We start from the raw sequence: 56784 nt of genomic DNA on the forward strand, positions 1-56784 counted from the left end.
ACCGCGCCCTCGATGCGCGTCAGCGCCTCGCGCAGGGTGGCGTACAGCTGCTCGGCGACGAAGGTCGGCTGGATGCCGTCGCGGCTGCGGCTGAACAGCGGGTCGTCGAACAGCTCGCGCAGCCGCGCCAAGGCGTAGCTCACCGAAGGCTGGGTGACGAACAGGCGCTCGGCGGCGGCCGTCACGCTGCCGGCCTCGTAGAGGGTGACGAAAGTGCGGATCAGGTTGAGGTCGATCTGGGCCATGGCAGTCACATAGATGGTTTTTATTTTCGATAGAAAGACTATCGATTTGATCGATTATCAGGCCGCTGCGACAGTAGCGCAAACCCAAGAACGAGCCTGAAGGGCCAGCATGAAAACCGTCCATTGCGCCTCCTACGACATCCTCCGTCGCCACGGCCTGACCACCATCTTCGGCAACCCCGGTTCCAACGAGCTGCCGTTCCTCAAGGACTTCCCCGCGGACTTCCGCTACATCCTCGGCCTGTACGAAGGCGCGGTGGTCGGCATGGCCGACGGCTTCGCCCTGGCCAGCGGCAAGCCGGCCTTCGTCAACCTGCACGCCGCCGCCGGCACCGGCAACGGCATGGGCGCGCTGACCAACGCCTGGTACAGCCACAGCCCGCTGGTGATCAGCGCCGGCCAGCAGGTGCGCTCGATGATCGGCGTGGAGGCCATGCTGGCCAACGTCGAGGCGCCGCAACTGCCCAAGCCGCTGGTGAAGTGGAGCGCCGAACCGGCCTGCGCCCAGGACGTGCCGCGCGCGCTGAGCCAGGCCATCCACATGGCGAACCTGGCGCCCAAGGCCCCGGTGTACTTGTCGATTCCCTACGACGACTGGGCGCAGCCGGCGCCGGCCGGCGTCGAGCACCTGGCCGCGCGCAACGTGGCCAGCGCCGGGCTGCCTTCGCCGGCGCAACTGGGCGAGCTGGCCGGGCGCCTGTCGCGGGCGCGCAACCCGGTGCTGGTGCTGGGCCCGGACGTCGACGGCGCCCGCGCCAACCCGCTGGCCGTGCAACTGGCGGAGAAGCTGCGCATGCCGGCCTGGGTCGCGCCCTCGGCTTCGCGCTGCCCGTTCCCCACGCGCCACCCGTGCTTCCGCGGCGTGCTGCCGGCGGCCATCGCCGGCATCTCGCAACGGCTCGCCGGGCACGACCTGATCCTGGTGGTGGGCGCTCCGGTGTTCCGCTACCACCAGTTCGCCCCGGGCGACTACCTGCCCGCCGGCGCCGAGTTGGTGCACATCACCTGCGACCCCGGCGAGGCCGCCCGCGCGCCCATGGGCGATGCCCTGGTCGGCGACATCTTCCTCACCCTCGAAGCCCTGGTGGAAGCCGTTCGCCCCAGCGCGCGGCCGATGCCCGAAGCCCTGCCGCGCCCGGCGCCGCGCGCCGCCGAAGCGGGCCCGCTGCACCCGGAAACGGTGTTCGACGTGATCGACGAACTGGCCCCGGACGACGCCATCTTCGTCAAGGAATCCACCTCCACCGTGACCGCCTTCTGGCAGCGCGTGCAGATGCGCGAGCCGGGCAGCTACTTCTTCCCGGCCGCCGGCGGCCTGGGCTTCGGCCTGCCGGCGGCGGTCGGCGTGCAGCTGGCGCAACCGCAGCGGCGGGTGATCGGCATCATCGGCGACGGCTCGGCCAACTACGGCATCACCGCCCTTTGGACCGCCGCGCAATACCGCGTCCCGGCGGTGTTCATCATCCTCAAGAACGGTACCTACGGCGCGCTGCGCTGGTTCGCCGGGGTGCTCGACGTGCCCGACGCCCCCGGCCTGGACGTGCCCGGCCTGGACTTCTGCCAGCTCGGCCGCGGCTACGGCGTGCGCTCGGTGCAGGCCGCCGACGCCGCCAGCCTGCGCGCGGAACTGGCCCGCGCCCTGGCCGGCGACGAGCCGGTGCTGATCGAGGTGCCCACCCTGACCATCGAGCCCTGACGCGTGCGCGCCCTGCCTGGGGCGCCTCCCGCTACACCCACAGAAAAATAACAAGAGGTGGTTATGCACAAGACGACAGTCGCGGCGGTGATCGACGCCGCCCGCTTCAACCGCACCCACTGGCTGATCCTCGCCTGGGGCTGCTTCATCATGCTGTTCGACGGCTACGACATGCTGTTCGACGGCTACGACATGGTGGTCTACGGCTCGGTGGTGCCGCGCCTGATGCACGAGTGGCAGCTCAGCCCGGTGCAGGCCGGCACCCTGGGCAGCTGCGCGCTGTTCGGCATGCTCTTCGGCGGCACCCTGCTGGCGCCCCTGGCCGACCGCTTCGGCCGGCGCCGCCTGGTGATCCTGATGACCCTGCTGGCGAGCCTCGCCGCCTTCCTCACCGGGCATGCGCGCAACCCGCTGGAGCTGGGCGTCTGCCGCTTCGGCACCGGCCTTGCGCTGGGCGCCCTGGTGCCCAGCGCGGTCAACCTGATCAGCGAGTTCGCCCCGGCCGGGCGCCGCGCCACGCTGATCACCGTGATGTCCAGCTTCTACTCGGTGGGCGCGGTGCTTTCGGCGCTGGTCGGCATCGCGCTGATCCCGCAGTGGGGCTGGCAGTCGGTGTTCTACGTCGCCGTGCTGCCGGTGCTGAGCGTGCCGCTGATGCTGCGCTACCTGCCGGAGTCGGCGGCGTTCCTCGAACTCAAGGGCCGCCGCGGCGAACTCGATGCGCTGTTGGCCAAGGTCGAGCCGAACTACCGTGCGGGGGCCGAACTGGCGATCGCCAAGCCTCATGCCGACGCGGACAAGGCGCGCCTGCCGCAGCTGTTCGCCGGCGGCCAGGCGCTGGGCACGCTGCTGCTGTGGCTCGGCTTCGCCATGTGCATGTTGATGAGCTACGGCCTCAACACCTGGCTGCCGAAGCTGATGGCCAACGGCGGCTACCCGCTGACCTCCAGCCTGGTGTTCCTCGTCACCCTCAACGTCGGCGCCACCCTCGGCGCGCTGTTCGGCGGCTGGCTGGCCGACCGCCTCGGCACCCAGCGCACGCTGGTGCTGTTCTTCGCCCTGGCCGCGGCCTCGCTGGCGGCGCTGGGCATCAACCCCGGCCCCTGGCTGCTCAACGCCCTGCTGGTGATCGCCGGCGCCACTACCATCGGCACCCTGGCGGTGATCCACGCCTACGCCTCGCAGTTCTACCCGGCCCACGTGCGCTCCACCGGCGTCGGCTGGGCAGCTGGCATCGGCCGCCTCGGCGCCATCGCCGGGCCCATGCTCGGCGGCAGCCTGCTGGCCCTGGAGCTGCCGTTCCAGGAGAACTTCCTGGCCTTCGCCCTGCCCGGCGTCATCGGCGCGTTGGCCATCGGCTTCATCCGCGTGCGTCCGCGCGACGCCGGCGCGGCCTTCGCCGCCCCGGAAAAACCCGTTTGATCAGGAGAACGTCCATGACCGCTTACACCGACTTCCACCTGCAACCCCTCGCCGGCGAATGGCGCACCGGCAGCGCCGGCAAGGTGCTGCGCGACAGCAACCCCTACGACGGCAGCCTGCTGGCGGAAATCCCCCAGGCCAGCCGCGAGGACCTGGACGCCACCTACCGCAAGGCCGCCGAGGCGCAGCCGGCCTGGGCCGCGCTGCCGCCGGCGGAACGCGCCGCGCTGCTCCACCGGGTGGTGGAGGTGTTCGACCGGCGCCGCGAGGAGATCATCGACTGGATCATCCGCGAGTCCGGCAGCACCCGCCTGAAGGCCACCCTGGAATGGGGCGCGGCGCGGGGCATCACCCTGGAGTCGGCGTCCTTCCCCAGCCGCGTGCACGGGCGCATCGTCGACTCCAACATCCCCGGCAAGGAGAGCCGTGTGTACCGCAGCGCCATCGGCGTGGTCGGCGTCATCAGCCCGTGGAACTTCCCGCTGCACCTCACCCAGCGCTCGCTGGCCCCGGCCCTGGCGCTGGGCAACGCGGTGGTGGTCAAGCCGGCCAGCGACACCCCGGTGTGCGGCGGCCTGCTGCTGGCGCGCATCTTCGAGGAAGCCGGGCTGCCGGCCGGCGTGCTCAGCGTGGTGGTCGGCGCCGGCAGCGAGATCGGCGACGCCTTCGTCGAGCACCCGGTGCCGGGCCTGGTGACCTTCACCGGCTCCACCCCGGTGGGGCGCAACATCGGGCGCATCGCCAGCGGCGGCGCGCACCTCAAGCACGTGGCCCTGGAACTGGGCGGCAACAGCCCCTTCGTGGTGCTGGAGGACGCCGACCTGGAGCAGGCGGTGAACGCCGCGGTGTTCGGCAAGTTCCTGCACCAGGGGCAGATCTGCATGGCGATCAACCGCATCATCGTGGTCGACGCGCTGTACGACGCCTTCGCCGAACGCTTCGTCGAGCGCGTGAAGCAGGTGAAGGTCGGCGACCCGCAGTCGATGGACACCGCCATCGGCCCGATCATCAATGCCCGCCAGCTCGAAGGCCTGCTGGAGAAGGTCGCCCTGGCCCGCCGCGAAGGCGCCAGGCCGCTGTACGAAGGCGGCGTGCAGGGCCAACTGCTGGCGCCCCACGTGTATGGCGAAGTCGGCCCGGACATGGAGATCGCCCGCGACGAAATCTTCGGCCCGCTGATCGGCCTGCTGCGCGCCCGCGACGAGGCCCATGCCCTGGAACTGGCCAACGCCAGCGAGTACGGCCTTTCCAGCGCCGTGTTCACCGGCGACCTGGAGCGCGGTGTGGCCTTCGCCCGCAAGGTCCGCGCGGGCATGACCCACGTGAACGACATCCCGGTCAACGACGAGGCCAACGCGCCCTTCGGCGGCGAGAAGAACTCGGGCCTTGGCCGCTTCAACGGCGACTGGGCGATAGACGAATTCACCCGCGACCACTGGGTGAGCGTGCAACGGGAGGCGCGCCGCTACCCGTTCTGATCGCCTAGCCGGTTCTGCCACCCACCCCGCCCACGGCGCGCCTACACGGACGCGCCGCGGGCCGCTGCACCCCGAAAAAAACGGAGAACAATAACAATGCAAAACCGTCACACCGCCGTATTGCCGTCCCTCGCCTGCGTGGCCCTGCCGCTGCTGTGCGCGCCCGCGCTGGCCGAGGAGGGCGGCTTCTTCGAGGATTCGCGCACCGACCTGGTGCTGCGCAACTACGCGTTCAACCGCGACTTCCGCGACCACAGCGCCGGCAAGAGCCTGATCAACGAATGGGCCCAGGGCTTCATCCTCAAGTTCAGCTCCGGCTACACCCGCGGGCCGCTGGGCTTCGGCGTGGATGCCATGGGCCTGTACGGCGTGAAGCTGAACAGCAGCCGCGAGCAGAGCGGCTCCGAACTGCTGCCGGTACATGACGACGGCAAGGCCGCCGACGAATACGGGCGCGTGGCGGTGGCGGCCAAGCTGCGGCTGTCGGCCAGCGAGCTGAAGATCGGCGAAATGCTGCCGGACGTGCCGGTGCTGCGCTACGACGATGGCCGCCTACTGCCGCAGACCTTCCGCGGCGCGGCGCTGGTGTCCCGCGAGTGGGCCGGGGTGAGCCTGTACGGCGGGCGCTACGACCAGGTCAGCCTGCGCAATTCGGCGGACATGCAGGACCTGTCGTCCTGGTCGGCGCCCACGGCCAAGTCCGACGCCTTCAACTACGCCGGTGGCGAATACCGCTTCAACGACCAGCGCACCCTGGTCGGCGCCTGGTACGCGCAACTGGAGGACATCTACACCCAGCGCTATTTCAACCTGCTGCACAAGCAGCCGGTGGGCGACTGGGTGCTGGGCGCCAACCTCGGCCTGTTCTTCGACCGCGACGACGGCCGCGCCCTGGCCGGCGACATCGACAGCCACACCGCCTACGCGCTGCTCTCGGCCAACCATGGCGGGCATACCCTCTACCTCGGCCTGCAGAAGGTCGGCGGCAAGGGTGGCTGGCAGTCGGTCTACGGCAGCAGCGGCAGGACCATGGGCAACGACATGTTCAACGGCAACTTCACCAACGAGGACGAGCGCTCCTGGCAGCTGCGCTACGACTACGACTTCGCCGCGATGGGCGTGCCCGGCCTGGTGAGCATGGTGCGCTACGGCAAGGGCGACAACGCCACCACCAAGGTGGGCCGCGGCGGCAAGGAATGGGAGCGTGACCTGGAGCTGGGCTACACGGTGCAGAGCGGGCCGCTGAAGAAGCTCAACGTGCGCGTCAACCATGGCAGCAACCGGCGCAGCTTCAACAGCGATTTCGACCAGACGCGGGTGATCTTCAACTACCCGATTTCGCTCTGACGGGGCGGTGCGTATGGCTTCTCGTAGGAGCGAGCCTTAGCGCCGTCGTAGGATGGCGTTGAGCGAAGCGATACCCATCACCGTGACCGCATGGGTTTCGCAAGCTCAACCCATCCTACGAAGAGCACCTTGGCTCAGTCCCATGCTCATTCCCATGTAGGAGCGCGCCCTGCGCGCGAATCGCGGGCAGGGCCCGCTCCTACAGGTTGCTGGGAGGCACGGTATTCCTCCTCCCGTAGGAGCGGACTCCGTCCGCGATTCTCAATCCGGATTCGCGATCAACCCGCCAGCAACCACACCCCGGCACCCGCCGAGGCCAAACCCGCCACGCGCACCAACGGCGCCGCAGCCTGCGGCAGGAAGCGCACCAGCGCATAGCCCGCGGCATGCAGGGCGGCGGTAGCGCAGACGAAGCCGGCGGCGTAGGCCCAGGGGCTGGACAGTTCCGGCAGCTCCAGGCCGTGGGCGATGCCGTGGGCCAGGGCGAAGAGCGCGGTCACGGCCGTGGCCAGCGGCAGCGGCGGGCGCACCGCCAGGGCCACGCACAGGCCGAGGGCGAGCACCGAGGCGGCGATGCCGGTCTCGACGAAGGGCAGCTGTACGCCGTCGAAGCCGAGCAGGCCGCCGAGCAGCATGGCGCCGACGAAGGTACAGGGCAGCGCCAGGCGCGCCGCGCCCTGTTGCTGGGCGGCCCAGAGGCCGACGGCGAACATCGCCAGCAGGTGGTCGAGGCCGGTCAGCGGGTGCAGCACGCCGGCGGCCAGGCCGTGCTCGCCGTGGCCGGGGTGGGCGAAGGCGAGGGCCGGGGCGAGGCACAGCGCCAGGGCATAGAGGCTTTTGCGCAGGGACATGGGGAACTCCTTGTGGGTTGTGCTTCAGGCCGCGCTCAGCAGCCCCTGGCGTTCGATGAAGGCGATGATTTCGTCCAGCCCCTGGCCGGTCTTCTGGTTGCTGAACACGAAGGGCCGCTCGCCGCGCATCTTCTTCGCGTCGCGCGCCATCACCTCCAGCGAGGCGCCGACCAGCGGCGCCAGGTCGATCTTGTTGATCACCAGCAGGTCGGACTTGCAGATGCCCGGGCCGCCCTTGCGCGGGATCTTGTCGCCCGCGGAAACGTCGATCACGTACAGCGTCAGGTCCGACAGCTCGGGGCTGAAGGTGGCCGAGAGGTTGTCGCCGCCGGACTCCACCAGGATCAGCTCCAGGCCCGGGAAGCGGCGGTTGAGCTGGTCGACCGCCTCCAGGTTGATCGAGGCGTCCTCGCGGATCGCCGTGTGCGGGCAGCCGCCGGTTTCCACGCCGATGATCCGCTCCGGCGCCAGGGCCTGGTTGCGCACCAGGAACTGGGCGTCTTCCTGGGTGTAGATGTCGTTGGTCACCACGGCCAGATCGTAGCGCTCGCGCAGGGCGTGGCACAGCGCCAGGGTCAGGGCGGTCTTGCCGGAGCCCACCGGGCCGCCGATGCCGACGCGCAGGGGTTGGGAGTTCATGCGGGGTTCTCCTAGGAACGGAACAGACGGCTGTATTGCGTTTCGTGGAGCATGCTCGCCAGGGCCAGGCCGAAGGGCGCGCCACCGGGCGCATCCTCCGCCAGCGCGGCGGCGCAGGCGCGTTCGAGTTCGGGGAGCAGGCGCGAGGTGAGCTTCTGCGCGGCCAGCTGGCCCAGGGGCAGGGCCTTCATCAGCACCGCGAGCTGGTTCTCGGCCCAGCTCCACAGCCAGGCGGCCAGGGCCTGCTCCACGTCCAGGCCCCAGGCCCGCGCGGCCAGCGCCCAGGTGGCGGCCAGCGAGGGCTCCGGCTGCGCGGCCAGCCAGGCGCGGGCCGCTTCGTCCAGCTCGGGCAGGGCCTCCAGCAGTTGCGCCAGGGAAAAGCCCATCTGCCGGCTCTCCAGGGCCAGCTCGCGGGTTTCGCGGCTGGCGCGGTGGCGTTCGGCGGCATCGCTTAGCGCGGCCCAGTCGGCGGCCAGCGCGGCGCGCAGCAGCTCGGCCAGCAGCGGCCCCTCGAAGCGCGCCAGGTTCAGTTGCAGCTGGTCGGCCAGCCAGGCGAAGGCGCTGTCGGCATCGCTCACCAGGCCATGCTCCAGGGCGGCTTCCAGGCCCTGGGAATAGCTGTAGCCGCCGATGGGCAACTGCGGACTGGCGAGGCGCAGCAACGGCCAGAGGCCTGTGCCGGTCACTTGCGCACTCCGAACTGGTGCAGCTTCGGCGCGTAGTTGAACTCCGCCTCGCCGTGGTGCGAATGGTGATGGCCGCCGCCATAGGCGCCGTGCTCGGGCTGGAACGGCGCCTCGATGCTCTGCACCGTGGCGCCTAGCTGGTCGAGCATGGCCCTGAGCACGTAGTCGTCGAGCAGGCGCAGCCAGCCTTCGCCCACCTGCAGCGCCACGTGGCGGTTGCCCAGGTGGTAGGCGGCGCGGTTCAGCTCGCGGGGGCTGGCGCAGGTCACGTGCATCAACTGCTCGGGCGCGGCGCACACGCGCACCACGCGGCCGTCGTTGGCCAGCAGGCAGTCGCCGTCCGCCAGCGGCGGCTGGCCGCGTTCGAGGAACAGGCCGACGTCCTCGCCATCGCGGCTGTAGCAGCGCAGGCGGCTCTTGCTGCGCGCCTCGTAGTTCAGGTGCAGTTCGGCGTCCCAGCGCTCGCGGGGCTCGATGCGTTGGTGGATGACCAGCATGGCGGTGTCCGGCAGTAGGCAATGGCCGAGCTACAGCAAGGGCCTTGCCAGGGGCGGGCGCGGCCAGCAGTGGCGGGGGCTGGGCGGGTTGTCCGAGTGGTCAGCAATGGTGCGCGTGCGCGTTGCTGGTGCGCACGTAAATGGTGCGCACCGATGTGGGGCGGAATGAGGGTTTTTGTAGGAGCGAGGGGGACGCCTAGTCCTTGCTCGCGAAGGGAGTTATCCGGTGACGCCGGTGTTTGGGGTTGGCTCCATTCCCTCTCCCTAACCCTCTCCCTGAAGGGAGAGGGGACCGTTCGGAGCGCTTGGATGTTCTGGAGTTAGCCGACAGCTCCGACGGTTTCCAGCTGAAACCATTCCCTTTCTCGGCACGGACAAGCCCCCTCTCCCTTCAGGGCGGGGCGCGCAGCCGAGGGCTGGGGAGAGGGAGCGGAGTTGAACCAGAACTCAGGCGTCTCCGGCGGGTTCGCGAGCAAGCTCGCTCCTACAAGGAAGCCCCCAGCCTCAGCCCCGCGCCCCGATCCCCAGCCAGTGCTTGGCCCCAATCATGATGAAACGCAGCTGCTGGGTAACCTTGGCCTCCGGCGTCAGGTGCGCCGGCAGTGCCTCGGCCGGCGCGTCGATCAGCTCGGGCAGGGTGGCGAACACCGTCTTCACCACCAGGTCGGCGAGCACGTCGAGGTCCTGCACCTGCAGGTGCGGCAGCTTGTTGAGCAATGCCAGGTCCGCCGCCAGGTCGTCGGTGATGCGCTGGCGCAGGGTGCCGATGGCCTGGCGGATGGGCAGCGAGCCGCCGTACTGCTCGCGGGCCAGGAACAGGAACTGGGTGCGGTTGGCGCTCACCGCGTCGAGGAAGATGCGCACCGAGGCCTCGATCACCCCGCCCAGCTCGAACTCGTTGCGCCGCACCGCGCGCAGGGTCTGGCGGAAGGTCTCGTCGACGTCGGCCACCAGGGCCAGGCCCAGGGCGTCCATATCGGCGAAGTGCCGGTAGAAACCGGCCGGGACTATGCCCGCCGCGCGCGCCACTTCGCGCAGGCTCAGGCTGCCGAAGCCGCGGCCGCTGTCCATCAGGCCGCGCGCGGCGTCCATCAGGGCCTGGCGGGTCTGCTGTTTCTGTTCGGCGCGGGGAGAGGACATCGGGGCTTCCATGGCAGGGGCCCCGGCACTCTAGCAAATGGCCGGGGAAATCGGCGACTGCGCCGGCCACTTCAGTGAACGACTGTTGACTGAAAAGTGGCGGCATGCCAGTTTAGTGAACAAGTGTTTACTGTCTGGATGCCGTCCATGTCTCTGCTTCCCCTGGCCTGGCTGCGTGCCTTGCGCCCGCTGCTCGGCCCCCTGCGCGCGCTGGTGCACCAACGCTGGTTGCGCGAGGCCGACGTCGATGCCGCGCTGGCCGCGCTCAACCCGGCCTGGGCGCTGAACCGGGTGTTTGCCCGCGTCGAAGGCCGCCAGTGGGTGGCCGACGACATGCTCGCCTTGCGCCTGCGGCCCAATGCCAACTGGCGCGGCGCCCGGCCGGGCCAGCACCTGCAGCTGTTCATCGAGCACGACGGCGTGCGCCTGGGGCGCAGCTACAGCCTGATCGCCGATGAGGACGGCTGCCTGGAGATCGCGGTGAAGCTGCAGCCCGGCGGGCGGGTCTCGCCGCTGCTGCTGGGCCGGCTGTGCGTTGGCGACGTGCTGGAACTGGGCGCGCCGGGCGGCGAGCTGCACTGGCCGCAGGACGAACGCGGCGTGCTGCTGCTGGCTGCCGGCAGCGGCCTGACACCCTTGCTCGGCCTGCTGCGCCAGGCCCTGGCCGACGGCTACCGCGGCCCGGTGACGCTGCTGCACTACGTGCGCGAACGCAGCCAGCGCGCCTTCGTCGAGCGCCTGCAAGCCCTGGCCCGCGAGTACCCCAACTTCCACCCGCGCTGGGCCATCAGTGGCGGCGCGGCGCAGGCCGGCGAACTGCGCGGGCGCTTCCACGCCGAACACCTGCAGGGCCTGCCCGCCGGGCACGTGCTGGCCTGCGGCCCGGCCGGCTTCGTCGGCGCCGTGCGCGACCAGCTCGAACCCCGCGCCGCCAGCCTGCAATGGGAAGCCTTCAGCGCGCCCGCCTGGTCCACCGACGATGCCCCGCGCGAGGTCCATCTCCACTTCGCCCGCAGCGGCCGCCAGGTGGCCGGCGACAACCAGCGCAGCCTGCTGGAACAGGCCGAGGCCGCCGGCCTGCGCCCGGCCCACGGCTGCCGCCAGGGCATCTGCGCCAGCTGCACCTGCACCCTGCTCGCCGGCAGCGTGCGCGACCTGCGCAGCGGCGCGCTGCACAACGAGCCGCAGCAGCCCATCCGCCTGTGCGTCAGCGCCCCGCAGGGCGACGTCAGCCTCGACCTCTAGCCTCCCCGGAACCCCAGCATGCGCGAAGACCGCGACCTCACCCCGGCCGAGCTGGCCGCCTTCGGCGCCGAACTGGACGCCCTGCGCCAACGCACCCAGGACGACCTCGGCGGCGCCGACGCCCGCTACATCCGCCGCGTGCGCAGCGCCGTGCGCGCCTGCTGCTGGGCCGGCCGCGCACTGCTGCTGTGCGGCTGGTCCGCGCCCACCTGGCTGCTCGGCAGCCTGCTCCTGGGCCTGGGCAAGGTCCTCGAGAACATGGAGCTGGGCCACAACGTCATGCACGGCCAGTACGACTGGATGAACGACCCGGAATTCGCCGGGCGCCAGTACGAATGGGACATCGCCGGCCCCTCCGACTTCTGGCGGCACACCCACAACCACATCCACCACACCTACACCAACGTCCTGGGCAAGGACGACGACGTCGGCTACGGCGTGGTGCGCCTGTTCCCCGAGCAGAAGTGGAAGCCCTTCTACCGCTGGCAGCCGCTGTGGGTGGCGATTCAGGCCGTGCCTGGCCAGGCCGGACCAGTACTTCAAGGGCCGCCTGGGCAGGGAACTGCGCTGCCGGTTCAATCGCCTGGCAGGACCAACTCGTGCTGCCGCAACCTGTGGACCTTCACGGTGATCTTCTGCGGCCACTTCACCGAGAAGGCCGCGGTGTTCCCGGCCAGCGTGCTGCAGGGCGAGAGCCGCGGCCACTGGTACCTGCGCCAGCTGCGCGGCTCCAGCAACCTGGAGGGCGGGCCGCTGCTGCACCTGCTCACCGGCAACCTCAGCCACCAGATCGAGCACCACCTGTTCCCCGACCTGCCGGCGCGCCGCTACGCCGAACTGGCCCGCGAAGTGCGGCAGATAGCCGAGCGCTATGGCCAGCACTACAACAGCGGGCGCCTGTCGCGGCAATTCGCCACGGTGCTGCGGCGCATCTGGGTTCACCGTCTGCCGGCTTCATAGGAATAGTCCTAAAAGAGAAACCAGTCGCCGAATGACACTCCCTCAACATCAATTGGCCATGATTTAATCGGCCCGGTTTTGTAACCGGATGTCGTAGCCGAGGGATCGAAGGGATGAAGTCCATTCCCCATTACTGGACGCTGGGCCTGGCCCTGGCCGTCGTTCTGGATGTTTCCGCCGCGCCGCTGACCACCCCCGGCGACCGCGACCTGCAACGCGACCGCCAGGAGCAGCTGCTGCGCGAACAGCAGAAGCGCCTGGAGGAATTGCAGCAGCTACCCGGCAAGGCAGCGCCGCAGGCCCCCGCCGAGCAGCCCGCCGACACGCGCTGCTTCGACATCCGCGACATCACCCTGGAAGGCGCCGGGCACCTCGGCGCCGCCACCCGCGAGCGCCTGCTGGCGCCCTACCGCGGCCAGTGCCTGGGCGTGGCCCAGCTCAATGCGCTGCTCAAGGCCATCACCGACCACTACCTGGCCCGCGGCTTCGTCACCACCCGCGCCTACCTGCCGCAGCAGGACCTCTCGGGCGGCGCGCTGAAAATCATCGTGGTCGAAGGCCGCCTGGAAGGCTTCGACGACTCCGCCGTGGCCAGCCCACGCGAACTGGCCATGGGCTTCCCCGGCAAGGCCGGCGAGGTGCTCGACCTGCGCGAGCTGGAACAGCTGGTCGACCAGGTCAACCGCCTGCCCTCGCGCCACGCGCAAGTGGAGTTGGTGCCCGGCGAGCAGGTCGGCGGCAGCCGCGTGCAGCTGGCCGGCGAGCGCAGCAAGCCCTGGCGCGTTTCGGCCTTCCGCGACAACAACGGCGACCGCAGCAGCGGCGAGCAGCAGGCCGGCCTGGGCCTGGACTGGGACAGCCCGCTGGGCCTGGCCGACCAGCTCGGCCTGCGAGTGGCCGAAGACGTGGTCAGCGACCACTGGAAGCACTCCGACAACCAGGGCCTGTTCTACAGCCTGCCCTACGGCTGGTGGACCTTCAGCTACAGCTACAACCAGAGCTACTACCGCACCCGCAACCAAGGCAGCGGCTTCGCCTTCAAGCTCGACGGCGACAGCCGCTCCCACCAGTTCGGCGCCGAGCGCGTGCTGCACCGCGACAGCCTGAGCAAGACCGCGGTCAACTTCGGCCTGGCCCACGTGCGTTCGAACAACTACATCGACGACGAGAAGCTCGACGTCTCCAGCAGCCGCATCACCGAGGGCCAGCTGGGCTTCAACCACGGCCGGCGCATCGGCAGCGCCTTCGTCAACCTCGACGCCGGCTGGCAGCAGGGCATAGGCGCGCTCGGCGCCCAGGGCGAGCACGACCCGCAGCCCTACCAGCCCCACGCCCGCTACGACAAATACACCCTCACCCTCAGCTACCTGCAGCCCTTCCAGCTGTGGGGCGAGAACTTCAGCTTCGACGCCCTGGCCACCGCGCAGAAGAGCGAGGACGTGCTCTACAGCCCGCAGCGCATCAGCCTCGGCGGGCTCAACTCGGTGCGCGGCTTCAAGGACCAGAGCCTGTCCGGCGACAGCGGCTACTACTGGCGCAACCAGCTACGCTGGCGCCGCCCGGTGACCTGGGTGGCGCTGCAGCCCTGGCTGCAGGAGTACGGCGTGGGCTACGGCTACGACTTCGGCGCCATCGCGCACGACCGCTACAACCCCGAACTGCACGGCCGCCTGAGCGGCCACGCGCTGGAGTTCAACGCCCGCGGCCAGTACCTGGCCGCGACCCTGAGCTTCGCCCGCTCCCTGGAGCGGCCCAGCGTGATCGACAAACGCGAACACCCGGTCTACTTCCGCGTCGACCTGTTCTTCTGACGCCGCAACACCACGGAGACCCCAGGACATGGACATCCGCCGCCCCTTCTACCAAGCCATCGCCAGCGCCCTGGCCGGCCTTCTGTTCCTCAATCCGATAGTCGCGGCCGCCGCCCAGTTAGCGGTGGATGCGGCCGCCGGCGGCAACACGCAGATCGGCGCGGCGGGCAACGGCGTGCCCATCGTCAACATCGCCACGCCCAATGGCAGCGGCCTCTCGCACAATAAATTCAGCGACTACAACGTCGGCCAGCAGGGCCTGATCCTCAACAACGCCACCGGCAAGACCTCCAGCACCCAGCTGGGCGGGATCATCATCGGCAACCCCAACCTCAAGGGCCAGGCGGCGCAGAAGATCCTCAACGAAGTCACCGGGGCCAATCCCTCGCAGCTCAAGGGCTACACCGAAGTGGCCGGGCAGGGCGCCCACGTCATAGTCGCCAACCCCCACGGCATCACCTGCAACGGCTGCGGCTTCATCAACACCCCGCGCGCCACCCTCACCACCGGCAAACCGATCCTTGCCGGCGAACGCCTGCAGGGCTACGACGTGGATGGCGGCGAGATCGCCATCGAAGGCGCCGGGCTCAACGCCAGCAATCTCGACCAGTTCGAACTGATCACCCGCAGCGCCAAGCTCAACGCCGACCTGTACGCCAAGCAACTCACCGTGGTGGCCGGGCGCAACACGGTGGATGCGGAAAGTCTCGCCGCCACCGCCAAGCCCGACGACGGCAGCGCCAAGCCGCAACTGGCCATCGACAGCGCCGCCCTCGGCGGCATGTACGCCAACACCATCCGCCTGGTCGGTACCGAACAAGGCGTGGGCGTGAAACTGGCCGGCAACATGGCGGCCAGCGCCGGCGACATCCGCATCGACGCCAACGGCAAGCTGGAACTGGCCCAGGTAGCGGCCAGCGGGGACCTGGCGCTGAAAGGCCAGGACGTGGCGCTGAACGGCCCGGCCTATGCCGGGGGCAGTGCCAGCGTGCAGGCCAGCGGTGCGTTGAGCAATGCGCAGAGCCTGGCGGCCAGGCAAGGCGTGCAACTGCGCGCCGGCAGCCTGGATAACGCTGGCCAGATCGTCGCCGGCATCGAGGGGGAGCAGCGCATCGCCGGGCAGGGCCTGGACATCGCCGCCGACCACGTTGGCAACCGTGGCCGGCTGGATGCCACCGGCAGCCTGAAGGTGGCCGCCGACACCCTGGACAACGCGGGGCAGGCCTACGCCGAGCGCATCGATGTCGACGCCCGCCAACAACTGGACAACCGCGGGACCCTGCAGGGGCGCGAAGTCGCGCTGCGCACCCGCCAGTTCAACAACCTCGGCGACAGCGCGCAGCTGATCGGCGAGCGCAGCCTGCTGCTCGATGCCCCCGCCGTGGTCAACCTGGGCGGCCTGGTCCGCTTCGGCGACGGCCAGGCGGCCAGCCTGAACTTCACCAGCCTGGACAACCGCAACGGTCGCCTGGAGGTGAATGGCGGCAGCCTGACGCTGGCCGGCGGCACGCTGGATAACCAGCAGGGGCGCATCGTCGCTGGCAGCGCACGGATCGACGCGCAGCGTATCGACAACGCCGGCGGCCTGATCGGCACCAGCGGCGGCGACCTGGCGCTGAACAGCCAGGGCGCACTGAACAACGCCGGCGGTAAGCTGCAGGCCGCGCAGGCCCTGCGGATCAGCGCCGGAGCGGTGGACAACCGGGCGGGAACCCAGGTCGGCGATTCCATCGACCTCGCCGGCAGCAGCCTGGACAACCGCCAGGGCGGCGTTCTCAGCGCCGAGCGGGGCGACCTCGACCTGCGCCTGAGCGGCGCCTTCGATAACGCCGAGGGCCTGGCCCAGGCCAGCGGCGCCCTGCTGCTGGACGTCGGCAACCTCGCCAACGCCGCCGGCAAGCTGGTGGCGCAGCGCCTCGACCTGACCTCCCAGGGGGCCGTGGACAACAGCGGCGGCACCCTGGCCGCCGAGCGGCTGAACCTGAATGCCCAGTCGCTGGCCAACCGCAATGGGTTGGTCCAGGCCGGCTCCGCCCTGACCCTGACCGCCGGCGATCTCGACAACGCCAACGGCCTGTTGCTGGGCGGCACGCTGCAGGCCGACCTCGCCAGCATCAGCGACAACGCCGGCGGTACGCTGAGCGCCGACGGCGCGCTGAAACTGACCGTGGCCCAGGCGCTGAACAACGCGTTGGGACGCCTGCAATCGGTGCAGGGCAACCTGGACGTCACGGCGGGCAGCCTGGACAACCGCCAGGGCGCCCTCGCCGGGGCGCAGCTGTTGCTGCGGACCAGCGGGGCGCTGGATAACCGCGGCGGCCGCATCGTGGGTGATGGCATCCAGGCGAGCGCCGGCGTCATCGACAACAGCGCCCAGGGGCTGCTGGTCGCCGGCGCGGATGGCCTGGCCCTCACGGCGCAACAGCGCCTGTCCAACGACCAGGGGCGCATCCAGAGCGACGCGGGCCTGCGGTTGCAAGCGCCGCAGCTGGAAAACCGTGGCGGCGTGGTGCTGGGCCAGCGCGTCGAGCTGTTGGGCGGCAACCTGGACAACAGCCAGGGCGGCGCGGTGGTGGGCAATGGCGAACAGCTGAGCCTGAGCCTGGATGGCGTGCTGAACAACGCCACCGGCCTGATCGACGCAGGCGACCAGGCTCTGCTGTTCACCCGTGCCGTCGGCCAGCTCGACAACCGTGGCGGCACCCTGCGCGGCGAGCGGCTCGACGTGCTTGCCGGCAGCGTCGACAACTCCGCGTCCGGGCGCTTGCTGGCGGGCGCCGCGGGCCTGTCGGTGACGGCCGGCGCGCTGAACAACCAGCGGGGCCTGGTCCATGCCCAGGGCGGCGCCGTGACCGCCGTGCTGGGGGCGGGCAGCCTGCAGAACCAGGCCGGCACCGTGCAGGGCGACAGCGTCGCCATCAGCGCCGCGAGCCTCGACAACAGCCAGGCAGACGGCGAGGCCGGCAGCATCGCCAGCCTGCTCGGCAAGCTCGAACTGGTGGTTGGCAACCTCATCAACCGGGGCGGCCAGCTGTTCGGCAAAAGCGAGCTGAGCGTCACCGGCAACACGCTGGACAACGGCGGCGGCCAGCTCAGCGGCGGCCGCGTCATGCTCGCCAGCAGCGGCGCGCTGAACAACCAGGCTGGCCTGATCGAATCGGCTACCAGCCTGGAACTGGACAGCGGCACGCTGGACAACAGCCAGGGTGGGCGCCTGCGCGCGCTCGGCGGCGACAGCAGCCACATCCGCAGCGCCGGCCAACTGAACAACCAGGGCGGGAACATCGGCGTCGCCAGCCAGGCCTTCGAACTGGACAGCGGCGCAGCCCTGCTCAACGGCCAGGGGCAGGTCCAGCATGCCGGCACCGGCCTGTTCCGCCTGGGCGCGGGCAGCCTCGTCGGCGCGGGTTCGCTCACCGGCCTGGGCGAGGGCCAATGGCAGTTCGGCAGCGTGGCCAATGCCGGGCAGATGCGCGTCAACGGCGCCCTCGACCTGCGTGTCGGCCAGGGCCTGGAAGTCGGCGCCGGCGAACGCATCGCCAGCGCCGGCAACCTGAGCGTGACGGCCGCCTACCTGAACAACCAGGGCGAGCTGCTCAGCGATGGCGACCTGGGCCTGACCCTTGGCGGCGACGCCTACAACACCGGCCTGCTTTCCGCCCAGCGCAACCTCACCCTGAACGCCGGTAACTTCACCCAACTGGGCGGTCGCCTGGCCAGCGGCCTGGACACCCGGCTCAGCCTCGCCGGCAACCTGAACAACCAGGGCTGGCTGATCGCCAACCAGGCCCTGCACGCCAGCGCCGCGCAAGTGAACAACACGGGCACCCTCGGCGCCCTCGGCGCGCTAGACATCACCAGCCAGGGCATCGCCAACGGCGCCGACAGCCTGCTGTTCAGCGGCGGCGACATGACCCTGCGCGCGGCCAGCCTGAGCAACCGCTACGGCGACCTCTACAGCCAGGGCAACCTCAGCTTCGCCGGCCGGGACGGCGGACGGGCGCAGAGCCTGAGCAACCGCTCCGGCACCATCGAGGCGCAAGGCGACATCCACCTCGACGTGGCGAGCCTGGAAAACGCCCGCGACGTCTTCGCCTTCGAACAGACCACCAGCTTCGGCGAATTCGACGTGCAGTGCGGCCAGCACTGCGGCGGCCACGACTCCTTCAAGCGCGGCAAGATCGACGTCAACGAAACCCTCTCAGAGCGCATCACCCAGAACAGCCCCGCCGCCTGGCTGACCGCCGGGGGCAACCTGACCATCGACGCCGGCGCGGTGGAAAACCGCAACAGCACCCTCGCCGCCAACGGCGACCTGACCATCAACGCCGACTCGCTGCTCAACCAGGGCAACACCTCGCGCACCGGCAACAAGGTGGTGGTCATCAACGTGGTGCCGGGCGACTACGGCAAGATCCCCACCGGCCAGTGGGACACCATGGAAAACCTGGCCCGCGCCTTCAACACCAAGATGGCCGCGGGCACCTTCGACCAGGACCTGTACGACCAGCTCTGGGCCATCTACAACGGCGACCGCTGGGCGATCGGCACCCCGGTCGTCACCTGGAGCGAAGACGGCGCCCAGTCCGCGCCGGCCACGCTGCAGGCCGGCAACCGCGTCACCCTCAACGTGGCGCACAACCTGCAGAACGGCACCGTCAGCGAATACAGCCTCGCCCAGCTCACCGGCCAACTGGCCGGCAGCCTGCTGGGCGGGCAACTGGGCACGGTCAACCTGACCCTCAACAAACAGTCCAGCGACGCCCAGGTGAGCGGGCCGCAGACCGTGCAGAGCGTGACGCACACGGCCGCCGACGGTAGCCAGAAGGTCAGCTTCATCCCGGTGGACTACAGCGGCGTGCCCTTCGCCGCCGTGGACCCGACGGCGGCCGACACCTTCCGCCTGCCCCAGGGGCAGTACGGGATGTTCATCCGCAGCCCGGACCCACAGAGCCACTACCTCATCGAAACCAACCCGGCGCTCACCGACCTGGGGCGCTTCCTCAACTCCGACTACCTGCTCGGCAAGCTCGGCTTCGACCCGGACCAGGCCTGGAAGCGCCTGGGCGACGGCGCCTACGAAACCCGCCTGATCCGCGAGGCCATCCAGGCCCAGACCGGCCAGCGCTTCCTCGACGGCCTGACCAGCGACTACGACCAGTTCCAGTACCTGATGGACAACGCCCTGGCCGCCAAGGATGCGCTGCAGCTGAGCGTTGGCGTGGGCCTTTCCGCCGAACAGGTGGCGGCGCTGACCCACGACATCGTGTGGATGGAAACCCGCGTGATCGACGGCCAGCAGGTGCTGGTCCCGGTGGTCTACCTGGCCCAGACCGACGCGCGCAACCTGCGCGGCGGCAGCCTGATCCAGGGCCGCGACCTCAACCTCATGGCCGGCGGCGACCTGGTCAACGTCGGCACCCTGCGCGCCAGCGAAGACCTCAGCGCCAGCGCCGGCGGCAGCATCCTCCAGGGCGGCCTGATGGACGCCGGCCAGCGCGTCAGCCTGCTGGCCGGCGACAGCATCCGCAACGCCCTGGCCGGGCAGATCCGCGGCGAGCAGGTGGACCTCACCGCGCTCAAGGGCGACATCGTCAACGACCGCACCGCCGTTACCGCCGGCATCGGTGGCGACGAATACCGCAGCTTCCTCGACGCCGGCGCGAGCATCAGCGCGCGCAGCGACCTCAGCCTGGACGCCGGCCGCGACATCACCAACCGCGGCAGCCTCGCCAGCGGCGGCGACAGCTACCTCGGCGCCGGCCGCGACATCAACCTGCAAGCCGTGACCGACGCCAGCCGCCTGCGCGACATCCAGCAGGGCGGGCACCACGTCACCACCACCACGGTCGCGCAGAACCACGGCTCCAGCCTGACGGCCGGGGGCGACCTGGTGCTGGATGCGGGGCGTGACCTGAACGTCGTGGGCAGCCAGGCGAGCGCGAAGGGCGACCTGACCGCCGCCGCCGGTCGCGACATCAACCTGAGCGCTGTCGAAGACGCCGCCAGCGTCGAAGTCCGCAGCAAGACCAGCAGCAGCCGCACCGTCGAACAGATCGGGCAGACCCGCCAGCTCGGCGCGGAACTGACGGCGGGCGGCGACCTGGTGGCCAGCGCCGGGCAGGACCTGAACCTGACCGCCAGCACCATCAGCGCCAGCAACGAGGCCTACCTATACGCCTCCCGTGACGTGAACCTGCAGGCGGCGGCGGAAACCGACAGCCATGCGCTGAGCAAGACCAAACGCAGCCATGGGCTGCTCTCAAGCTCCGAGAAAAAGACCGAGGACACTTCCCTCTACACCACCCAGAAAGGTTCGCTGGTCAGCGCCGACAAGATCGCCATCCGCGCCGGCCAGGACATCGGTGTCAGCGGCAGCGGCGTGGCCTCCACCAACGGCACCAGCCTGCTGGCCGGGCGCAACGTGCTGATCGACGGCGCCACCGAAACCAGCGAGACCAGCCACGCCGAGTCGAAGAAGAAATCCGGCGTGATGAGCAGCGGCGGGCTCGGCTTCACCATTGGCTCGGCCAGTACCCAGGCCACCCAGACCAGCCACAGCGAGCAGACCCGCGGCAGCACCATCGGCAGCGTGCTGGGCAACGTCGACATCCAGGCCGGCAAGGACCTGACCATCCGCGGTTCGGACGTCATCGCCGGCAAGGACATCAACCTCATCGGGCAGAACGTCGACATCCTCGCCGCACAGAACGAGAACCGCAGCGAGCAGACCTACAAGAGCAAGAGCAGTGGCCTGACCCTGGCGCTCTCCGGCACCGTGGGCAGTGCCATGGACGCTGGCTACCAGACTGCCAAGCAGGCCAGGCACGAAGACGACAGCCGGCTCTCCGCGCTGCAGGGCATCAAGGCCGGGCTGACCGGCGTGCAGGCCTGGCAGGCGGCGCAGCAGGGCACCGAAGGGGGCGGCGTCAGCCAGTTCTTCGGCATCAGCGCCTCGCTCGGCTCGCAGAAGTCCAGCTCGAAGCAGACCCAGGAGCAGAGTGTCAGCCAGGGCAGCAGCCTGACCGCGGGGAACAACCTCAACATCCTCGCCACCGGCAGCGGCGCCGTGGGCCAGGACGGCGACATCCGCATCCAGGGCAGCCAGCTCAAGGCCGGCAACGACATGCTGCTGGCCGCCAACCGCGACATCCTGCTCGAAGCCGCCGCCAACACCCAGAAGCTCGATGGCAAGAACAAGAGCAGCGGCGGCGCAGTTGGCGTGAGCGTGGGGTATTCGGCGGACAAAGGGGTAGGCCTGAGCATCTTCGCCAACGCCAACCAGGGCTCGGGTAAGGAAATCGGCACCGGCACCACCTGGACGGAAACCACCCTGGACGCCGGCAGCCAGGTCAAGCTGGTCAGCGGCCGCGACACCACGCTCAAGGGCGCCCAGGTCAACGGCGAGCAGATCATCGCCAACGTCGGCCGCGACCTGACCCTGCAGAGCCTGCAGGACAGCGACTACTACGACGCCAAGCAGAAGAACGTCTCCGCCGGGGCGAGCGTCGCCATCATCGGCACCGGCGGCAGCGCCAGCGTCAGTGCCAGCCAGAGCAAGATCGACTCCAACTACAAGAGCGTGCAGGAGCAGACCGGCCTCTACGCCGGCAAGGGCGGCTTCCAGATCGACGTGGGCAACCACACGCAACTGGACGGCAGCGTCATTGCCAGCACCGCCGAAGCCGACAAGAACCGCCTGAGCACCGGCACCCTGGGCTGGAGCAGCCTCGACAACAAGGCCGACTACAAGAGCCAGCAACAGAGCGTCAGCATCAGCAGTGGCAGCGATGGCAGCGGCAAATTCATCAGCAACATGCCCAGCGGCATGCTGGTGGCCTACAACCACGGCGACAGCGCCAGCGGCACCGGCCATCTCCAACGGCACCCTCGAAATCCGCGACCCGGCCAACCAGCAGCAGGACGTGGCCAGCCTGAGCCGCGACGTCGAGCACGCCAACGGCAGCATCAGCCCGATCTTCGACAAGGAGAAGGAACAGAACCGGCTGAAGCAGGTGCAGTTGATCGCCGAGATCGGCACCCAGGCGATGGACATCGTTCGGACGCAGGGGGAGATCAATGCCACCAAGGCGGCGAGAGAAGAGCTAGCCAAGAACGGGAACCATAATCCGAGCCGAGAGCAGATCGAAGAAAGCGCGATCTACCAGAAGGAAATGTCCCAGTACGGCACCGGGAGCCAGCTTCAGCGAGCGGCACAGGCCGTGACTGCCGCACTTCAGGGGCTTGCTGGTGGTGATATTGGGGCTGCGTTGGCCGGGGCATCGGCACCTTATCTCGCGAACACCATCAAGCAACTGACCGAGGGTGATCGCGAGGTGCAATTGATGGCCCACGCGGTGCTCGGTGCATTGGTCGCCCAGGCTCAGGGGAATTCGGCGATTGCGGGGGCTGCGGGTGCTGCTACGGGCGAAGCGATGGCCTCGGTCATCGCCCAGCAGTTGTATGGCAAGAACACCGATGACCTCAGTGAGTCGGAGAAACAGGCCGTCGTTGCACTTTCTTCGCTGGCGGGTGGCTTGGCCGGCGGTGTGCTTGATGGCAGCGCCGGCGGCGCTGTCGCGGGAGCGAAAGGTGGGCAGAACGCCGTCGAGAACAACGAGTTTGGTGGTCGGCTCTATGTCGACCATGTATTCGAAGCCTATGTACAAGGCGGCGGATGCCATGGCGGTTCGCGCCAGCAGTGCCGCACGCAATTTGAGAACACCCAACTAGCTAACGGTGGGCTAGAGACCGCAGCTGCATTCGCATTGCTCCCCTTTGCCATCGCGGGCGCGGCGTTGACGCCTGCAATGGTGGCCGCAGCAAGAGCCGGTGCTAGTGCTTGTGCGGCGAATCCGCCTTTGTGTGTAACGCAAACTACCAACCTGCTCGTTGAGTTGGGACTTAGCGATGCATTGCCTACAGGAATACTACGGGTTGCTGGGGCAAAGCTCACTTACGAGCAGGCCTCAAAGATTCGTGCGGCACTGGAGGTCGAGCAACAGACTGGGCAGAAGCTTTCGGCTGATGCGGTAGCGAGTATTTTGACGGAGGGGGGGGGCGCAAAAGCAACTGCTAACGCTCCCCATACACCCAGGTTTATTGCGGATTCTGTTGGTAACACTATTGATTTAGATTATACCAAGGGGCTCAGGGAGACGAATGTGACGGTCACGGGAACGCGTGGTGGTGTTCAGTATCCATTGCAAGGACAAACTCCCGATTCTTATGCGAACCTTGGAAATGGGCATGTTGTTGTATACGGTCCAGAGGGGCGTGCACTATATGATGTGTCTAGCTCTCGGATTAAGGTGATCGAATGGAACCAAGCTCCGAATGGAACATATTTCCCTAAGAAGGGGAGTGACACAAAGGCTTTTGAAGGAAGTGTTCCTCAGTCGGTTCTTGATATCTTGGGGTTGAAGTGATGAAAGTTTATAAGGGTGATATTTCTAAGGAGTCGTTGAGCCTGTTTGTTTCGGATATTGGCTCCGGGGAATTTTTTTCATATGTAGGGAGCTTGGTTTCATTAGAACAAGCAATTTCTGTTATAGGGTTGCTCTCTCCTGATTTTATTGAGGTCAATGGTCACATTTTCTGGCTGCCTAATGCTCAGCAATACGACCCGAAAAAATTTCATTTAAAGGGGCTGGTCGAGACCGAATCTGGAGTGCTGGAACAAAGTGCATCGCGTAGAGACGTTGAACGATACAGAAATATTTTTTCAATAAGTCAGTTCTTTTCAAAGTGGGAAGATGTGCCGGGTCGAACCATATTTAAAGTGGGCTTGTCGGAAGAAGACTATCGTCTTTGTAATTTATTTGCTGAGCAGATCGCTAAATATTGGGGGCGCGCATTGTCAGACGCCTTCCCAGAGAAGGTCTTTCAGTTTGAAATTGCTGACGATCTTCTCGATGAATATGGGGTTTGTCTGACATTCTGGCAGTCGTAGTTTAACGGTAGGGCCGAAAGGGGATTTATTTTTCCTACTCTAAAGCTGGCTGACTGGACAGGATTAGGGTGTGATAAATAAATTTGTCCCCTTTTTTCAGCTTTTGAGAAAGATGGCGTAATTTACAGCTTGGATAATCGTCGTTTGCTAGCTGCTTCTCAGGCTGATGTCCCAGTAAAAATAGTTCCTGCTACTCAGGCGGAGGTGGCGAAGGAGGCTTGGAAAATGACCACTCCGAATGGTGGGGGAGTTATCTGCGTTAGAGGATCTTGTCAGTGACCTTCACAAGTAAAGAAATTGATTCTATAAGCACAAAGGAAGACTTTGCAGACTTTATTTCTGGTCTGCGAGAGGAACTGACGAATAATCCAGATGAGTGGGAGAACCAGACCCTGGATAGATTTTTGGATGCAATGGAGTCTTGGATTAGGATGATTGATGCCTATTCCAAAAATACTGGAGATGTGGAGGCTCTTAGCCCGAGTTGGAAAACTTTTGCCAAGATACTTTGTGCTGCGAAAGTCTATGAATAAAAAAGCCCCGGCGCTGCCGGGGCTTTTTGTTTAACTTAGCTGTAATCACCAAAGGACCGAAAAGTGGATGGATTTATTTTTTCTACTCTAAATCTAATCTAACGGGCAGGATTAGATTAATGAGGATAGGTTTATCCTATTTTTGTTAGATCTTCTTGAATTGCTGTCGGAGGTTATGTGTCTAGGTTTTTGCCTTTGGCTGTCGCGGCTATTTTGGTTAGTGGATGTAGTTCTTACAATGCTCCCACAATCCCTGGCGTTGCAGCTAGTGCATTGTGGAAAGGCAAGAGTATTAATGATGCAGCTCTAAAGTGGGGTGATCCATCAGGGGTTTTTAGATTTGACGATGAGCAGAATTTGGCATTCTGGAATAGTGAAGGAAATTGCTTTGTAAAAAGATATCAAGGGCGAATTGTCGAGCCCGAGACGAAGTGCATGCTTAAGGCGAAGGCCGATAAGGAGGCTAGTGAGCTTTCTACTTGTCGACTGGAAATATTGTATGATAACAAAGGGGTTGTGAAAGACTTGAAAACTTGGCAGCGACGTGCGGGTGGGTGTTCAGACTTGTTTTATGGGGAAAATAATCCATGGTAATTTTTAAACCTTTCTGGAGCCAGAAAGGGGGACGGATTTATTTTTCTATTCTAAAGCTGGTCTATCGGGAAAAAGAGAGTGGCAAAAATAAATTTTTCCTATTTTTTATAAAGTTTATCCAATATTTTGAGCGATATAATTTGGCCGGTTGATGGGGGACGGGTGTTTAGGGGGATATAAAGCATGTGTTGCTTTATGGAAGAGATACGGGCTGCCGTTTATGAGCTTGGCAAGAAGATTGGAGCGCCAAGAGCTCTTCTATTGGTAAGAGGGAGCTCTCCGGAGGATGGAAGTCCTCATGTTGAAATTCATGATAATGGATTTGATTATGTATGTTCTGAAAGAGGTTGTGAAATATATAGGAGGCATACTGATTTCGTGGATGATTTATTGTATTGGATAATCAGTGGAGTGGCTCTTAGATTGGCCTCTGACTACGAGCTGGCTAACAGGGCTGAAGGCGTTGATTTTCGTAGGTTGTATTTTTCGAAATACATTTCAATTCTTGGTGAAATTAGTGAGGAGTGGAAAGAAAAGGCGTCCAATGAGGTGCGGGAAATCTTAGCATCTGCTCCCTATGTTGATGGTCAATAGGTGAGTAGTAAAGGTTTGGAATAAAAATGGTAATTTATCTGTTAACGAAAAGGGGACAGATTTATTTTTCCTACTCTAAAGCTGGCTGACTGGACAGGATTAGGGTGTGATAAATAAATCTGTCCCTTTTTTTTATTCCTGCGGTGATTGGTGCTGGAGCAGGTTCCGGGGTTGGCAGTGTATTCGGGAAATATGCAGGGGGATATTTACCTAAGGAACTAGGTTCAGGAACTAATGAAATCCTAGGGAATGTGACGGGAGGGGTGATTTCTGAGATGGTGAGCGATGAAGCTTCTGGAGGGCTAAGTAATGATAGGAAGTAAAGTAGTGTTTTGGGTTTGGTTTATTGTCCGTACTTTTTTTATTTTCTGTGCTGCGATGTTTTTTGCATTTGTAGTTAGTATTGTCTTGGTTAGAGTGTTAAGAGGGGAGGTAATAGATGTTCTGGATGTTCTCGCGTCTTCCCTGTTTGATGTGGTGAGGGGGGGAGCGGTTGCAACTGGCGCAGTATGTGTTTTGGTTTTGATAAATTACTTTAAGGCCAGGGGTAAGGGGGAGGATGAGTAATATCCCAAAAGGGCGCGAAAAGGGGGCAGATTTGAATGGCACTTACTTAAGTAATACCGCAGCACGAGGAGCTGTAAATATACTTACGGAGAAAGCTGCTTGCGCAAGCTGTCTGAACGTAGCTGAACAGTTAAAAGCAAAGTATCCAAATACACAGTGAACATTCTCGATAACCAAGGAGTCATGCTCCGCCCGCCGAGGAAGACACCGTGATGGAAGAGCGCGTGACTTATGGTGAAATCCGGGCTTGGTTTCTAGGCAGTTATTACAGCTATTGCCGGGGGAAGCTTAGTGATAAAAGCCCATGGATTGAAGGGGAAAGCGAAGTAGGCTATGCCTATATGGAGCTTGAGAATTCCTTTGATATGCCAATTGAGAAGTTAATGCTGGAGGTTTTAGCACTTGTTCTCTCGGCAGGTAGGTCTTCGGAGGAGGTTGAGAGATATCATCTTAATGCTATCTCTGGATTGCTTGCGGAGATTGATATTTCCTCTGTCTTTGAGAGTTTGCCTTCTGAAGAGGCAGCAGAGCTAAGAGCTGATCTTAAAGTCTTAGGTTTGTATTAGTTACGAATATGAAAATAGCCCCGGCACTGCCGGGGCTATTTGTTTCTACTGCTGTAATTCTACCGCCTGAACCTCCGCCGCTTGACGAAAAGGGGATACCCATTAGCCGGCCTGACGTCAAGACCTAAAGCCCACACGTCCCGCTTTTCTCTAGCGGAATGATCTGCACTTCCAACCTGGCCGACGGAACCGTTCGTACCCGTTTCCTCGTGTATGGCTACGACCGCGTCGTGCCGGTCAGCGGCGCCGTGGGCCAGGACGGCGACATCCGCATCCAGGGCAGCCAGCTCAAGGCCGGCAACGACATGCTGCTGGCCGCCAACCGCGACATCCTGCTCGAAGCCGCCGCCAACACCCAGAAGCTCGATGGCAAGAACAAGAGCAGCGGCGGCGCGGTCGGCGTGAGCGTGGGGTATTCGGCGGACAAAGGGGTAGGCCTGAGCATCTTCGCCAATGCCAACCAGGGCTCGGGCAAGGAAATCGGCACCGGCACCACCTGGACGGAAACCACCCTGGACGCCGGCAGCCAGGTCAAGCTGGTCAGCGGCCGCGACACCACGCTCAAGGGCGCCCAGGTCAACGGCGAGCAGATCATCGCCAACGTCGGCCGCGACCTGACCCTGCAGAGCCTGCAGGACAGCGACTACTACGACGCCAAGCAGAAGAACGTCTCCGCCGGGGCGAGCGTCGCCATCATCGGCACCGGCGGCAGCGCCAGCGTCAGTGCCAGCCAGAGCAAGATCGACTCCAACTACAAGAGCGTGCAGGAGCAGACCGGCCTCTACGCCGGCAAGGGCGGCTTCCAGATCGACGTGGGCAACCACACGCAACTGGACGGCAGCGTCATTGCCAGCACCGCCGAAGCCGACAAGAACCGCCTGAGCACCGGCACCCTGGGCTGGAGCAGCCTCGACAACAAGGCCGACTACAAGAGCCAGCAACAGAGCGTCAGCATCAGCAGTGGCAGCGATGGCAGCGGCAAATTCATCAGCAACATGCCCAGCGGCATGCTGGTGGCCTACAACCACGGCGACAGCGCCAGCGGCACCACCGGCTCGGCCATCTCCAACGGCACCCTCGAAATCCGCGACCCGGCTAACCAGCAGCAGGACGTGGCCAGCCTGAGCCGCGACGTCGAGCATGCCAACGGCAGCATCAGCCCGATCTTCGACAAGGAGAAGGAACAGAACCGGCTGAAGCAGGTGTAACTGATCGCTGAGATCGGCACCCAGGCGATGGATATCGTTCGGACGCAGGGGGAGATCAAGGCGTCGGCAGAAGGCCGCAAGGAGCTGAAAGCCCAAGGTAAGGACAATCCCACGCAGAAGGAACTCGAAGCGACCGCCGCGTACCAGAATGTCATGCGTGAATATGGCACCGGCAGCGATTATCAGAAAGCTGCGCAGGCCGTGACGGCGGCGCTGCAGTACCTAGCCGGTGGCGATATCGGTGGTGCTATAGCAGGTGCCTCTGCGCCTTACATAGCCCATCTCATCAAGCAGCAGACTGGCGACAATGACACGGCTCGCATCATGGCTCAGGCATTACTCGGTGCCGTGGTTGCCGGGGTACAAGGCAACTCCAGTGTTGCTGGAGGGATTGGGGCTGCCACTGGGGAGTTGATCGCAGCGAACCTTTACCCAGGTAAGAAGCCTGAAGATCTGACGGAAAACGAACGCCAGATTGTTTCGGCCCTTTCCAGTTTAGCCGCGGGTATGGCTGGAGGTTTAGCCAGTGGTGATACAGCCGGTGCGGTGGCCGCAGCGGGAGCAGGTAAGACTGCTGTGGATAATAATTTCCTGAGCGGAGATCAAACCAAGGCATTCGATCATGAGATGCAGCAATGCACAAAGGAGGGAGATTGTACGAAAGTAATTAAGAAATATGTTGCATTGAATGAAGAGAATAGAGAGCTTCTGAAAGCTACTTGTTTAGAGAAGCCGTGGGTTTGCTATGGGAACAGTAGGGATGTTGTTCTTGCAGGTCTGAACTCGGCTGACCCTTCTAGGCCGGTTTCCTTTGGAGGGATTGAAAATGATAATGTTAGATTGTTCGTGCAGTATGAAAATAGTCTTGATTTGCAGTATATAAATAAAAATACTGATACTTTGTACAAGGCATTGGTGTTTGCCTCAGAGCCTGAGAATTTCATGCTTATGTTTGGCGGTTTAGCGAACCTGACAAGCGCCTCAGGAACATCCATCGCAACGGGTGCTGGGTTGGGCATGGCCGCGAATGGGGGAGTACAGTTTGCAACGGGGAACACGGGGGATAAATTCGATTGGCTTGGATTCATGACATCAGGAGTCACTGGCGGTATGTCTGCTGGTCAAACATTGACTCCTACGTTGCAAACTAATATTGGTGGTGCGTACATATCTAGCCAGCTTAGTGGTCAGAACTCTACAGATGCTATGATGGGAGCCATGCTTGGCTCAATCGTCGGGTACGGGGTTGGAGCTGGCATAGCGGGTCAGTTGGAAAAAAATTATGTAAACAAGATTTTTGGATTGTCTGGTAATAGCGTTAGCTCTCTTAAGTATTCTGAGATTCCAGCGTTCCCTGGATCTTACCTTTATAAAGAAACTCCGATGAGCCCAATTCCAGGTGTTGCTGGTGGCATTGGTGGCAGTGCGGCCTCGGAGATTTCAAATAGTGCGGCTATGAATGATTTAAGTAAGGAGAAGTAGTTTGAAGCGCGCTTTGCTCTGGTTTGTGCTTTTTGCGATTTCGTTTTCTGCAATGTTCTTAGTGGTTTCGGTTTTATATTTTATACATACGGCGAAATACGATGGCGGGGTGGTTTTTAATTATACGAATTCAGCTTTTTTTTATTCGGTAAAAGTTAGTGCTTGGGTGGGTGGGGTGATGGCTTCAGGGATTTGGTATCTCTTATGCTATGGAAAGCATAATGGTCGGTAATAATTAGTGCCTTCTGATTGATAGGGAGTGGGTGTTGCTATAGTGTGAGAGAGATTGTGGATTTTTTCTATTCTAAAATTGTATGGTGGTCGGTGTTGACGTGGCGAAAATAAAAGCCCCCTCATTTCTTGGGTTTTTCTATAATAGTGCCGCAGGATTGACTGTTGAAACTTCTCTCTGTTAGCTCTTTAAAAATTTCACCGCTGATTTAGATCGTAAGACTGGTGTCTTTCGTTTCAGTTGGAGCCATATCAACGAGAGAGTGTAAGACATCTCTGTCGCAACTTCTGCGCAATCTTGATTGCCCGGCCCGCCATCATCAGCACCGGCTTCAGCGCGAGCCAGAGCAAGATCGACTCCAACTACAAGAGCGTGCAGGAGCAGACCGGCCTCTACGCCGGCAAGGGCGGCTTCCAGATCGACGTGGGCAACCACACGCAACTGGACGGCAGCGTCATTGCCAGCACCGCCGAAGCCGACAAGAACCGCCTGAGCACCGGCACCCTGGGCTGGAGCAGCCTCGACAACAAGGCCGACTACAAGAGCCAGCAACAGAGCGTCAGCATCAGCAGTGGCAGCGATGGCAGCGGCAAATTCATCAGCAACATGCCCAGCGGCATGCTGGTGGCCTACAACCACGGCGACAGCGCCAGCGGCACCACCGGCTCGGCCATCTCCAACGGCACCCTCGAAATCCGCGACCCGGCCAACCAGCAGCAGGACGTGGCCAGCCTGAGCCGCGACGTCGAGCACGCCAACGGCAGCATCAGCCCGATCTTCGACAAGGAGAAGGAACAGAACCGGCTGAAGCAGGTGCAACTGATCGCCGAGATCGGCACTCAGGCGATGGATATCGTTCGGACGCAGGGGGAGATCAATGCCGAGAGCAAGGCGCGGGAGGAACTAGTCAAAAACGGTACTCCGAATCCTACGCGCGAAGAGATAGAGAACAGCGCCATCTACCAATCTGAGATGGCTCGTTATGGCACTGGCAGCGACTTGCAGCGTGCTGCTCAGGCCATAACCGCCGCGCTGCAAGGGCTTGCCGGTGGAGATATGGGGGCAGCCCTGGCGGGAGCTTCGGCGCCCTACCTTGCGAATCTCATTAAGCGTTACACCGATGGAAACACCGAAGCGCAATTGATGGCCCATGCTGTGCTGGGGGCGCTGGTCGCTCAGGCCCAAGGTAACTCCGCCGTCGCGGGCGCGGCAGGTGCGGCCACTGCTGAGGGTTTGGCATCAACCATCGCCAAGCAACTGTACGGCAAGGGTTCCGAAGACCTCACCGAGGCACAGAAGCAGACAGTGGTGGCGCTGGCCTCGCTGGCGGGCGGCATGGTGGGCGGGGTGCTGGAAGGCGGAGCCGAGGGTGCCGTCGCCGGTGCGAAAGGAGGACAGAACGCCGTCGAGAACAATGAGTTCGGCGGCAGGCTATACCTCGACCGTGTATTCGAGGCTTACGTGCAGAGCGGGGGGTGTGGCGGAGCCGCACGTCAACAGTGCCGCCAGGACTACGAGAACAAACAATTGGCCAATGGCGGCCTTGAAGTGGCCGCCACCTTTGCACTTTTGCCGGTAGCCATTGCGGGAGCGGCCAGTACTCCGGCGATACTCGCTGTTGCGAGAGCAGCAGTGGAGGCTTGCAAGCTCAACCCCATTCTGTGTGTTAACGAAACCAGCATTGCGGTAGCCGAGATGGGGATCGGCGAAGCTCTGCCTGCCGGGCTGGTGGGCGCGGCGGGTACAAAACTCACCCTTGAGCAGGCGACCAAGGTCCGTATTGCCCAGGAGGTGGAGCAGCAGACTGGGCAGAAGCTGTCGGCTGATGCTATAGAGAGTATTTTGACGGGGGGGAGTGGTGCAAAAGGGGTTGGTGAGGCTACTGCTTTGCGTACTCCGTTAGCTGGGACAACAGGAAACTGGAATAACTACACTCACGCAGAGGCTGTAATTCAAACTCGGATCTCTGGGCAACTCGTTAACGCAGAAAGCAGTTATTGATCCTAATAAAATTACGTCATATGCGCTGAATACAGAGCATCCGGTCGGTGGCAACAAGGCTAAAGTTTTTGAGTCAGCTTTAGGCTATAGTCAAAAGAACGCTTCTGAACTAATCACGAAGGTGCAAGAAGGAGCTGCGCTGTATCCAGCTAAGCTAGGTGTCGCTGATAAATTTGGCCAACGCATAACCATCGATATGCCCATAACTGGCCCTAATGGGAAGACGGCAATTGTTCGAACCGGCTGGATTTATGATCCAGGCTCCTCGATTCCAAGAATGACGACTCTCTATGTCAAGTAAGGATCGTATTCAGTGAAGTACAAATTATTTGATGTTGTTGTTTTGAGTGAGGATCTTTCGGATGAAGGACTGCGTGCTGGAATGATAGGTGCAGTAATTGATGTATATAGCCAGCCTGTTGAAGGATATGAGGTGGAATTTTGTGATGAACAGGGGCGTACAATTGCACAGCTAGCACTTTCACCTGACCAACTAAGATTAGCTCCTGACTCATAGTGAATAGCCCCGACTCTGCAACTGGCAGAATTTTTACTTGGATACGCGGAACTAATGGGTGGGAGTTATGATTGAATATGAAGATATCTCGATTCATTTGGAATTGAGCTATCGAGACAAATCAATGCCACTGCTGTCTAATGTAGTGGAAAAGCCTGTTTGGGAAAGTATTGAAAAGGGTATAAAGGGATCGTTTGAATTTGGTGGGTTCGTTCGGCTGGCAGTTATCGCCCCTAAGACATCTTTCGTTAGTCAGCTATCGATGAAATCCTTGCCAGGTAAATTTAGACTTGAAGTCCTAACTCGCGCGTCTAATCCTAAGGAAGAGTATCTTGAGTGGTGGGAACTTTCTGACTCCACTTTTAGAGGCGTGGTCAGGTTTGGTGATGATGATTGGGATGCCCGAACGGTTTGCACGGACATCTCAGTAGCAAAAGCTATTTTCAAGGAGCTTTATGAAACGGGAGATTTACAGGCGGGGCTATCTCAAATGCGTTCGCCGTGGAATCCTAAGCCATAAAAGGACATCAACCTCATAGGGACGAAAAGGGGACAGATTTATTTTTCCTACTCTAAAGCTGGCTGGCTGGACAGGATTAGGGTGTGAGAAATAAATCCCCTTTTCTGCTTTTGGTGCTTACTATTTGAGGTCTAGATGATGGATGAGTGGAAAAGGCTCTCTGATTTTGATGATCTAATAGCAAGGGGTGTTGTAATTAGATCTCCATCGGGTGGGTTGTATGAGGAATATGTGGATATTATTGTATTTGACCCGCTGGACCGGAATAGGGGAATGGGAGGGCTGATTGTCTCAGGGCGGAAGGCGGGTATGTATTTGGCAATTTTCCCAGTTGAAAGTACCGAAGGAAGGTGCCTTAAAAAAAGATGGGTTATCGAGAATTGGCAGCGCTGGTTCTTTCCTGGGGTTGATGTCGGAGACGTCTATTGTGCTAGGTTTCCAGCGCCAGCTTCATTGCCGAAGAGTTAGCGGAGCTGAAAGGGAGCGAAAAGGAAACAGACTTATTTTCCTATCCTCACAAAATAAGCCTGTCTCTTTTTTCCTGAACCAGTAAATAGCCGCACCTGCCCCTCACCGATCCAGCATCAACCTCGGCATCTCCTCCAGCGGCACCCACAGTTCCCCTTGCCAATCCAGCAACATCACCCGGCGTGCCTGCCAGCTCATCAGTACGCGGCGGGGGGTGTGGTGGTCGGGGGTGTGTTGGTCGCGCAGGGTGGGGATGACTTCGCGGCTCAGCCATTGGTCCAGGTGCTGGCTTTCCGGGTGGCCGAAGCGGATCAGGGCCTTGTAGAGGCCGGCTTCGTTGATCATGTCGAGCGGTTCTTCGCTGTCGGTGGCGTAGCGGACGTGGATGCGGCGGGTTTCGTGGGGGCGGAAGCGGTGGTGGAAGCGCTGGGGGTAGCCGAAGCCGAGGAGTCGGGCGAGGTCCTGGGCGGCGAACCAGGGTTGGTTGTCGATCATCACGCCGCGCAGGGGGCGGCCGTGGCGAATGAAGGTGGTTGGGGTGTATGCGTCGTGCATTGTCGGACTCCTATTCCATTGAGGAGCCGCCGCCATCTGCTGTCAGTCGAATGGAGGCGGACCGTGCGGAGGTGACAGACCGGGAATAGGAACCGGCAGACCCGAAGGTCTCCCCCGCACGATCCGCCATGGAGGATTGCAGCAGAAAACTGCAGGTGTGCGGGAGCCTGCGAAAACGTTCGCCGTTTTCGCCTGCACCTTCTGGCGCATCGCGCCTATTCGTCGGACTGTCAAACCCGGCCACGGGACTGACCGTGGCCGGGGCAGGATAGGCAGGTCGCTGGAGCGGCGGAAGACGGATAATTTCCGAAATTCCCTGTAGGACGGGCCTTGGCGACAAGGCGGCGGATTTATCCCGGGCTGCCAGCCGGCTCTGCCTCCACCTCGATGTCCAGGCGCTGCAACCTGAAGCAGGCCGGTTCCGCTCCGTCGTCCAGCGCCTCGCCGAGCAGGGCGATGTAACGGCTTTCAGCTTCTTCCACCAGCAGCTTCTTGCCGCTGGCCAGCGGCAGCGTGGGGCAGAGGATGCGTGTCGTGCCGGCGTCGTCCAGCAGCAGGGCGTTGCGCGGGGCGCTTTCCTGCAGTTTGCTGCGCAGGGTGATGCGGCAGGCGCGGGGATGTTTCGAGAGCCAGGCGAGGGTCAGTTGGGCTTGGCCGTTGCCTGTCGGGGTTGCCCTGTCGACGCGCGCCAGTTGCCAGGGCGCTTCGGAGCCGGGGCGGATGCCGAGCAGGTCGCCGGCCTTGGGCGGTGGGGGTTCGCTGTTGCTCCAGAGCGCGGATACGCCGTTGGAAAGGGGCGTGACCTGGCTCAGCGCTATGACCGGGGGCCGTTCGGCGGCGCTTTCGCTGGGGGATTTGAATTCGATGGGTTCCAGGTGCGGCACTTCTTCGTCGAGCCCGGCCCGGCCGTCGCTGTGGATTGCCCAGACGTCCTGCGCCTTGGCCTGGAGGGCGAAGTGGCGGGCGTCCAGGGCGGCCTCGTCCTTGCCGGCGCCCAGGTGCTCCAGGAGTGCGCCGAAGCCGTGGCAGGCTTCCCAGTCGGCGCCGGGCGACTGGCCGCGCCAGCTGCGCAGCAGGTGGTCCTTGAGGTCGAACCCCTCTTTGGCGCCGCCGAGGCCCTTGAAGTGCTGCATCACCTTGATCGCTTCGTCCAGCTGCAGCGCCAGGTGGCCCTCGGTGGCGGGCGCCTTGTCGATGTCGAGGAACGCTTGGTCGCGGTCGCTGGCGATGATCCAGCGGTCCGTGTCGCGGGCATTGCCCAGGCGGGCCGTCGAGGCGAGCGTTTCCAGGGATTCGATCAGCACCTGCAGGGCTTCCCCGGGCATCTGCAAGGGGGCCGAGCTTGCCAGCAGCAGGGCGCCGAGGTAGCCGCGGCTGATGCTTTGGCTGCGGGCTTCCGGGATTTCCGGGTCCTTCACGTCGATGTCCTGCAGCGACGCCTGCCGGGCCTTGGCGTAGAGGCGATGGAGCAGGCGCCAGAAACCGGCCGGCGCCTCCTGGCCGTTGAGCAGGGCGCTGAAGTGGATTTCCTGGGCGCTGCGCAGCGTGCGCTGCAAGAGCAGTGCCTTGAGTTGCGCCTCGGTGCATTCGCCCCGGGCCAGGGCCCAGTAGCCCTGGATCAGCCGGCGGTGCAGGGCGGCGATGAGTTGCGCCGCCTTGTCCGCCCGCCGTCGCTCGGTGCTGCCCCGTCGGTCGCCGAGCAGTTCGGCGAGGTTGTGCCCCAGGTCGAAGACTTCCGCTCGCGAACGCTCCAGTTGCTTGAGGCGTGTGGCTGGCGGCAGGCGTGCGGAATCCAGGTCGACCAGGCGGTGGTAGAGGGCTCGTGTCCGGGTTGCCAGGTAGGCAACGTCGGGGCGCCGGGTGGCGTCGTTCGACTGCGTTTTCATCGCGGAAGGCTCTAGGTTGCGGTTCTCCAGAACTTGCCCGGAGACTGCTTGCTTCGCTATGCGATGGGTTTAGGACGCATCTGAAAAACGCTGGGGAAAGGGCTTTTTGCATGGACTGTTGCGCGCCGATGTGCTCGCCAGGGCCAGGAGCGCCGTGCTGGAGCCGCGGTTCCGTCCACTGCGCGAAGAGGATTTCTTGAGGCACTTCTGATTCCACGTAGGTGGTATGGGTGGTGGCGCAATGCTTGTGTTTTAATGGCGCGGCCAGGTAACAAGATGTCTTCGAAGGATCGACGGGATGCAGTTCATTCCCACAGGCTGGATGCCAGGCCTTGTCTCGCCTCCTCCTGCCGTTCACGCCGGTACGTCCTGTAGCGGCTGCGTTTCCCGTGCTCGAACTTTCCTTCCTCGCATGCCTGCGCGCATGGGTTCCGCCGTGCGCGTCAGGTGCCCGGGCCCATCGTGACTCCGGTTGCCATGGTGGCTCTATGGCATTGCCTGGCCATTGAGAGGTCGGCCGTCGGCATTGGCTGACGGCCCTGTTTATTGGATTTCCGAGGGGGAATGCAGTGTGAAGATGAAAATGTCCCGGGGCTTGTTGTTGGGCGTGGCGTCCGCCGCCCTGCTGACGGTCGGCGGTTGTGCCACGGAAAGCTCCAGGGCGCTGCCGGTGCAGCAGGTGGAGAGCGTCAACAAGCCGTATTCCGGCGTGCGTTCGCCCATCGCGGTGGGCAAGTTCGATAACCGCTCCAGCTACATGCGGGGAATCTTCTCCGATGGCGTCGACCGCCTTGGCGGCCAGGCTAAGACCATCCTGATCACCCACCTGCAGCAGACCAACCGCTTCAACGTGCTGGACCGTGACAACATGAGCGAGATCCAGCAGGAGGCCGCTATCAAGGGCCAGGCCCAGCAGCTCAAGGGCGCCGACTACGTGGTGACCGGCGACGTCACCGAGTTCGGCCGCAAGGAGGTCGGCGACCGCCAGTTGTTCGGCATCCTCGGGCGCGGCAAGACCCAGGTGGCCTATGCCAAGGTCGCGCTGAACATCGTCAACATCAGCACCTCCGAGGTCGTCTATTCCTCGCAGGGGGCGGGCGAGTACGAGCTGTCGAACCGCGAGATCATCGGCTTCGGCGGCACCGCCAGCTATGACTCCACGCTCAACGGCAAGGTCCTGGACCTGGCCATGCGCGAGGCGGTGAACAAACTGGTGAACGCGGTGGACAGCGGCGCCTGGAACCCGGCCCGATAACCCGAAGAAAAGCAGGGAGTAGTGATGTTCATGGGTAAGAACTTTGTTGCCAGGGGCTGCCTGGTGGCGCTGGTGTGCGCAGGCGTGGCGTCGCTTGCCGGGTGTTCCTCGCCGAAGACGCTGTACCAGTGGGAAAGCTACCAGTCCCAGGTCCACGACTATTTTACCAGCGAGGCGAAGGAGGCGCAGGCCGAGGCGCTGGAGCGCGACCTGCAGAAGATCGCCGCCACCGACGGCCATGTTCCGCCGGGCTATCACGCGCAACTGGGCCTGCTGTATTCGAGCCTGGGCAAGGACGACCAGATGGTCCAGCAGTTCAATACCGAGAAGGCGTTGTTCCCGGAGTCGTCGGCCTACATGGATTTTCTGCTGAAGAACGCAAGGCAGGGAGGTAGCAAGTGATGTGGAACCCGATCAAGCCCCTGCTGGCCCTGTTCGCGCTGGCGCTGCTCGCCGGTTGCGCGCCGCAGAAGACCGTCGACTACTCGGCTTACAAGCAGGCCCGACCGCGCTCGATCCTGGTGCTGCCGCCGCTGAACGATTCGCCGGACGTGAAGGCGACCTACAGCATGCTCTCGCAGGTGACTTTCCCGCTCGCCGAGGCCGGGTACTACGTGCTGCCGGTGGCGCTGGTGGCCGAGACGTTCCGCCAGAACGGCCTCTCCACCCCGGCGGACATCCATGCGGTGTCCCCGGCGAAGCTGCAGGAAATCTTCGGTGCGGATGCGGCCCTGTACATCACCGTGACGCAGTACGGTACCAGCTACATGGTGCTGAGCAGCGCGACCGTGGTGACCGCCGGGGCCAAGCTGGTGGACCTGAAGACCGGGACCACGCTGTGGACGGGAAGCGCCACCGCCTCCAGCGAGGAGGGCAGCAGCAATAACAACGGCGGCCTGCTGGGCATGCTGATCACCGCGGCGGTCAAGCAGATCATCAGCAGCGCCCAGGACGATGCCGGCTACCCCATCGCCGGTGTCGCCAGCCAGCGCCTGCTGTCCGCCGGGCGGCCGGGTGCGCTGTTGTACGGTCCGCGTTCGCCGAAGTACGGCACCGACTGATCTGCCGGCTGTAAGGACGGGGACGGCGTCCCTGCCATGACCCATCCGCCCTCAGCAAGGGCCCGCTCAGCATTCGCCGGGCGGGCCTGGCGGGGCAATCAGACGATTCCGATCAGACGCGGAAGTGGCTCACCAGCGTCTGCAGCTGCCCGCCCAGGCGCGCCAGTTCCACGCTGGAGGCGGCGACTTCTTCGCTGGCCGCGGCGGTCTGTTCGGACACGTCGCGCACGCTCACCACGCTGCGGCTGATTTCCTCGGCCACGGCGCTCTGTTCCTCGGCCGCGGTGGCGATCTGCTGGTTCATCGCCTGGATGTTCGACACGGTGCGGGTGATGCTGCCCAGGGATTCGCCGGCCTGGCGGCTCAGGGCCACGCTGCTGGCGGTCAGCTCGCGGCTGCCGAGCATGACGCTGGAGACCTGGCGGGTGCCGCTCTGCAGGCCGGCGACCAGGGCTTCGATCTCTTCGGTGGACTGCTGGGTGCGTTGGGCCAGGGCGCGGACTTCGTCGGCCACCACGGCGAAGCCGCGGCCGGCCTCGCCGGCGCGGGCGGCTTCGATGGCGGCGTTGAGGGCCAGCAGGTTGGTTTGTTCGGCCACTGATTTGATCACGTCCATGACCTTGCCGATCTTCTCGCTCTCCTGTTCCAGGCGCTGCATGGCGTCGGCGGAGCGTTCCACTTCCTCGGCCAGGCGCTCGATCTGTTCCACGGCCTGGTTCACCACGCGGTCGCCGTCGTGGGCTTCGCGGTCGGCGGCGGAGGCGGCCTGGGAGGCCTGCTCGGCGTTGCGCGCCACTTCCTGCACGGTGGCGGACATCTCGTGCATCGCGGTGGCCACCTGGTCGGTTTCCACCTTCTGGCTGTTGGCGCCGGCGCTGGTCTGCTCGGTGACCGACGAAAGCTGCTCGGCGGCGCTGGCGATCTGCGTCACGCCATCGCGGATGCCGCCGATCAGGTCGCGCAGGTTGTGGCTCATGCGCTGCATGCTCTGTTGCAGGCGGCCGAGTTCGTCGCGGCGCTCGACCTGGATGTCGCGGGACAGGTCGCCGGCGGCGATGCGGTCGACCACTTCCATGGTGGCATGCAGCGGGCGGGTGATCTGCCGGGTGATGACCAGCGCGGCCAGGCCGCCCAGCACCAGGGCCAGCATGGTGAAGAGCACCTGCAGGTTGCGGGCGCGGGCGCTCTCGATGTCGCGGCGGTCCAGTTGCAACTGGTAGAGGGATTCGCTGAGCTTGACGATGTCCTGGCCCTGGGTGGTCATTTCCTTGCGCGCCTGGACGATGGCGGCCATGTTCGCCCGCAGCGCCTGCACGCCCTCGCGGTAGCCTCGCAGCGCCGCGCCCAGTTGCTGCACGCGGGCCGCCAGGTCGGGGCCGAGGGTGTTTTCCAGCGCCGGCAGGCTGGCGAGGCTTTCGTCGAGGTGGCGGGTAACGCCGTCGCCATCGCGGGACAGGGCGGTGGCCAGGTAGTCGCGCACGTCGTAGCGGGCCTGCAGCAGGTCCTCGCGGGTGCGGCTGATGGCCTGGTAGCGGGCGGCGCGTTCTTCGTCGGCCGGGGCCTTGAGCACGTCTTCCTGCAACTGCGCGGTCAGCTCGCCGGCGCGGGTGGCCTCGCCTTCCAGGGCGCGGCGGGTGGCGTTGGCGTTCTGGTAGCCGCTGCGCATGGCGGCCAGGGATTTCTCGTAGTCGGCGATGACGCCGCCCAGCTGGTCGAGCATGCGCACGTTCTCGGGGCTGACGAAGTAGCCGCGCAGCTTCTGCTGGTGGGCCTTGAATTCGCCCAGGGCGCTCATGACGGCGCCGGCTTCCTGCTCGCCGCCGTCGGCGATCATGTATTGCAGGCGGGTGATGCGCAGCTTGGTGAGGCGGGCGTTGAGCTCGGTGATGTCGCTCATCCAGTTGCTGCGGTCGATCAGCGAGCCCAGGCCGACCCAGCTGACCACGGCGAGGATGGCGGTAAACGCCAGGACCACGCCGAAGCCGAGGGCCAACTTGAGGTTCACGCTCAGGTTGGATATCCAGCTATGCATTGACGATCTCCAAAGAAGGTTCGGTGAAGGCAGGCCATTCGGAGATTGTTCTTGTCGAGGCCATGGCAAGGCGCACCGCGCCAGGGAGGAGTTATCGGCAGGGCATGGCGGAACCGTAGGAAAAGTAAGAAAAATCTGACGCCAGAAACGCGGCGAGCCATTCCGGGGGCGGCTCAGCCCCCGGTTATCCACAACGCCAGCAGCGGCACCAGGTTGAACAGCAGCACGCCGATCTTGTAGATGGCCATGCCGCCGTAGTGCAGGGCGTCGAAGGCTTCCCGGCCCAGGCCGAACCAATGCTTGTGCAGGCGGTACAGGCCGTCGTGGGCGAGGCTGAAGGCGCCGAACCAGAGCAGCAGCACGGCGTAGTTGAGCAGGGTGCACCAGAGCAGGAATTCCTGCGGGTCTCTGACGTTCATGGCGATCTCCCGGGCGTTTTTTCATTCGAGGGCGTCTATGTCGGACGGTTCCGGCGCTCGCCGAACGTCGCGGCCAATGGCGGGGCGGCCGGCCGCCGTGGATAATGCGCCACTGCCGTGCCGCGGCTTTGCGGCGTGGCCCGCGGCCGGTTCCCGCGCGGTGGTGGTCGCCCCGCTGCGCTCGTGGTTTCCCGGCTCCTCTCCCTGGTCCTCTCGTCCGCCGTGCGCAGCGTCGCCCGGCGAGGTAGCCCCATGTTCAGCCCGCTCGTCACCTTCCCCGCGCTCTACACCGCCACCCTCCTGATGCTGGCCGGCTCCGGCCTGTTCACCACCTACATGGGCCTGCGCCTGACCGCCGAGGGCGCCGGCGACCTGTGGGTCGGCGGCCTGATGGCGGCCTACTATTTCGGCCTGGTCTGCGGCGGCAAGTTCGGCCACAAGCTGATCGCCGGCTTCGGCCACATCCGTTCCTACGTGGCCTGCGCGGGCCTGGCCACGGTGATCGTGCTGCTGCACGCGCTCATCGACACCCTGGCGGTCTGGGTGGCGCTGCGCTTCGTGATGGGCGCGGTGATGATGAACCAGTACATGGTGATCGAGAGCTGGCTCAACGAGCAGGCCGAAGGGCACCAGCGCGGCAAGGTGTTCGCCGGCTACATGGTGGCGGTGGACCTCGGCCTGGTGCTCGGCCAGGGCCTGCTGGCGGCGAGCCCGGCGCTGGACTACAAGCCGCTGCTGCTGGTGGCGATCTGCTTTTCCGCCTGCCTGATCCCGCTGGCGCTGACGCGCCGCGTGCACCCGGCCAAGCTGGTGGCGGCGCCGCTGGAGATCGGCTTCTTCTGGAAGCGCGTGCCGCAGTCGCTGGGCACCATCTTCGTCGCGGGCCTGATGGTCGGCGCCTTCTACGGCCTGGCGCCGGTGTACGCCAACCGCAACGGGCTGGACACCTCGCAGTCGAGCCTGTTCGTCGGCATGTGCATCGTCGCCGGCTTCTGCGCGCAGTGGCCGCTGGGCTGGCTGTCGGACCGCGTCAACCGCAGCTGGCTGATCCGCGGCAACGCGCTGCTGCTGTGCGTGGCCGCCGCGCCGATGTGGGGGCTGATCCAGCTGCCCTACTGGGCGCTGCTGGCCAACGGCTTCGTCACCGGCATGTTGCTGTTCACCCTCTACCCGCTGGCGGTGGCCCTGGCCAACGACCACGTCGAGCAGCCGCGGCGCGTGGCGCTCTCGGCCATGCTGCTGACCACCTACGGAGTGGGCGCGTGCATCGGCCCGCTGTTCGCCGGCGCGCTGATGAGCCACTTCGGCCCGGGCATGTTCTACATGCTGGTGTCGGCCTATGCGCTGGTGCTGATCTTCTGGGTGCAGCCGCGGCGCGTCACCGGCATCCACCGCGTCGACGAGGCGCCGCTGCACCACGTGGCCATGCCCGACACTGTCAGCCCCATGGCCGCCACCCTCGACCCGCGGGTGGAAGAGGTGCCGGAAGAGCTGGTGGTGGAGGCGCCGCCGAGCATCGGCCGCTCCGACGGTTCGCCCGACCAGGCGAGCTGACCTGCGGAAATGAGAAAGCCCGGCGAATGCCGGGCTTTTCTTTCACCTTGCGGTGTACTGCGCGTGGCTTCAGACCTGACGGAAGTGGGCGTTGAAGACGGTGTCGCCACCGGATTCGGCAACGCTCATGGCGCCATGCAGACGGTCGATGGTGTGGCTGCTGCCGTTTTCGGCGACGCGGGCTTCCTCGCTACCCATCTGTTTGTGCAGACGGTCGATGGTGTTGGAGCTGCCGTTCTCGGCTACGCGAGCCTCTTCACCCATCTGCTGGTGCAGGCGGTCGATGGTGCGGCTGCTGCCGTTCTCGGCCACGCGGGCTTCTTCACCCATTTGCTTGTGCAGGCGATCGATGGTCTGGCTGCTGCCGTTTTCCGAAACGCGGACCTGCTCGCTCAGTTGCTTGTGCAGACGGTCGATGGTCTGGCCGCTGCCGTTCTCGGCGACGCGGGCCTGCATTTGCTGGTGCAGACGGTCGACGCTGTAGGAGGAACCGTTCTCGGCCACTTGCGGGGCGGCGAAGGCGAGGTTGGCGGCGATCAGGGAAAGGGCGAAACCGAAGGTGAGAGTGCGTTTCATGATGTGTGGCTCCTGGAGGAAAGGGGTGTTGTTCTGGACACGGAGCCAGTATCCAATCTGGATTATCGATTTGAAAACGAAGCCGGGCAATTGTCGTTATCGATGCCGATGATGTTTAATTTATTCCTTTAAAAACAATAAATTGATTATGAATATTGACTTCTATCAATGGTCTCGATGGGGCGTATCGACGTGATTGTTAATATCTGTCGATTAGATAAATCTACCGGCGAAAAAGGCCAGGGCTATCGCCGCAAGCGGCCCGGTCGCTCGCTAAGCCGCATGCCAGAGCGGTTGCGCCTGTTTCTGGGGGCATGGCGTCGGCTTGCATCGATGCGCGGATACCGGCGTGCGGCCGGCGTGGCGTGCTACGGTGGGGAAGCGTTCGATTTTCCGCCCCGGCGATTTTTCCGGCATTTCGCCGGCGCCCTGCGGTCCAACCCGGTAGAAGAGCCTGCCTGGGCGCACCCAACCGACGCGGCGACAAGGAGTTCTGCATGACGCGCGGCGCAAAGATCTGCCTGTTCAGCCTTGCCGGCCTGCTCACCCTGCTGGTGGCGGCGCTGGCGTTCATCGCCACCTTCGACTGGAACCGCGTGCGGCCGTTGATCAACGACAAGGTCTCCGCCGCCATCGGCCGCCCCTTCGCCATCAACGGCGAACTGCAGGTGCTCTGGCAGCGCGAACCGGAGGAGGGCGGTTGGCGCGCCTGGGTGCCCTGGCCGCACTTCGCCGCCAGCGACATCACCCTGGGCAACCCCGACTGGGCGCAGGGCAAGACCCGCGCGCCCGAGTTCGCCAGCCTCAAGCACGTGGAGTTCCGCCTTTCGCCGCTGCCGCTGCTGTGGCACCAGGTGGTGATCCCGCAGGTGCGCCTGACGCAGCCCAGCGCCGACCTGCTGCGCCTGGCCGATGGCCGCGCCAACTGGACCTTCACCCTGCCGCCCAAGGAAGAGGGGCAGCCCGAGGAGCCCACGCCCTGGTCCCTGGCCATCGGCGAGATCGGCTTCGACAAGGGCCGCGTGGGCTTCGACGACCAGACCCTGAAGACGCGCCTGGAAGTGCTGGTGGACAGCCTCGGCAAGCCGGTGCCCTTCGCCCAGTTGGCCGGCAAGGCGCTGGGCGGCGAGCAGGCGGCGGCCACCCAGGACTACGTGTTCGGCTGGAAGGTGCGCGGCACCTACAAGGGCCTGCCGCTGGCCGGCGAGGGCAAGGTGGGCGGCGTGCTGGCCCTGGAGGACGCCAGCCGGCCGTTCCCGCTGCAGGCCGAGGTGAAGGTGGGCGACACCCGCGCCGCGGTGGTCGGCACCCTTACCGACCCGCTGCACCTGGGCGCCCTGGACCTGCGCCTGAAGCTGGCCGGCACCAGCATGGCCAACCTCTACCCGCTGACCGGCGTGACCCTCCCGGACACCCCGGCCTATTCCACCGACGGCCGCCTGCGCGCGCAGCTGCACGACCCGGACGGCGCGCGCTTCGAGTACCAGAACTTCAACGGCAAGGTCGGCGAGAGCGACCTGCACGGCAGCCTGACCTTCGTCAACGGCCAGCCGCGGCCGCGGCTCAGCGGCAAGCTGACCTCCGAGCAGCTGCGCATGGCCGACCTCGGCCCGCTGATCGGCGCCGACAGCAACGCGCAGAAGCAGGCGCGCGGCCAGAGCACCCGCCAGCCGGCGGACAAGGTGCTGCCGGTGGAGGAGTTCCGCACCGAGCGCTGGCGCGCCATGGACGCCGACGTGGAGTTCGCCGGCAAGCGCATCGTCCACAGCGACAAGCTGCCCATCAGCGACCTGCAGACCCACCTGCGCCTGGAGAACGGCCTGCTGCGCCTGGACCCGCTGCGCTTCGGCGTGGCCGGCGGCAGCCTGACCGCGCAGATCCGCCTGGACGGCGGCAAGGCGCCGATGCAGAGCCGGGTACAGCTGCAGGCCCGCGGCTTCAAGCTGAAGCAGCTGTTCCCCAGCTTCGCGCCCATGCAGACCAGCTTCGGCGAACTCAACGGCGACGCCGCCCTGAGCGGCACCGGCAACTCGGTGGCGGCCATCCTCGGCGGAGCCAACGGCGAGCTCAAGCTGCTGATCAACGACGGGCGGATCAGCAAGGGGCTGATGGAAATCGCCGGGCTGAACGTCGGCAACTACCTGGTGGCCAAGCTGTTCGGCGACGACGACGTGAAGATCAACTGCGCGGCGGCCGACATCGGCATCAGCAAGGGCCTGGCCCAGCCGCGGATCTTCGCCTTCGATACCGAGAACGCCATCATCAACGTCGAGGGCACCAGCAACTTCGCCACCGAGCAGCTGGACCTGGACATCATCCCTCACAGCAAGGGCGTTCGGCTGTTCTCGCTGCGCTCGCCGCTGTACGTGCAGGGCACCTTCAAGAACCCGAAGGCCGGGGTCCACGCCGGCCCGCTGATCGCCCGCGGCGCCGGCATGGTCGCCCTGGGCGTGGCGGCGGGGCCGGCGGCCGGGCTGCTGGCGCTGATCGCGCCGAGCAAGAGCGAGGACAACCAGTGCGCCGCCCTGCTGGCGCAGATGAAGCAGCCGGCCCGGGCGCCGAAGCGCTGAGTCAGTAGACGGGGATGTACAGGTCGGTTTCCGAGGTGACGTCGTCCGGCCCGTGGAAGCGCTCGGTGTAGCGCTCGAAGGATGGCGCGTGGCGCGGCTCCAGCCCGCGTTGTGGCAGCAGTTCGGTGTGGATGCGCTGGAAGCTGTCGGCGATGCCTTCCACCGGCCCGATATGAGTGAACACGGCGTACTTCTGCGCCGGCACTTCGAACTTCACCATGCCTTCGGGAATCGCGGTGCCCGGTTCGACCGGCAGGCCGGCAATGTAGTGGAAGACGCCGCCGGCGGCCTGGGCGCAGATGCCATAGGCGCTGCGGTCGTCGGCCTGCGCGGCGACCTCGTGCTCGCGCGGCAGGAAGCGCTGCCAGAGCTGGCCGATGCTGCCGTCCTGGCCGTCGCCACGGTATTCCAGGCCCACCACGCTGAAGGCGGGCAATTCGACGATGCGGTGTTTCATGAGGTCCTCTCCTATTTTCCTGCTCGCATGATAGACGGCAGCGACAAAGGCTGAATATTTTTCGCAGCGCCCGGTCCATTGCTCTGTTCCCCTTTTGCAGAAGGAGATTGCCATGCCTCGCAACGGTACGCAGGGCCACACGGCGCGCCACGAGAAGCAGCGGGCGCACGTTCAGGCGCATTATGGGAAGCTGGGCCTGAGCCCGGAAGAGGTGGACGCCCTGGCCAGGCTCGCCCGGCGCAGCAAGCCGGCCACCGAGAAGTTGCTGGGCATGACGCGCAAGGAGTTGCTGGCGCGCGCGACCCGCGCAGGCGTGCGCGGGCGCTGGCGGATGACCAAGGCCGAGCTGGTGGCGGCGCTCAGCTGAGCGCCGCCCGCCGGCCTCAGGGATGCGCGTCGCGGTCGTGGCGGTCGCGTTCGGAACAACTGAGGAAGCCGGTCCCGTCGACCTTGCCCTGGTCGTCGAAGGTCACGTAGTAGGGCTGCTCGCGGCCGTCCTTGTTGAGGATGTAGCTGTTGCAGCTACCGGCCTTGTACGCCCGCGCCTGGCTGCTGGACGGCGGACCGCCGACGCGCAGCACCTCGTCCTTGCTCATGCCGTCGTGCACGTCGCGCACCAGCGGCGCGTCGCGGTAGGTCACCAGGTTGACCGGGTTCTGCACCCGGGTGGATTCATGGGAACAGCCCGCGAGCAGGGCCAGGGCGGTGGCGGTCAGCAGGGCTTGCCGGTACATGGGGCCTCCTTGTCGGCTCGGACCTGTGGGTGGTGCTGTTTCGAGTCGGGGGCGGGGAGGGGAGTTCGAAAAAACTGGGGGGATGGGGCTTGGGGCGGTGGCGTATAACCGCGAACGGTGGGGGGCTTGTAGGAGCGAGCTTGCTCGCGAACGGAGTTTCCCGATTGCTCTTGAGCTGGACCTGAGCGCGTTCCCTCTCCCCAGCCCTCGGCTGCGCGCCCCGCCCTGAAGGGAGAGGGGGCTTGTGCCGAGAGAGGGAATGGTTTCAGTCGATAGCTTTCGGCGTCGCCGGCTGACTCCAGAGCACCAGCGTCTGCCCAACGGTCCCCTCTCCCTTCAGGGAGAGGGTTAGGGAGAGGGTGCTCTACAGCCCACCCCCCAAAGTCCCCGGTAGGCACGGTTCGCGAGCAAGCTCACTCCTACGAAAGAGCCTGCCTCTCAGCCGTAGCACTTCTTCGCCTCAGCGGTCGCCATCGACGTGGCGAGTGTTGGGTTGCATGGCCGCCACGCTCCGGCGCAGGGCCGGCACGCTGCGTTGGCTCGGGTACAGGCGGTGTCGGGGTGATTGTTTCTGTAGGAGCGAGCTTGCTCGCGAACGGAGTTTCCCGATTGCTCTTGAGCTGGACCTGAGCGCGTTCCCTCTCCCCAGCCCTCTCCCTGAAGGGAGAGGGGGCTAGTCCGTGCCGAGAGGAAGATTGGTTTCAGTCGGTAATCTCCGTGCTAGCCGGCTAATGCCGAAACATCAGCGCACTCCGAACGGTCCCCTCTCCCTTCAGGGAGAGGGTTAGGGAGAGGGCGCTCTACAGCCCAACCCCCAAAGTCCCCGGTAGGCACGATTCGCGAGCAAGCTCACTCCTACGAAAGAGCCTGCCTCTCAGCCGTAGCGCTTTTTAGCCTCGATAGCCAAACCGCTGCCAATACCGCCGAAGCGGTCGCCATCGACGTGGCGGGCGTTGGGCAGCATGGCGGCCACGCTCTGGCGCAGGGCCGGGACGCCGCTGGAGCCGCCGGTGAAGAACACGGTGTCGACCTTGTCCGGGTCGATGTCGGCATCGCCCAGCAGGTTGCCGATGCCGGCGCGCACGCGGTCCAGCTGCGGCTCTATCGCGCCCTCGAACAGTTCGCGGGTCAGCTCGGCCACCAGGCCCGGTTCGATGCGCGCCAGGTCGATGTCGCGGCGCTGGCTGTCGCTCAGTTCTATCTTGCTGGCTTCCACCTGCATCGCCAGCCAGTGCCCGGCGCGCTGTTCGATCAGGCGGAACAGGCGGTCGATGCCGGTGCCGTCGACGATGTCGTAGCGCATGTTCTTCAGCGCCAACTGCGACTTCTGCGCGTACACCGCGTTGATGGTGTGCCAGGTGGCCAGGTTCAGGTGGTAGCTGGTGGGCATCAGCGCGTCGGACTTCATCCGGCTGCCGTAGCCGAACAGCGGCATCACGCCCTGCAGGCTGAGCTGCTTGTCGAAGTCGGTGCCGCCGATGTGCACGCCGCCGGTGGCCAGGATGTCGGCCTGGCGCTCGGCCTGCTCGCGGCGTTCCGGGGCCAGGCGCACCAGGGAGAAGTCCGAGGTGCCGCCGCCGATGTCGACGATCAGCACCAGTTCCTCGCGGTCGATGCCGCGCTCGTAGTCGAAGGCCGCGGCCAGGGGCTCGTACTGGAAGGAGATGTCCTTGAAGCCGAGTTTCTGCGCCACCGCCACCAGGGTGTCCTGGGCTTCGCGGTCGGCCTCGGGATCGTCGTCGACGAAGAACACCGGGCGGCCCAGCACCACGGCCTCGAACTCGCGGCCGGCGACTACCTCGGCGCGCTTCTTCAGCTCGCCGATGAACAGCCCGAGCAGGTCCTTGAACGGCAGGGCGCTGCCCAGCACCGTGGTCTCGCTCTTGAGCAGGGGCGAGCCGAGCAGGCTTTTCAGCGAGCGCATCAGTCGCCCCTCGTAGCCTTCCAGGTATTCGCCCAGGGCCTGGCGGCCGTAGACCGGGCGGCGTTCCTCGGTGTTGAAGAAGACCACCGAGGGCAGGGTGATCTTGCCGTCTTCCAGTGCGATCAGCGGTTCCATCCCGGGGCGCCACCAGCCGACGGTGGAGTTGGAGGTGCCGAAGTCGATGCCCAGGGCGCGGGCGTCAGTGGAGTGCAGCATGGCGGAAAGGTCCGGCGAAAAAAACGGCCGCGCAGTTTACGCGAGAGCGCCCGGGCCTGCTCGACTATCGGCTCATGTGCCGCTGGACGGTGGAGGTTATAGAGTGCTTGGGAAGGCCTTGTAGTTTTGCTACATTTGCCGTCCTGTAGTTTTGCTACATGAGTTTGCCGATTCCGCAGAACCCTTTCCCACTTCCAGGTCGCAGTTGGATCCCGCCATGCACAGAGCCTCCCACCACGAGCTACGCCAGAGTTTCCGGGCGTTGCTGAACTCTTCCTCCTGCTACCACACGGCATCGGTGTTCGACCCGATGTCGGCGCGCATCGCCGGTGACCTCGGCTTCGAGGTCGGCATCCTGGGTGGTTCTGTAGCTTCGCTACAAGTGCTCGCGGCGCCCGACTTCGCCCTCATCACCCTCAGCGAGTTCGTCGAGCAGGCCACCCGCATCGGCCGCGTGGCGCGCCTGCCGGTGATCGCCGACGCCGACCACGGCTACGGCAACGCGCTGAACGTGATGCGCACCATCGTCGAGCTGGAGCGCGCCGGCGTGGCCGCGCTGACCATCGAGGACACCCTGTTGCCGGCGCAGTTCGGCCGCAAGTCCACCGACCTGATCCCGGTGGAGGAGGGCGTGGGCAAGATCCGCGCGGCGCTGGAGGCGCGGGTGGACCAGGAGATGGCGATCATCGCGCGGACCAACGCCGAGGTGATCGAGGTGGACGACGTGATCCGCCGCACCCTGGCCTACCAGGCCGCCGGTGCCGACGGCATCTGCATGGTCGGCATCCGCGACTTCGAGCACCTGGAGGCCATCGCCCGGCACCTGAGCGTGCCGCTGATGCTGGTGTCCTACGGCAACCCGAAGCTGCACGACGACAAGCGCCTGGCCAAGCTCGGCGTGCGCATCGTGGTGGACGGCCATGCCGCCTACTTCGCCGCCATCAAGGCGACCTACGACTGCCTGCGCGAGCAGCGTGGCGTGGATGCCTCCGACCTGACAGCCTCGGAGCTGGCGAAGAAGTACACCCTGCCGGAGGAGTACCAGATCTTCGCCAGGGAATACATGGAAGTGAAGGAGTAGGGCCTTTCAGGCTGGCCCGTTCTCGCCGAGCTTCTCCAGCAGGTACTCGACCTGGGCGTTGAACGGGTAGAGCAGGGTGCCGGCCGGGCGCTCGGTCAGCCGCAGGTAGCGCCAGCGGGCGCGCATCGCCTCGCCTTCGACGCTGGCCGGGAGGGCGGCGAACTGCGTCTCGATGGTCTGCTGCAGGTCGGCGATGGCCTCGCGCAGGGTGTCGGTGTCTTCCCCCAGCAGGCGGTGGTTGGCCCGCTTGGCCTGCAGCAGGGCCAGGCGCTGCAGGTTGGCCGCCAGGGTCGCATCCCCCGGCGCTGCGCCGGGCTGGAGGCGGAATTCCTGCAGCAGCGCCGAGACTTCCAGGGCCTGGGCCAGCGCCTCGCGTAGCGCCGGGCCGCTCTGTTCGTAGCCGCTTTCCACCTGCGCCACCGTTTCGCCGTAGAGCGACCAGATGTCCTGCAGCGTCTCGCCGTTGTGCTGTTCGGCGACCTGGCCCTGGAAGGCCTCGTCGAGCCGTTCCAGGCGCTTGAGGAAGCGTTCGTCCCCCGTGGCGCTGTAGAGCAGCAGGTAGCGCTGCGCGGCCTGCAGGGTGGCGTCGAAGTCATCGGCCAGGGCCGCGGTCGGCAGGCTGGCCAGCAGGCTCAGCAGCAGGGAAAGGACGAGGCGGTGCATGGGGCGGCTCCTGGCGATGGAGCCGCCATTCTTGGCGGCCCTCCCGGCGCCGGATATCGGACGATTCCGAAGCTGCGGTAGACCGCCTCCGCGTCCCCGTCAGGCGCCGGCCAGCTTGCCGAGCATGGCCTCGATCTGCGCGTTGAAGGGGTAGAGCAACTGCTGGCCGTTGCGCTGGCTGACCTGCAGGTAGCGCCAGCGCTTGTCCAGTTCGTCGTGCAGGGCCGGGTCGCTCTTCGCCAGGGCGTCGATGTGCTGCTGGATGCGCTCGTCCAGGGCCTTGACGTTCGCCGCCTCGGCCTCGGCGCGCGGGCCGTCGACCTTCTGCAGGTTGGCCAGGCGGGCGGTGAGCAGGGCGCGGCTGCGCAGGTCGTCGGCCAGGCCCGGGGTGGCCAGGGGGTGGGCCTGCAGGTAGGCGTCCAGGGGCTCGGCCAGCTTCAGGCTGCGGGCCATCTCGCCGTTCTGGTCGAGCTTATGGGCGGCGTGCTCGGCCAGCATCTGCTGGCGGCCTTGCTCGTAGCTGGCCCAGAGTGCGTGCAGCGCGGCGGCGTCCTGGCGCTGCCCGAGGGCCGCCTGCAGGTGCTTGCCGGTGGCGTCCAGGCGGTCGAGGAAACGCTCGTCGGCGGTGGCGCTGTACAGCAGCAGGTAGCGGTTGGCGTCGACCAGGTCGGCTTCTACGCCGGGGGCCTCGGCGGCCTGGGCCTGGCTGCCGAGCAGGGCGCAGAGGGCCAGCGGCAGGCAGTGGCGCAGAGGAGACGGGAGGATTCGCATCGGGGAACATCCATGGCGGGAAAGCGCGCTATTGTTCTCGTTGCGCGGCGCCCGGGGAAGGGGCTTTTCAGCGCACCCCGCCGCGTTTTCGCCCTTGCAATCGGCCGCCGGGGCGCCAATATCTGCAATCTGTACAAAGTTTGATCGGAGGTTGCCATGGCCAGTGGTTGGGCGAACGACGGCGCGGTGCAGGAACAGATCGACAGCACCATTGAGGATGCAGTCGCCCGGGCGCGCAGCCAGTTGCCCCGCGGCGAGAGCCTGACGCATTGCGAGGAATGCGATGCGCCCATTCCCGAGGCGCGGCGCAAGGCCGTGCCCGGCGTGCGTCTGTGCGTGAACTGCCAGGCCGCCCACGACGAGCAGGCGGCCTTCGCCGGCTACAACCGGCGCGGCAGCAAGGACAGCCAGCTGCGCTGAGGCGCTTCACTGCAGCAACGGGGGCTTGCCGGCGGCGCGCCTTTCCGCCTTCCACTCGTCGAGGCTGGGCGCGGCCTGGTCGCCGTCGAGCTGGTGGATGATCTCGAAGTAGTCCTGCTTCAGCGGGTCCTTCAGCACCTCGCTGCGCGGCTTCACTTTCACCGCATAGATGCGCTGCACGTTCTGGTGGTCGAACGCGCGCCAGTACTGCTCGCCCTTGAGCAGGGCGTAGCGGTGGCCTTCCAGGGCCCTGATCAGCGCCTCGCTGTCCAGGCTGTTGGCGCGCCGCACGGCGTCCGCCCACTGGTAGACGATGCCGTAGGCCGAGGCGGCGGAGCTGGACGGGTACTTCTGGTAGCGCTTCACGTAGTCGTTGACGAAGGCCTTGCCGCGGGCGCTGTTCTCCAGTTCCGGCACGCGCCAGGTCCAGGGCTCGGTGCCGACCACGCCCTCCATCACGCTCGGCCCGGCCTGCTCGATCACGTTCAGGGTGAGGTTGGGCGCGACTATCTGCATGCGCCTGGTCAGGCCGAGGTCGTGGGCCACCCGCATGGCCCGCTCCAGGTCGCGGCCGAACAGCACCAGGACCAGCACCTGGACGTCGCTGGCGGCCGCCTGGGTGAGGCTGTCGCGGTAGTGCGCAAGGCCGACGGCGGGGAAGGGAATGCGCCGCCCGGGGTGCTGGGCGCCGTCCTGCGTGCCGGTGGCCTGGCGCAGCGAGGCTTCGGTGGTGTGGCCCCAGGTGTAGTCGGAGGTGACGTAGAAGTAGCGGCTGCCCGGGTGCTTCTGCGCCAGGTACTGGCCCAGCACCCGGGCGCTCATCCAGGCGCTGATGCCCTCGCGGAACATGTAGCGGTGGCCGTCCTTGCCGGTGGTGTCGTTGGAGTAGGTGACGGCGCCGAAGTACAGCAGCCCGCGCTCGGCGGCGCGCTTGCCGGCGGCGATGGCCACGGCGCTGGAAGCGCCGCCGAAGAGCATGGCGGCGCCCTCGTCGGCCAGCTTGTCGACGTTGGCCACGGCCTTCTTCGAGCGCGAGGCGCTGTCGTGGCTGGACAGCCGCAGCGAGCGGCCGAGCACGCCGCCGTTGGCGTTGATCTCGTCGATGGCCAGCAGGGCGCCGCGCATCTGGTCGCGGCCTTCGTTCTGGTAGCTGCCGGTGCGGGGGTAGTTGAGGCCCAGGGTGATGGGATCGGCGGCCTGGGCGCAGGCGCACAGGCCCAGCGCCAGGGCCAGGGTGGCGGTCAGTCGTTTCATCGGGAGTCCTTGTTGTTCTGGAGGGACGGGCACAGAGGCCCTGCCAGCGTAGGGGGTGGACTCCGGGGGGAAATGCGAAGCGGTGCCGGTGGAGGAGGTCTTCTGAATTTCCCCGGGGGATTTCAGCCGCCTGTAGGAGCAACTGTCTTGCGCCGAGGTGCTCTTCGTAGGATGGGTTGAGCTTGCGAAACCCATGCGGTTGCGCTGATGGGTATCGCTTCGCTCAACACCATCCTACGAGGGTGTTCCTGGGCGGGTTCTCAGAACAGGAAGTAACGCTGCGCCATGGGCAGCACTTCGGCCGGTTCGCACCACAGCAACTGGCCGTCGGCACGTACCTGGTAGTTCTGCGGGTCCACCTCGATGTGCGGCAGGTAGGCGTTGTGGATCAGGTCGGTCTTCTGCACCGCGCGGCAGCCCTGCACCACGCCGATGGCCTTGTGCAGGCCCAGGCGGGCGTGCAGGCCGGCTTCCCAGGCGGCCTGGCTGAGGAAGGTCAGGCTGGTGGCGTGGCGGCTGCCGCCGAAGCTGGCGAACATCGGCCGGTAGTGCACCGGCTGCGGGGTGGGGATGGAGGCGTTGGCGTCGCCCATCAGGCTGGCGGCGATGGCGCCGCCCTTGAGGATCAGGCTCGGCTTCACGCCGAAGAAGGCCGGGCGCCAGAGCACCAGGTCGGCCAGCTTGCCCACTTCGATGCTACCCACTTCGTGGCTGACGCCATGGGTGATCGCCGGGTTGATGGTGTATTTGGCGATGTAGCGCTTGGCGCGGAAGTTGTCGTTGCGCGCGCCGTCGCCGGGCAGGGCGCCGCGCTGCTTCTTCATCTTGTCGGCGGTCTGCCAGGTGCGCGTGATCACTTCGCCGACGCGGCCCATGGCCTGGCTGTCGGAGCTGATCATGCTGAAGGCGCCGAGGTCGTGGAGGATGTCTTCGGCGGCGATGGTCTCGCGGCGGATGCGCGACTCGGCGAAGGCCACGTCCTCGGCGATGCTCGGGTCCAGGTGGTGGCAGACCATGAGCATGTCCAGGTGTTCGTCGATGGTGTTGCGGGTGAACGGCCGCGTTGGGTTGGTGGAGCTGGGCAGCACGTTGGCGAAGCCGCAGGCGCGGATGATGTCCGGCGCGTGGCCGCCGCCGGCGCCCTCGGTATGGTAGGTGTGGATGGTGCGGCCCTTGAAGGCGGCCAGGGTGGTTTCGACGAAGCCGGATTCGTTGAGGGTGTCGGTGTGGATGGCCACCTGCACGTCGAGGCGGTCGGCCACGCTCAGGCAGTTGTCGATGGCCGCCGGGGTGGTGCCCCAGTCCTCGTGCAGCTTCAGGCCGATGGCGCCGGCGCGCACCTGTTCCTCCAGCGGCAGCGGCAGGCTGGCGTTGCCCTTGCCGGTGAAGCCTATGTTCATCGGGAAGGCGTCGGCGGCCTGGAGCATGCGCGCCAGGTGCCAGGGCCCGGAGGTGCAGGTGGTGGCGTTGGTGCCGGTGGCAGGCCCGGTGCCGCCGCCGATCATGGTGGTGACGCCACTCATCAACGCTTCTTCGATCTGCTGTGGGCAGATGAAGTGGATGTGCGTGTCGATGCCGCCGGCGGTGAGGATCATGCCCTCGCCGGCGATGACTTCGGTACTGGCGCCCAGGGCGATGCTCACGCCGGGCTGGATGTCCGGGTTGCCGGCCTTGCCGATGGCCTTGATGCGCCCGTCCTTCAGGCCCACGTCGGCCTTGACGATGCCCCAGTGGTCGAGGATCAGCGCATTGGTGATGACGGTGTCGACCACCTCGGCCGCCGGCAGCTGGCCCTGGCCCATGCCGTCGCGGATGACCTTGCCGCCGCCGAACTTCACTTCCTCGCCGTAGACGGTGAAGTCCTGCTCCACCTCGATCCACAGCTCGGTGTCGGCCAGGCGCACGCGGTCGCCGACGGTGGGGCCGAACATGTCGGCGTAGGCTTGTCTGCTGATCTTCATTGCGGCTCCTTGGCGGCCAGGGCATTTGGTACTTTTCCTGAGCCTTCGGCACGGGGCTCAACCACGCGCCCTCTCCCTAACCCTCTCCCTGAAGGGAGAGGGGACCGTTCGGTGCAGGATGAAACCTTGGCGTCAGCCGGCACGGACAGCTCCCTCTCCCTTCAGGGAGAGGGCGGGGGAGAGGGTTCTCTTGCTTGCATCAATCTCAAAGCGCGCCCATCACCCGCCCGGCGAAGCCGTAGACGCGACGCTCGCCAGCCAGCTCCACCAACTCCACCTCGCGGCTCTGCCCCGGCTCGAAGCGCACCGCGGTGCCGGCGGGGATGTTCAGGCGCATGCCGCGGGCCGCTTCGCGGTCGAACTGCAGGGCGTCGTTGGTCTCGTAGAAGTGGTAGTGCGAGCCGACCTGGATCGGCCGGTCGCCGCCGTTGGCCACGGTCAGGGCCAGGGTGCGGCGGCCGGCGTTGAGTTCGATCTCGCCGGGCTGGACGTCGTATTCGCCAGGGATCATGGGGTGCTCCTGAGGCCGAACCTGTCGGTGTGGGGTTGACGACTGTTTTTCATGCGCAGCTTCCCTCAATTCGCTGGAGGCTGAAGGCTGGAGGCTGGACGAAAAAGCGACTCCCTCGTTCAGCCTTCAGCCTCCAGCGGCTTTTCTCGTCTTTTGTCAGGGCGTATCCCGCGCATCGAGGATCAGTTGCATGAAGGTCAGGTCGAGCCAGCGGCCGAACTTCTGGCCCACCTGCGGCATCTGCCCGGTGGTGGCGAAGCCCAGGCGTTCGTGCAGGCGGATGGAGGCGGCGTTGCCGCTCTCGATGGCCGCCACCATCACGTGCAGGCCCTGGGCGCGGGCGCGGTCGATCAGCGCTTGCATCAGTTGCGGGCCTACGCCCTTGCCGCGCTGGTCGGCGCGCACGTAGACCGAGTGCTCGACGGTTTCGCGGAAGCCGTCGAAGGCGCGCCAGGGGCCGTAGCTGGCGTAGCCGACCACTTCGCCGGCGTCTTCCGCGACCAGCACCGGGAAGCCCTGCTGGGCGCGCAGTTCCAGCCAGGCGCGGCGGTTGTCGAGGTCGATGGCGACTTCGTTCCAGATCGCGGTGGTGTTGAGCACGGCGTCGTTGTAGATGTCGCGCAGGGCGCCGAGGTCGGCTGGGCTGGCGTCGCGGATCAGCATTGCGGTGTTCCTTCAGGCAGGTTCGTTCGAAAGCGGCCGCTGGTCAGGCGATGGGCTGGTGCACGGTGACCAGCTTGGTGCCGTCGGGGAAGGTGGCTTCCACCTGGATCTCCGGGATCATCTCCGGCACGCCTTCCATCACCTGCTCGCGGCTGAGCAGGGTGGTGCCATAGTGCATCAGCTCGGCCACCGTGCGGCCGTCGCGGGCGCCTTCGAGCAGGGCGGCGGAGATCAGCGCGATGGCTTCCGGGTGGTTCAGCTTGAGGCCGCGGGCCAGGCGCCGTTCGGCCACCAGGCCGGCGGTGAAGATCAGCAGCTTGTCTTTCTCGCGGGGCGTCAAGTCCATCTCAGGTGCTCCAGATTCTGGGGGGAACGGCCTCGCGGCCGAGCAGCGCGGGCCGCAGCGCGCGCCAGAGTTCGATGAGCCAGGCGCGGGCGTGCAGCGCCTCGGCGGCCAGGCAGCGGGCGACCAGCAGCCCGGGTAGCTGGCTGAGGTTGCCGCGGCCCTGGCAGGGTAGCGCGCGGCAGGCTTCCAGCAGCTCGGCGTCGATCTGCCCGCTGGCGATCAGCGTGGCCATGACCGGCTGCCCGGCCAGGCCGATGGGCGAGTCCAGCAGGCGCTCGCCGCCGTCGATGCGCTGGCGTTCGTGCCACAGGCGGCGGCCGTCGCGGCGGATGTCCAGGTTGGCGGCGAAGCGGCCCTGGTCGAAGCGCTCGCCGGCGGCGGGGCGGCCCAGGGCGACCACGTCCCAGTAGAACAGGCGGGCGTCGCCCTGCAGGTCGATGTCGGTGTGCAGCTCGGCCCGGGCGCCGGAGAAGACGATGGTTTCCTGGGGCAGCCATTCCAGGGTGGCGCCGGCCTCGACGCGGATGCGCAGGCGCTGGCTGGCCGGCGTGGCGGCACGGTACCACTTGGCCGCGCCGGGGCTGGTGAGCTGGGCCCAGGCATCGGGGCCGGCGTGGATGTCGA

51 protein-coding genes and 1 pseudogene (2 of these 52 cut by a window edge) are annotated in these 56784 nt (G+C 65.2%); 29 read left to right on the plus strand and 23 right to left on the minus strand.

Annotation, left to right across the window (positions count from 1 at the left end):
• A protein-coding gene (locus tag IG194_RS16355) for a LysR family transcriptional regulator (protein WP_058488228.1) crosses the window boundary here: on the minus strand, positions 1-245 show its 5' end (the start). 652 nt of this gene lie to the left of the window's left edge; only the first 245 of its 897 coding nucleotides appear in the window; its start codon is at positions 243-245; its stop codon lies beyond the left edge, outside the window.
• Positions 246-354: 109 nt separating this feature from the next.
• Here IG194_RS16355 and mdlC point away from each other — a divergent pair, with 109 nt between their 5' ends.
• From mdlC to IG194_RS16375, 4 genes are all read left to right on the plus strand, one after another.
• Positions 355-1941 (plus strand): benzoylformate decarboxylase, encoded by a 1587-nt coding sequence (gene mdlC, locus IG194_RS16360; RefSeq protein WP_058488229.1) that lies wholly within the window; start codon positions 355-357, stop codon positions 1939-1941.
• A 63-nt stretch (positions 1942-2004) separates the two neighbouring features.
• Positions 2005-3363 carry an MFS transporter gene (locus IG194_RS16365; RefSeq protein ID WP_058488230.1) on the plus strand — a complete coding sequence of 453 codons (1359 nt, stop codon included), beginning with the start codon at positions 2005-2007 and terminating at the stop codon, positions 3361-3363.
• 14 nt (positions 3364-3377) lie between these two features.
• Positions 3378-4841, plus strand: a complete 1464-nt coding sequence (locus tag IG194_RS16370; protein WP_058488231.1) for an aldehyde dehydrogenase family protein — start codon at positions 3378-3380, stop codon at positions 4839-4841.
• Positions 4842-4937: 96 nt separating this feature from the next.
• The gene (locus tag IG194_RS16375) at positions 4938-6188 is read left to right on the plus strand and encodes an OprD family porin (RefSeq protein WP_058488232.1); all 1251 of its coding nucleotides are present in this window, start codon (positions 4938-4940) and stop codon (positions 6186-6188) included.
• 278 nt (positions 6189-6466) lie between these two features.
• On the opposite strand, the gene IG194_RS16380 is transcribed toward IG194_RS16375, so the two are convergent.
• The 5 genes from IG194_RS16380 to IG194_RS16400 form a co-directional block, all read right to left on the minus strand.
• Positions 6467-7039 carry a HupE/UreJ family protein gene (locus tag IG194_RS16380; RefSeq protein WP_058488233.1) on the minus strand — a complete coding sequence of 191 codons (573 nt, stop codon included), beginning with the start codon at positions 7037-7039 and terminating at the stop codon, positions 6467-6469.
• A gap of 24 nt (positions 7040-7063) precedes the next feature.
• A complete protein-coding gene (ureG, locus tag IG194_RS16385; RefSeq protein WP_058488234.1) occupies positions 7064-7678 on the minus strand; it encodes an urease accessory protein UreG in 615 nt (204 codons plus the stop codon).
• 11 nt (positions 7679-7689) lie between these two features.
• Entirely contained in the window at positions 7690-8364 is a 675-nt protein-coding gene (locus IG194_RS16390; RefSeq protein ID WP_058488235.1) for an urease accessory protein UreF, read from the minus strand.
• Positions 8361-8861, minus strand: a complete 501-nt coding sequence (gene ureE / locus IG194_RS16395; RefSeq protein ID WP_058488236.1) for an urease accessory protein UreE — start codon at positions 8859-8861, stop codon at positions 8361-8363. The genes IG194_RS16390 and ureE overlap by 4 nt, the downstream gene beginning before the upstream one ends.
• Positions 8862-9365: 504 nt before the next feature.
• Positions 9366-10001, minus strand: coding sequence for a TetR family transcriptional regulator (locus IG194_RS16400; RefSeq protein WP_058488237.1), 636 nt, complete (start codon positions 9999-10001; stop codon positions 9366-9368).
• A gap of 147 nt (positions 10002-10148) precedes the next feature.
• Here IG194_RS16400 and IG194_RS16405 point away from each other — a divergent pair, with 147 nt between their 5' ends.
• The 17 genes from IG194_RS16405 (at position 10149) to imm45 (ending at position 33251) form a co-directional block, all read left to right on the plus strand.
• A complete protein-coding gene (locus IG194_RS16405) occupies positions 10149-11246 on the plus strand; it encodes a flavin reductase family protein (RefSeq protein ID WP_058488238.1) in 1098 nt (365 codons plus the stop codon).
• A gap of 18 nt (positions 11247-11264) precedes the next feature.
• Positions 11265-12206: a fatty acid desaturase family protein gene (locus IG194_RS16410; RefSeq protein ID WP_192353592.1), complete on the plus strand. Its 942-nt coding sequence runs from the start codon at positions 11265-11267 to the stop codon at positions 12204-12206.
• A 113-nt stretch (positions 12207-12319) separates the two neighbouring features.
• Positions 12320-14017: a ShlB/FhaC/HecB family hemolysin secretion/activation protein gene (locus tag IG194_RS16415; RefSeq protein WP_058488240.1), complete on the plus strand. Its 1698-nt coding sequence runs from the start codon at positions 12320-12322 to the stop codon at positions 14015-14017.
• A 28-nt stretch (positions 14018-14045) separates the two neighbouring features.
• Positions 14046-22145 (plus strand): hemagglutinin repeat-containing protein, encoded by an 8100-nt coding sequence (locus IG194_RS32785; RefSeq protein ID WP_225617123.1) that lies wholly within the window; start codon positions 14046-14048, stop codon positions 22143-22145.
• A gap of 307 nt (positions 22146-22452) precedes the next feature.
• On the plus strand, positions 22453-23445 hold the full coding sequence (locus IG194_RS32790; protein WP_225617229.1) for a VENN motif pre-toxin domain-containing protein: 993 nt from the start codon (positions 22453-22455) through the stop codon (positions 23443-23445).
• Positions 23445-23969: a hypothetical protein gene (locus IG194_RS16455; protein WP_082033847.1), complete on the plus strand. Its 525-nt coding sequence runs from the start codon at positions 23445-23447 to the stop codon at positions 23967-23969. The genes IG194_RS32790 and IG194_RS16455 overlap by 1 nt, the downstream gene beginning before the upstream one ends.
• Positions 23970-24244: 275 nt before the next feature.
• Positions 24245-24502, plus strand: a complete 258-nt coding sequence (locus tag IG194_RS16460) for a hypothetical protein (protein WP_082033849.1) — start codon at positions 24245-24247, stop codon at positions 24500-24502.
• Between the two features lie 789 nt (positions 24503-25291).
• Entirely contained in the window at positions 25292-25690 is a 399-nt protein-coding gene (locus IG194_RS16465) for an Imm63 family immunity protein (protein ID WP_141679756.1), read from the plus strand.
• A gap of 559 nt (positions 25691-26249) precedes the next feature.
• Positions 26250-26417 carry a deaminase domain-containing protein gene (locus tag IG194_RS33320; protein WP_141679757.1) on the plus strand — a complete coding sequence of 56 codons (168 nt, stop codon included), beginning with the start codon at positions 26250-26252 and terminating at the stop codon, positions 26415-26417.
• A 52-nt stretch (positions 26418-26469) separates the two neighbouring features.
• A complete protein-coding gene (gene imm2, locus IG194_RS16475; protein ID WP_082996267.1) occupies positions 26470-26823 on the plus strand; it encodes an Imm2 family immunity protein in 354 nt (117 codons plus the stop codon).
• Positions 26824-26981: 158 nt separating this feature from the next.
• On the plus strand, positions 26982-28031 hold the full coding sequence (locus IG194_RS32795) for a hemagglutinin repeat-containing protein (protein ID WP_225617124.1): 1050 nt from the start codon (positions 26982-26984) through the stop codon (positions 28029-28031).
• A 27-nt stretch (positions 28032-28058) separates the two neighbouring features.
• Entirely contained in the window at positions 28059-29513 is a 1455-nt protein-coding gene (locus IG194_RS32800; RefSeq protein ID WP_225617125.1) for a VENN motif pre-toxin domain-containing protein, read from the plus strand.
• A gap of 529 nt (positions 29514-30042) precedes the next feature.
• Positions 30043-31746: a VENN motif pre-toxin domain-containing protein gene (locus IG194_RS16485; protein WP_058488243.1), complete on the plus strand. Its 1704-nt coding sequence runs from the start codon at positions 30043-30045 to the stop codon at positions 31744-31746.
• 25 nt (positions 31747-31771) lie between these two features.
• Positions 31772-32047 carry a DUF6883 domain-containing protein gene (locus IG194_RS33325; RefSeq protein WP_412536081.1) on the plus strand — a complete coding sequence of 92 codons (276 nt, stop codon included), beginning with the start codon at positions 31772-31774 and terminating at the stop codon, positions 32045-32047.
• 12 nt (positions 32048-32059) lie between these two features.
• Positions 32060-32263, plus strand: coding sequence for a DUF4926 domain-containing protein (locus IG194_RS16490; RefSeq protein ID WP_082996216.1), 204 nt, complete (start codon positions 32060-32062; stop codon positions 32261-32263).
• A 67-nt stretch (positions 32264-32330) separates the two neighbouring features.
• On the plus strand, positions 32331-32783 hold the full coding sequence (locus IG194_RS16495; protein ID WP_141679709.1) for a DUF6911 family protein: 453 nt from the start codon (positions 32331-32333) through the stop codon (positions 32781-32783).
• A gap of 138 nt (positions 32784-32921) precedes the next feature.
• Positions 32922-33251 carry an Imm45 family immunity protein gene (gene imm45, locus IG194_RS33330; RefSeq protein ID WP_225617230.1) on the plus strand — a complete coding sequence of 110 codons (330 nt, stop codon included), beginning with the start codon at positions 32922-32924 and terminating at the stop codon, positions 33249-33251.
• A 102-nt stretch (positions 33252-33353) separates the two neighbouring features.
• Here the strand turns inward: imm45 and IG194_RS16505 are convergent, their stop codons facing one another.
• Both IG194_RS16505 and IG194_RS16510 read right to left on the minus strand, forming a co-directional pair.
• On the minus strand, positions 33354-33806 hold the full coding sequence (locus IG194_RS16505) for a Bro-N domain-containing protein (protein WP_058071148.1): 453 nt from the start codon (positions 33804-33806) through the stop codon (positions 33354-33356).
• Positions 33807-34156: 350 nt separating this feature from the next.
• Complete coding sequence (locus IG194_RS16510; protein WP_058488244.1) at positions 34157-35692, minus strand: hypothetical protein; 1536 nt, start codon at positions 35690-35692, stop codon at positions 34157-34159.
• Between the two features lie 577 nt (positions 35693-36269).
• Between IG194_RS16510 and IG194_RS16515 the strand changes: the two genes are divergently transcribed.
• Genes IG194_RS16515 through IG194_RS16525 form a run of 3 tightly spaced genes read left to right on the plus strand, consistent with a single transcriptional unit; the run spans position 36270 to position 38008 of the window.
• Positions 36270-36947: a CsgG/HfaB family protein gene (locus IG194_RS16515; protein ID WP_009613369.1), complete on the plus strand. Its 678-nt coding sequence runs from the start codon at positions 36270-36272 to the stop codon at positions 36945-36947.
• Positions 36948-36977: 30 nt separating this feature from the next.
• Positions 36978-37349 (plus strand): DUF4810 domain-containing protein, encoded by a 372-nt coding sequence (locus IG194_RS16520; RefSeq protein WP_024128116.1) that lies wholly within the window; start codon positions 36978-36980, stop codon positions 37347-37349.
• A complete protein-coding gene (locus IG194_RS16525) occupies positions 37349-38008 on the plus strand; it encodes a DUF799 domain-containing protein (protein WP_058488245.1) in 660 nt (219 codons plus the stop codon). The genes IG194_RS16520 and IG194_RS16525 overlap by 1 nt, the downstream gene beginning before the upstream one ends.
• A gap of 112 nt (positions 38009-38120) precedes the next feature.
• On the opposite strand, the gene IG194_RS33335 is transcribed toward IG194_RS16525, so the two are convergent.
• From IG194_RS33335 to IG194_RS16535, 3 genes and pseudogenes are all read right to left on the minus strand, one after another.
• Entirely contained in the window at positions 38121-38993 is an 873-nt protein-coding gene (locus tag IG194_RS33335) for a methyl-accepting chemotaxis protein (protein WP_412536083.1), read from the minus strand.
• Positions 38976-40040, minus strand: a pseudogene (locus IG194_RS33340) (methyl-accepting chemotaxis protein); the annotation flags it as partial. The pseudogene IG194_RS33340 and the gene IG194_RS33335, both read right to left, overlap by 18 nt.
• Positions 40041-40213: 173 nt before the next feature.
• Positions 40214-40459, minus strand: coding sequence for a DUF6868 family protein (locus IG194_RS16535; protein ID WP_009613362.1), 246 nt, complete (start codon positions 40457-40459; stop codon positions 40214-40216).
• 252 nt (positions 40460-40711) lie between these two features.
• Here IG194_RS16535 and IG194_RS16540 point away from each other — a divergent pair, with 252 nt between their 5' ends.
• Complete coding sequence (locus IG194_RS16540) at positions 40712-42013, plus strand: MFS transporter (RefSeq protein WP_009613359.1); 1302 nt, start codon at positions 40712-40714, stop codon at positions 42011-42013.
• 69 nt (positions 42014-42082) lie between these two features.
• On the opposite strand, the gene IG194_RS16545 is transcribed toward IG194_RS16540, so the two are convergent.
• Positions 42083-42589, minus strand: coding sequence for a hypothetical protein (locus tag IG194_RS16545; RefSeq protein WP_058071143.1), 507 nt, complete (start codon positions 42587-42589; stop codon positions 42083-42085).
• Between the two features lie 497 nt (positions 42590-43086).
• Here IG194_RS16545 and IG194_RS16550 point away from each other — a divergent pair, with 497 nt between their 5' ends.
• On the plus strand, positions 43087-45159 hold the full coding sequence (locus IG194_RS16550; protein WP_058488247.1) for an AsmA family protein: 2073 nt from the start codon (positions 43087-43089) through the stop codon (positions 45157-45159).
• A gap of 1 nt (position 45160) precedes the next feature.
• On the opposite strand, the gene IG194_RS16555 is transcribed toward IG194_RS16550, so the two are convergent.
• A complete protein-coding gene (locus IG194_RS16555) occupies positions 45161-45616 on the minus strand; it encodes a GyrI-like domain-containing protein (protein ID WP_058488248.1) in 456 nt (151 codons plus the stop codon).
• 112 nt (positions 45617-45728) lie between these two features.
• Here IG194_RS16555 and IG194_RS16560 point away from each other — a divergent pair, with 112 nt between their 5' ends.
• The gene (locus tag IG194_RS16560; protein ID WP_043268683.1) at positions 45729-45983 is read left to right on the plus strand and encodes a hypothetical protein; all 255 of its coding nucleotides are present in this window, start codon (positions 45729-45731) and stop codon (positions 45981-45983) included.
• Between the two features lie 16 nt (positions 45984-45999).
• Here IG194_RS16560 and osmE read toward each other — a convergent pair whose 3' ends face one another.
• Together osmE and IG194_RS16570 are read right to left on the minus strand one after the other, a co-directional pair.
• Positions 46000-46350, minus strand: coding sequence for an osmotically-inducible lipoprotein OsmE (gene osmE / locus IG194_RS16565; protein WP_009613351.1), 351 nt, complete (start codon positions 46348-46350; stop codon positions 46000-46002).
• An 874-nt stretch (positions 46351-47224) separates the two neighbouring features.
• Entirely contained in the window at positions 47225-48490 is a 1266-nt protein-coding gene (locus IG194_RS16570; protein ID WP_058488249.1) for an Hsp70 family protein, read from the minus strand.
• A 217-nt stretch (positions 48491-48707) separates the two neighbouring features.
• Here IG194_RS16570 and IG194_RS16575 point away from each other — a divergent pair, with 217 nt between their 5' ends.
• The gene (locus IG194_RS16575) at positions 48708-49571 is read left to right on the plus strand and encodes an isocitrate lyase/PEP mutase family protein (RefSeq protein ID WP_009613347.1); all 864 of its coding nucleotides are present in this window, start codon (positions 48708-48710) and stop codon (positions 49569-49571) included.
• Between the two features lie 6 nt (positions 49572-49577).
• Here IG194_RS16575 and IG194_RS16580 read toward each other — a convergent pair whose 3' ends face one another.
• A complete protein-coding gene (locus IG194_RS16580) occupies positions 49578-50234 on the minus strand; it encodes a hypothetical protein (protein ID WP_058488250.1) in 657 nt (218 codons plus the stop codon).
• Between the two features lie 99 nt (positions 50235-50333).
• Complete coding sequence (locus IG194_RS16585; RefSeq protein WP_058488251.1) at positions 50334-51005, minus strand: hypothetical protein; 672 nt, start codon at positions 51003-51005, stop codon at positions 50334-50336.
• A 156-nt stretch (positions 51006-51161) separates the two neighbouring features.
• Here IG194_RS16585 and IG194_RS16590 point away from each other — a divergent pair, with 156 nt between their 5' ends.
• The gene (locus IG194_RS16590) at positions 51162-51425 is read left to right on the plus strand and encodes a DksA/TraR family C4-type zinc finger protein (protein WP_043318848.1); all 264 of its coding nucleotides are present in this window, start codon (positions 51162-51164) and stop codon (positions 51423-51425) included.
• A gap of 6 nt (positions 51426-51431) precedes the next feature.
• Here the strand turns inward: IG194_RS16590 and IG194_RS16595 are convergent, their stop codons facing one another.
• The 6 genes from IG194_RS16595 to IG194_RS16620 form a co-directional block, all read right to left on the minus strand.
• A complete protein-coding gene (locus IG194_RS16595; RefSeq protein ID WP_058488252.1) occupies positions 51432-52679 on the minus strand; it encodes a substrate-binding protein in 1248 nt (415 codons plus the stop codon).
• Between the two features lie 260 nt (positions 52680-52939).
• Positions 52940-54640, minus strand: a complete 1701-nt coding sequence (ureC, locus tag IG194_RS16600; RefSeq protein ID WP_058488253.1) for an urease subunit alpha — start codon at positions 54638-54640, stop codon at positions 52940-52942.
• 205 nt (positions 54641-54845) lie between these two features.
• On the minus strand, positions 54846-55151 hold the full coding sequence (locus IG194_RS16605; RefSeq protein ID WP_058071133.1) for an urease subunit beta: 306 nt from the start codon (positions 55149-55151) through the stop codon (positions 54846-54848).
• 156 nt (positions 55152-55307) lie between these two features.
• Positions 55308-55814, minus strand: coding sequence for a GNAT family N-acetyltransferase (locus IG194_RS16610; protein WP_009613332.1), 507 nt, complete (start codon positions 55812-55814; stop codon positions 55308-55310).
• Positions 55815-55857: 43 nt separating this feature from the next.
• Entirely contained in the window at positions 55858-56160 is a 303-nt protein-coding gene (locus tag IG194_RS16615) for an urease subunit gamma (protein WP_043268703.1), read from the minus strand.
• Position 56161: 1 nt separating this feature from the next.
• Positions 56162-56784, minus strand: the 3' portion of a protein-coding gene (locus IG194_RS16620; protein WP_058488254.1) for an urease accessory protein UreD. 211 nt of this gene lie beyond the right edge of the window; the window shows 623 of its 834 coding nt (coding positions 212-834); the start codon falls outside the window, past its right edge; it ends in the stop codon at positions 56162-56164.

This window comes from Pseudomonas sp. ADPe (genome assembly GCF_014843515.1).
Lineage (GTDB): Bacteria > Pseudomonadota > Gammaproteobacteria > Pseudomonadales > Pseudomonadaceae > Pseudomonas > Pseudomonas citronellolis.

Coding starts and splice junctions, on each gene's coding strand:
- mdlC (WP_058488229.1), top strand. CDS start 355: ATGAAAACCGTCCATTGCGCCTCCTACGACATCCTCCGTCGCCACGGC.
- IG194_RS16365 (WP_058488230.1), top strand. CDS start 2,005: ATGCACAAGACGACAGTCGCGGCGGTGATCGACGCCGCCCGCTTCAAC.
- IG194_RS16370 (WP_058488231.1), top strand. CDS start 3,378: ATGACCGCTTACACCGACTTCCACCTGCAACCCCTCGCCGGCGAATGG.
- IG194_RS16375 (WP_058488232.1), top strand. CDS start 4,938: ATGCAAAACCGTCACACCGCCGTATTGCCGTCCCTCGCCTGCGTGGCC.
- IG194_RS16380 (WP_058488233.1), bottom strand. CDS start 7,039: ATGTCCCTGCGCAAAAGCCTCTATGCCCTGGCGCTGTGCCTCGCCCCG.
- ureG (WP_058488234.1), bottom strand. CDS start 7,678: ATGAACTCCCAACCCCTGCGCGTCGGCATCGGCGGCCCGGTGGGCTCC.
- ureE (WP_058488236.1), bottom strand. CDS start 8,861: ATGCTGGTCATCCACCAACGCATCGAGCCCCGCGAGCGCTGGGACGCC.
- IG194_RS16400 (WP_058488237.1), bottom strand. CDS start 10,001: ATGTCCTCTCCCCGCGCCGAACAGAAACAGCAGACCCGCCAGGCCCTG.
- IG194_RS16405 (WP_058488238.1), top strand. CDS start 10,149: ATGTCTCTGCTTCCCCTGGCCTGGCTGCGTGCCTTGCGCCCGCTGCTC.
- IG194_RS16410 (WP_192353592.1), top strand. CDS start 11,265: ATGCGCGAAGACCGCGACCTCACCCCGGCCGAGCTGGCCGCCTTCGGC.
- IG194_RS16415 (WP_058488240.1), top strand. CDS start 12,320: ATGAAGTCCATTCCCCATTACTGGACGCTGGGCCTGGCCCTGGCCGTC.
- IG194_RS32785 (WP_225617123.1), top strand. CDS start 14,046: ATGGACATCCGCCGCCCCTTCTACCAAGCCATCGCCAGCGCCCTGGCC.
- IG194_RS32790 (WP_225617229.1), top strand. CDS start 22,453: ATGGCCTCGGTCATCGCCCAGCAGTTGTATGGCAAGAACACCGATGAC.
- IG194_RS16455 (WP_082033847.1), top strand. CDS start 23,445: ATGAAAGTTTATAAGGGTGATATTTCTAAGGAGTCGTTGAGCCTGTTT.
- IG194_RS16465 (WP_141679756.1), top strand. CDS start 25,292: ATGGAAGAGATACGGGCTGCCGTTTATGAGCTTGGCAAGAAGATTGGA.
- IG194_RS33320 (WP_141679757.1), top strand. CDS start 26,250: ATGAGTAATATCCCAAAAGGGCGCGAAAAGGGGGCAGATTTGAATGGC.
- imm2 (WP_082996267.1), top strand. CDS start 26,470: ATGGAAGAGCGCGTGACTTATGGTGAAATCCGGGCTTGGTTTCTAGGC.
- IG194_RS32795 (WP_225617124.1), top strand. CDS start 26,982: ATGATCTGCACTTCCAACCTGGCCGACGGAACCGTTCGTACCCGTTTC.
- IG194_RS32800 (WP_225617125.1), top strand. CDS start 28,059: ATGGATATCGTTCGGACGCAGGGGGAGATCAAGGCGTCGGCAGAAGGC.
- IG194_RS16495 (WP_141679709.1), top strand. CDS start 32,331: ATGATTGAATATGAAGATATCTCGATTCATTTGGAATTGAGCTATCGA.
- imm45 (WP_225617230.1), top strand. CDS start 32,922: ATGGATGAGTGGAAAAGGCTCTCTGATTTTGATGATCTAATAGCAAGG.
- IG194_RS16505 (WP_058071148.1), bottom strand. CDS start 33,806: ATGCACGACGCATACACCCCAACCACCTTCATTCGCCACGGCCGCCCC.
- IG194_RS16510 (WP_058488244.1), bottom strand. CDS start 35,692: ATGAAAACGCAGTCGAACGACGCCACCCGGCGCCCCGACGTTGCCTAC.
- IG194_RS16515 (WP_009613369.1), top strand. CDS start 36,270: ATGAAAATGTCCCGGGGCTTGTTGTTGGGCGTGGCGTCCGCCGCCCTG.
- IG194_RS16520 (WP_024128116.1), top strand. CDS start 36,978: ATGGGTAAGAACTTTGTTGCCAGGGGCTGCCTGGTGGCGCTGGTGTGC.
- IG194_RS16525 (WP_058488245.1), top strand. CDS start 37,349: ATGTGGAACCCGATCAAGCCCCTGCTGGCCCTGTTCGCGCTGGCGCTG.
- IG194_RS33335 (WP_412536083.1), bottom strand. CDS start 38,993: ATGCAGCGCATGAGCCACAACCTGCGCGACCTGATCGGCGGCATCCGC.
- IG194_RS16535 (WP_009613362.1), bottom strand. CDS start 40,459: ATGAACGTCAGAGACCCGCAGGAATTCCTGCTCTGGTGCACCCTGCTC.
- IG194_RS16540 (WP_009613359.1), top strand. CDS start 40,712: ATGTTCAGCCCGCTCGTCACCTTCCCCGCGCTCTACACCGCCACCCTC.
- IG194_RS16545 (WP_058071143.1), bottom strand. CDS start 42,589: ATGAAACGCACTCTCACCTTCGGTTTCGCCCTTTCCCTGATCGCCGCC.
- IG194_RS16550 (WP_058488247.1), top strand. CDS start 43,087: ATGACGCGCGGCGCAAAGATCTGCCTGTTCAGCCTTGCCGGCCTGCTC.
- IG194_RS16555 (WP_058488248.1), bottom strand. CDS start 45,616: ATGAAACACCGCATCGTCGAATTGCCCGCCTTCAGCGTGGTGGGCCTG.
- IG194_RS16560 (WP_043268683.1), top strand. CDS start 45,729: ATGCCTCGCAACGGTACGCAGGGCCACACGGCGCGCCACGAGAAGCAG.
- osmE (WP_009613351.1), bottom strand. CDS start 46,350: ATGTACCGGCAAGCCCTGCTGACCGCCACCGCCCTGGCCCTGCTCGCG.
- IG194_RS16570 (WP_058488249.1), bottom strand. CDS start 48,490: ATGCTGCACTCCACTGACGCCCGCGCCCTGGGCATCGACTTCGGCACC.
- IG194_RS16575 (WP_009613347.1), top strand. CDS start 48,708: ATGCACAGAGCCTCCCACCACGAGCTACGCCAGAGTTTCCGGGCGTTG.
- IG194_RS16580 (WP_058488250.1), bottom strand. CDS start 50,234: ATGCACCGCCTCGTCCTTTCCCTGCTGCTGAGCCTGCTGGCCAGCCTG.
- IG194_RS16585 (WP_058488251.1), bottom strand. CDS start 51,005: ATGCGAATCCTCCCGTCTCCTCTGCGCCACTGCCTGCCGCTGGCCCTC.
- IG194_RS16590 (WP_043318848.1), top strand. CDS start 51,162: ATGGCCAGTGGTTGGGCGAACGACGGCGCGGTGCAGGAACAGATCGAC.
- IG194_RS16595 (WP_058488252.1), bottom strand. CDS start 52,679: ATGAAACGACTGACCGCCACCCTGGCCCTGGCGCTGGGCCTGTGCGCC.
- ureC (WP_058488253.1), bottom strand. CDS start 54,640: ATGAAGATCAGCAGACAAGCCTACGCCGACATGTTCGGCCCCACCGTC.
- IG194_RS16605 (WP_058071133.1), bottom strand. CDS start 55,151: ATGATCCCTGGCGAATACGACGTCCAGCCCGGCGAGATCGAACTCAAC.
- IG194_RS16610 (WP_009613332.1), bottom strand. CDS start 55,814: ATGCTGATCCGCGACGCCAGCCCAGCCGACCTCGGCGCCCTGCGCGAC.
- IG194_RS16615 (WP_043268703.1), bottom strand. CDS start 56,160: ATGGACTTGACGCCCCGCGAGAAAGACAAGCTGCTGATCTTCACCGCC.